At 63.0% G+C, this 56813-nt stretch carries 49 protein-coding genes and 1 riboswitch (2 of these 50 only partly in view); of the genes, 22 read left to right on the forward strand and 27 right to left on the reverse strand.

Features of this window, described 5'->3' with window-relative positions:
* Both deoC and ACFOEV_RS01350 read right to left on the reverse strand, forming a co-directional pair.
* On the reverse strand, window positions 1-652 hold the 5' portion of the coding sequence (gene deoC / locus ACFOEV_RS01345) for a deoxyribose-phosphate aldolase (protein ID WP_386770822.1). Its footprint begins 125 nt before the window's first position; the window shows 652 of its 777 coding nt (coding positions 1-652); its start codon is at window positions 650-652; its stop codon lies beyond the left edge, outside the window.
* Between the two features lie 96 nt (window positions 653-748).
* A complete protein-coding gene (locus tag ACFOEV_RS01350) occupies window positions 749-2023 on the reverse strand; it encodes a NupC/NupG family nucleoside CNT transporter (RefSeq protein ID WP_386770824.1) in 1275 nt (424 codons plus the stop codon).
* A 293-nt stretch (window positions 2024-2316) separates the two neighbouring features.
* On the opposite strand from ACFOEV_RS01350, the gene ACFOEV_RS01355 reads away from it, so the two are divergent.
* Both ACFOEV_RS01355 and ACFOEV_RS01360 read left to right on the forward strand, forming a co-directional pair.
* Window positions 2317-3090 carry a DeoR/GlpR family DNA-binding transcription regulator gene (locus ACFOEV_RS01355; RefSeq protein WP_386770826.1) on the forward strand — a complete coding sequence of 258 codons (774 nt, stop codon included), beginning with the start codon at window positions 2317-2319 and terminating at the stop codon, window positions 3088-3090.
* A gap of 75 nt (window positions 3091-3165) precedes the next feature.
* On the forward strand, window positions 3166-3996 hold the full coding sequence (locus ACFOEV_RS01360) for an alpha/beta hydrolase (protein ID WP_386770828.1): 831 nt from the start codon (window positions 3166-3168) through the stop codon (window positions 3994-3996).
* Window positions 3997-4013: 17 nt separating this feature from the next.
* Here ACFOEV_RS01360 and ACFOEV_RS01365 read toward each other — a convergent pair whose 3' ends face one another.
* Window positions 4014-4616, reverse strand: coding sequence for a class I SAM-dependent methyltransferase (locus ACFOEV_RS01365; protein WP_386770830.1), 603 nt, complete (start codon window positions 4614-4616; stop codon window positions 4014-4016).
* A gap of 161 nt (window positions 4617-4777) precedes the next feature.
* Window positions 4778-5899 (reverse strand): alanine--glyoxylate aminotransferase family protein, encoded by a 1122-nt coding sequence (locus ACFOEV_RS01370; protein ID WP_386770832.1) that lies wholly within the window; start codon window positions 5897-5899, stop codon window positions 4778-4780.
* A gap of 128 nt (window positions 5900-6027) precedes the next feature.
* Between ACFOEV_RS01370 and ACFOEV_RS01375 the strand changes: the two genes are divergently transcribed.
* On the forward strand, window positions 6028-6924 hold the full coding sequence (locus ACFOEV_RS01375; protein ID WP_386770834.1) for a DMT family transporter: 897 nt from the start codon (window positions 6028-6030) through the stop codon (window positions 6922-6924).
* A gap of 46 nt (window positions 6925-6970) precedes the next feature.
* On the opposite strand, the gene ACFOEV_RS01380 is transcribed toward ACFOEV_RS01375, so the two are convergent.
* Window positions 6971-7309, reverse strand: coding sequence for a DUF6482 family protein (locus ACFOEV_RS01380; protein WP_386770836.1), 339 nt, complete (start codon window positions 7307-7309; stop codon window positions 6971-6973).
* A 274-nt stretch (window positions 7310-7583) separates the two neighbouring features.
* On the opposite strand from ACFOEV_RS01380, the gene ACFOEV_RS01385 reads away from it, so the two are divergent.
* Window positions 7584-8126: a porin family protein gene (locus tag ACFOEV_RS01385; RefSeq protein WP_386770838.1), complete on the forward strand. Its 543-nt coding sequence runs from the start codon at window positions 7584-7586 to the stop codon at window positions 8124-8126.
* Between the two features lie 61 nt (window positions 8127-8187).
* Here the strand turns inward: ACFOEV_RS01385 and ACFOEV_RS01390 are convergent, their stop codons facing one another.
* From ACFOEV_RS01390 to ACFOEV_RS01415, 6 genes are all read right to left on the reverse strand, one after another.
* Window positions 8188-9594, reverse strand: coding sequence for a Na+/H+ antiporter NhaC family protein (locus ACFOEV_RS01390; RefSeq protein WP_386770840.1), 1407 nt, complete (start codon window positions 9592-9594; stop codon window positions 8188-8190).
* A gap of 34 nt (window positions 9595-9628) precedes the next feature.
* Window positions 9629-10918 (reverse strand): NAD(P)/FAD-dependent oxidoreductase, encoded by a 1290-nt coding sequence (locus ACFOEV_RS01395; RefSeq protein ID WP_386770842.1) that lies wholly within the window; start codon window positions 10916-10918, stop codon window positions 9629-9631.
* A gap of 7 nt (window positions 10919-10925) precedes the next feature.
* Window positions 10926-11723, reverse strand: a complete 798-nt coding sequence (locus ACFOEV_RS01400) for an IclR family transcriptional regulator (protein ID WP_386770844.1) — start codon at window positions 11721-11723, stop codon at window positions 10926-10928.
* A gap of 110 nt (window positions 11724-11833) precedes the next feature.
* On the reverse strand, window positions 11834-13024 hold the full coding sequence (locus ACFOEV_RS01405) for a PQQ-dependent sugar dehydrogenase (protein ID WP_386770846.1): 1191 nt from the start codon (window positions 13022-13024) through the stop codon (window positions 11834-11836).
* Between the two features lie 295 nt (window positions 13025-13319).
* On the reverse strand, window positions 13320-15209 hold the full coding sequence (gene thiC, locus ACFOEV_RS01410) for a phosphomethylpyrimidine synthase ThiC (RefSeq protein ID WP_386770848.1): 1890 nt from the start codon (window positions 15207-15209) through the stop codon (window positions 13320-13322).
* Window positions 15210-15295: 86 nt separating this feature from the next.
* Window positions 15296-15427: riboswitch (TPP riboswitch) on the reverse strand.
* Window positions 15428-15567: 140 nt separating this feature from the next.
* Window positions 15568-16314 (reverse strand): CDP-alcohol phosphatidyltransferase family protein, encoded by a 747-nt coding sequence (locus tag ACFOEV_RS01415; protein ID WP_386770850.1) that lies wholly within the window; start codon window positions 16312-16314, stop codon window positions 15568-15570.
* A gap of 190 nt (window positions 16315-16504) precedes the next feature.
* On the opposite strand from ACFOEV_RS01415, the gene ACFOEV_RS01420 reads away from it, so the two are divergent.
* The 4 genes from ACFOEV_RS01420 to ACFOEV_RS01435 are packed head-to-tail and all read left to right on the forward strand — an operon-like array spanning window position 16505 to window position 19888.
* Window positions 16505-17482 (forward strand): zinc-dependent alcohol dehydrogenase, encoded by a 978-nt coding sequence (locus tag ACFOEV_RS01420; protein WP_386770851.1) that lies wholly within the window; start codon window positions 16505-16507, stop codon window positions 17480-17482.
* Window positions 17483-17508: 26 nt separating this feature from the next.
* Window positions 17509-17907: a 6-pyruvoyl trahydropterin synthase family protein gene (locus ACFOEV_RS01425; protein WP_386770853.1), complete on the forward strand. Its 399-nt coding sequence runs from the start codon at window positions 17509-17511 to the stop codon at window positions 17905-17907.
* Window positions 17904-18998 carry a glycosyltransferase family 4 protein gene (locus ACFOEV_RS01430; protein WP_386770855.1) on the forward strand — a complete coding sequence of 365 codons (1095 nt, stop codon included), beginning with the start codon at window positions 17904-17906 and terminating at the stop codon, window positions 18996-18998. The genes ACFOEV_RS01425 and ACFOEV_RS01430 overlap by 4 nt, the downstream gene beginning before the upstream one ends.
* On the forward strand, window positions 18995-19888 hold the full coding sequence (locus ACFOEV_RS01435; protein ID WP_386770857.1) for a hypothetical protein: 894 nt from the start codon (window positions 18995-18997) through the stop codon (window positions 19886-19888). The genes ACFOEV_RS01430 and ACFOEV_RS01435 overlap by 4 nt, the downstream gene beginning before the upstream one ends.
* Window positions 19889-19993: 105 nt before the next feature.
* On the opposite strand, the gene ACFOEV_RS01440 is transcribed toward ACFOEV_RS01435, so the two are convergent.
* Window positions 19994-20857, reverse strand: a complete 864-nt coding sequence (locus tag ACFOEV_RS01440) for a RibD family protein (protein ID WP_386770859.1) — start codon at window positions 20855-20857, stop codon at window positions 19994-19996.
* 87 nt (window positions 20858-20944) lie between these two features.
* Here ACFOEV_RS01440 and ACFOEV_RS01445 point away from each other — a divergent pair, with 87 nt between their 5' ends.
* Window positions 20945-22066 (forward strand): GTP cyclohydrolase II, encoded by a 1122-nt coding sequence (locus tag ACFOEV_RS01445; protein ID WP_386770861.1) that lies wholly within the window; start codon window positions 20945-20947, stop codon window positions 22064-22066.
* Here the strand turns inward: ACFOEV_RS01445 and ACFOEV_RS01450 are convergent.
* From ACFOEV_RS01450 to ACFOEV_RS01465, 4 genes are read right to left on the reverse strand one after another with little or no spacing between them, the layout of a single operon-like run.
* A complete protein-coding gene (locus tag ACFOEV_RS01450; protein WP_386770863.1) occupies window positions 22045-22866 on the reverse strand; it encodes a creatininase family protein in 822 nt (273 codons plus the stop codon). The genes ACFOEV_RS01445 and ACFOEV_RS01450 overlap by 22 nt on opposite strands.
* Complete coding sequence (locus ACFOEV_RS01455; RefSeq protein ID WP_386770865.1) at window positions 22863-23648, reverse strand: FkbM family methyltransferase; 786 nt, start codon at window positions 23646-23648, stop codon at window positions 22863-22865. Before ACFOEV_RS01455 ends, ACFOEV_RS01450 begins: the two co-directional genes overlap by 4 nt.
* Before the next feature lie 3 nt (window positions 23649-23651).
* Window positions 23652-25589 carry a glucans biosynthesis glucosyltransferase MdoH gene (gene mdoH, locus ACFOEV_RS01460; protein ID WP_386770867.1) on the reverse strand — a complete coding sequence of 646 codons (1938 nt, stop codon included), beginning with the start codon at window positions 25587-25589 and terminating at the stop codon, window positions 23652-23654.
* Window positions 25561-27111, reverse strand: a complete 1551-nt coding sequence (locus tag ACFOEV_RS01465) for a glucan biosynthesis protein (RefSeq protein ID WP_386770869.1) — start codon at window positions 27109-27111, stop codon at window positions 25561-25563. Before ACFOEV_RS01465 ends, mdoH begins: the two co-directional genes overlap by 29 nt.
* 297 nt (window positions 27112-27408) lie before the next feature.
* Here ACFOEV_RS01465 and ACFOEV_RS01470 point away from each other — a divergent pair, with 297 nt between their 5' ends.
* Both ACFOEV_RS01470 and ACFOEV_RS01475 read left to right on the forward strand, forming a co-directional pair.
* Window positions 27409-29001, forward strand: coding sequence for a sulfatase-like hydrolase/transferase (locus ACFOEV_RS01470; protein WP_386770871.1), 1593 nt, complete (start codon window positions 27409-27411; stop codon window positions 28999-29001).
* Between the two features lie 54 nt (window positions 29002-29055).
* Window positions 29056-30465, forward strand: coding sequence for a mannose-1-phosphate guanylyltransferase/mannose-6-phosphate isomerase (locus ACFOEV_RS01475; RefSeq protein WP_386770873.1), 1410 nt, complete (start codon window positions 29056-29058; stop codon window positions 30463-30465).
* A 65-nt stretch (window positions 30466-30530) separates the two neighbouring features.
* Here the strand turns inward: ACFOEV_RS01475 and ACFOEV_RS01480 are convergent, their stop codons facing one another.
* Together ACFOEV_RS01480 and ACFOEV_RS01485 are read right to left on the reverse strand one after the other, a co-directional pair.
* Window positions 30531-31466: a lysophospholipid acyltransferase family protein gene (locus tag ACFOEV_RS01480; protein WP_386770875.1), complete on the reverse strand. Its 936-nt coding sequence runs from the start codon at window positions 31464-31466 to the stop codon at window positions 30531-30533.
* A 144-nt stretch (window positions 31467-31610) separates the two neighbouring features.
* Window positions 31611-31991 (reverse strand): VOC family protein, encoded by a 381-nt coding sequence (locus tag ACFOEV_RS01485; RefSeq protein ID WP_386770877.1) that lies wholly within the window; start codon window positions 31989-31991, stop codon window positions 31611-31613.
* A 73-nt stretch (window positions 31992-32064) separates the two neighbouring features.
* Here ACFOEV_RS01485 and ACFOEV_RS01490 point away from each other — a divergent pair, with 73 nt between their 5' ends.
* The 4 genes from ACFOEV_RS01490 to ACFOEV_RS01505 all read left to right on the forward strand — a co-directional run bounded on the left by ACFOEV_RS01490 (window position 32065) and on the right by ACFOEV_RS01505 (window position 36166).
* Window positions 32065-32718 (forward strand): class I SAM-dependent methyltransferase, encoded by a 654-nt coding sequence (locus ACFOEV_RS01490; RefSeq protein ID WP_386770879.1) that lies wholly within the window; start codon window positions 32065-32067, stop codon window positions 32716-32718.
* A 312-nt stretch (window positions 32719-33030) separates the two neighbouring features.
* Entirely contained in the window at window positions 33031-34434 is a 1404-nt protein-coding gene (locus ACFOEV_RS01495; protein WP_386770881.1) for an MFS transporter, read from the forward strand.
* Window positions 34435-34517: 83 nt separating this feature from the next.
* Entirely contained in the window at window positions 34518-35372 is an 855-nt protein-coding gene (locus ACFOEV_RS01500; RefSeq protein WP_386770883.1) for a 3-hydroxybutyryl-CoA dehydrogenase, read from the forward strand.
* A gap of 20 nt (window positions 35373-35392) precedes the next feature.
* Window positions 35393-36166: an enoyl-CoA hydratase-related protein gene (locus tag ACFOEV_RS01505; RefSeq protein WP_386770885.1), complete on the forward strand. Its 774-nt coding sequence runs from the start codon at window positions 35393-35395 to the stop codon at window positions 36164-36166.
* 143 nt (window positions 36167-36309) lie between these two features.
* Here ACFOEV_RS01505 and ACFOEV_RS01510 read toward each other — a convergent pair whose 3' ends face one another.
* The 8 genes from ACFOEV_RS01510 to ACFOEV_RS01545 form a co-directional block, all read right to left on the reverse strand.
* Window positions 36310-37965, reverse strand: a complete 1656-nt coding sequence (locus ACFOEV_RS01510; protein WP_386770887.1) for an ABC transporter ATP-binding protein — start codon at window positions 37963-37965, stop codon at window positions 36310-36312.
* A gap of 4 nt (window positions 37966-37969) precedes the next feature.
* Window positions 37970-38854, reverse strand: coding sequence for an ABC transporter permease (locus tag ACFOEV_RS01515; RefSeq protein WP_386770889.1), 885 nt, complete (start codon window positions 38852-38854; stop codon window positions 37970-37972).
* Entirely contained in the window at window positions 38851-39807 is a 957-nt protein-coding gene (locus tag ACFOEV_RS01520) for an ABC transporter permease (RefSeq protein WP_386770891.1), read from the reverse strand. Before ACFOEV_RS01520 ends, ACFOEV_RS01515 begins: the two co-directional genes overlap by 4 nt.
* A 95-nt stretch (window positions 39808-39902) precedes the next feature.
* Entirely contained in the window at window positions 39903-41546 is a 1644-nt protein-coding gene (locus ACFOEV_RS01525) for an ABC transporter substrate-binding protein (protein ID WP_386770893.1), read from the reverse strand.
* 72 nt (window positions 41547-41618) lie between these two features.
* Window positions 41619-42290 carry a haloacid dehalogenase type II gene (locus tag ACFOEV_RS01530; protein WP_386770895.1) on the reverse strand — a complete coding sequence of 224 codons (672 nt, stop codon included), beginning with the start codon at window positions 42288-42290 and terminating at the stop codon, window positions 41619-41621.
* Between the two features lie 330 nt (window positions 42291-42620).
* The gene (locus tag ACFOEV_RS01535) at window positions 42621-43718 is read right to left on the reverse strand and encodes an NADH:ubiquinone reductase (Na(+)-transporting) subunit F (RefSeq protein WP_386770897.1); all 1098 of its coding nucleotides are present in this window, start codon (window positions 43716-43718) and stop codon (window positions 42621-42623) included.
* Between the two features lie 72 nt (window positions 43719-43790).
* Window positions 43791-46355 (reverse strand): heavy metal translocating P-type ATPase, encoded by a 2565-nt coding sequence (locus ACFOEV_RS01540; protein ID WP_386770898.1) that lies wholly within the window; start codon window positions 46353-46355, stop codon window positions 43791-43793.
* A gap of 93 nt (window positions 46356-46448) precedes the next feature.
* Window positions 46449-47840 (reverse strand): aminotransferase class III-fold pyridoxal phosphate-dependent enzyme, encoded by a 1392-nt coding sequence (locus ACFOEV_RS01545; RefSeq protein ID WP_386770901.1) that lies wholly within the window; start codon window positions 47838-47840, stop codon window positions 46449-46451.
* Window positions 47841-48470: 630 nt separating this feature from the next.
* Here ACFOEV_RS01545 and ACFOEV_RS01550 point away from each other — a divergent pair.
* The 7 genes from ACFOEV_RS01550 to ACFOEV_RS01580 all read left to right on the forward strand — a co-directional run bounded on the left by ACFOEV_RS01550 (window position 48471) and on the right by ACFOEV_RS01580 (window position 56479).
* A complete protein-coding gene (locus ACFOEV_RS01550) occupies window positions 48471-50012 on the forward strand; it encodes an ABC transporter substrate-binding protein (protein ID WP_386770902.1) in 1542 nt (513 codons plus the stop codon).
* Between the two features lie 301 nt (window positions 50013-50313).
* Window positions 50314-51261: an ABC transporter permease gene (locus ACFOEV_RS01555; RefSeq protein WP_386770904.1), complete on the forward strand. Its 948-nt coding sequence runs from the start codon at window positions 50314-50316 to the stop codon at window positions 51259-51261.
* Between the two features lie 43 nt (window positions 51262-51304).
* On the forward strand, window positions 51305-52171 hold the full coding sequence (locus ACFOEV_RS01560; RefSeq protein ID WP_386770906.1) for an ABC transporter permease: 867 nt from the start codon (window positions 51305-51307) through the stop codon (window positions 52169-52171).
* A 34-nt stretch (window positions 52172-52205) separates the two neighbouring features.
* The gene (locus tag ACFOEV_RS01565; RefSeq protein ID WP_386770908.1) at window positions 52206-52919 is read left to right on the forward strand and encodes a GntR family transcriptional regulator; all 714 of its coding nucleotides are present in this window, start codon (window positions 52206-52208) and stop codon (window positions 52917-52919) included.
* 215 nt (window positions 52920-53134) lie between these two features.
* Window positions 53135-54100 carry an ABC transporter ATP-binding protein gene (locus ACFOEV_RS01570; RefSeq protein ID WP_386770910.1) on the forward strand — a complete coding sequence of 322 codons (966 nt, stop codon included), beginning with the start codon at window positions 53135-53137 and terminating at the stop codon, window positions 54098-54100.
* Window positions 54087-55136 (forward strand): oligopeptide/dipeptide ABC transporter ATP-binding protein, encoded by a 1050-nt coding sequence (locus ACFOEV_RS01575; RefSeq protein WP_386770912.1) that lies wholly within the window; start codon window positions 54087-54089, stop codon window positions 55134-55136. Before ACFOEV_RS01570 ends, ACFOEV_RS01575 begins: the two co-directional genes overlap by 14 nt.
* A gap of 11 nt (window positions 55137-55147) precedes the next feature.
* On the forward strand, window positions 55148-56479 hold the full coding sequence (locus tag ACFOEV_RS01580; protein ID WP_386770914.1) for an MFS transporter: 1332 nt from the start codon (window positions 55148-55150) through the stop codon (window positions 56477-56479).
* Between the two features lie 103 nt (window positions 56480-56582).
* On the opposite strand, the gene ACFOEV_RS01585 is transcribed toward ACFOEV_RS01580, so the two are convergent.
* Window positions 56583-56813, reverse strand: partial view of an NAD(P)/FAD-dependent oxidoreductase gene (locus ACFOEV_RS01585; protein ID WP_386770916.1) — the 3' portion only. Its footprint extends 1095 nt past the window's final position; 231 of the gene's 1326 nt are visible here — the last part of the coding sequence; its start codon lies beyond the right edge, outside the window — the gene reads right to left on this strand; its stop codon occupies window positions 56583-56585.

Below are 56813 nucleotides of genomic sequence, written 5' to 3' on the forward strand. Positions count from 1 at the left end.
GTGCGGCGAGATCCAGATAGGCCTTGGCATCGTCGGCCGTGCGTACGCCGCCGGCGGCCTTAAAACCGACATTACGGCCGCTGTCGCGGATCGCGCTCAGCATGATCTCGGCGGCCTCCAGGGTGGCGTTCACCACCACCTTGCCGGTCGACGTCTTGAGGAAATCGGCGCCGCCGGCGATCGCCAATTCGCTGGCGCGTCGAATCAGTTGGGGATCCTGCAACTCGCCGGTTTCCAGGATCACCTTCAGCGTGCGTTCGCCGCAGGCGGTCTTGCAGGCCTCGACCAAGGCCTGGCCCACGGCCACATCGCCGGCCATCAGTGCGCGGTAGGGGAATACCACGTCGACTTCATCGGCACCACGGGCCACGGCATCCCGGGTTTCGCTGGCGGCCCGCTCGATATCGTCGCTGCCGTGGGGGAAGTTGGTGACGGTGGCGATCTTCACCGTCTCGTCGAGCCCCAGGGCCGCGAGTTCGCGCCGTGCCCCGGTAATGAATGCGGGGTAGATGCAAATGGCGGCGGGGTGTCCCGCAGGGGTGTGGGCCTGACGACACAGGGCGGCGATGGTGGCGTCGCTGTCGTCATCGTTGAGGCTGGTCAGGTCCATCAGGGCCAGGGCCTGGCGTGCGGCATGCTGTAATTCGGTCATGGCGTTACTCGTCTGGAATGATACGGCGTGCGGTGATCGGGGCGGCGGCCTTCGCATGGACCGCCTGCTCCACTGGTCGTGATGGTGTGTGTGATCTCAGCCGCCCGCGGCGGTCAGCGCAATGAAGAACCCGGCGATCGAGGCCGACATCAGGTTGGAGAGGGTACCGGCCAGCACCGCCTTGATGCCGAAGCGCGCGATGTCGTGACGACGGCTGGGCGCGATGCTACCCAGCCCTCCCAACAGGATGGCGATGGACGACAGGTTGGCGAAGCCGCACAGGGCGAAGGACAGGATCGCCACGGTGTGCGGGGTCATCGCCTGGCCGGTGGTGGCAACCATCTGCTCGCCGTCGATGTAGGGTGCCAGGTTGATATAGGCGACGAACTCGTTGACCACCAGTTTCTGGCCGATGAAGGAGCCGGCCAGGGTCGCTTCCTCCCACGGAATGCCGAGCAGGAAGGCCAGGGGGGAAAACAGCCAGCCGAGCAACAACTCCAGGCTCAAGTCGCCCATGCCGAACCAGTCGCCGACGCCACCCAGAATACCATTGATCAAGGCGATCAGGCCGATGAAGGCCAGCAGCATGGCACCGACGTTGGCCGCCAGACGCAATCCCGACGTGGCCCCCGCCGCCGCGGCATCGAGCACATTGCTCGGGTGATCCTCCTCCTCGATACGCTCCTGGGCGTGGGCGATGTCGTCATCGGGCGTATCGGTTTCGGGCATGATCAGCTTGGCGAACAGCAAGCCGCCCGGCGCAGCCATGAAGGAGGCGGCGACCAGGTACTCCATGGGAATGCCGAGTGCCGCGTAGCCGGCCAGTACCGACCCGGCCACCGAGGCCAGGCCGCCACACATCACCGCGAACAACTGCGAGTGCGTCATGCGCGCGATGAAGGGGCGTACCACCAGCGGGGCCTCGGTCTGGCCGACGAAGATGTTGGCGGTCGCCGACATCGACTCGGTGCGCGAGGTGCCCAGGGCCTTCTGCAGCGCGCCGCCCAACAGGCGGATGATCCATTGCATGACGCCCAGGTAGTAAAGCACGGCGATCAGTGACGAGAAGAAGATGATCACCGGCAGCACCTTGATGGCGAACACGAAGCCTACCTGCTCGGCATTGGCCAGCCCGCCGAACAGGAAGTCGATGCCATCGTTGGCGTACATCACCACCTGGCTGACACCGTTGGAAATGGTCTGCAGTACCGCCTGTCCGAAGGGCACGTAGAGCACGAAGGCGCCGATACCGGCCTGGATGGCGAAGGCGCCGGCCACGGTTCGCAGGCGGATGGCGCGACGGTTGTAGGAGAAGATGATGGCGATGAGAATCAGTGTCGCCATTCCGACCAGGCTCATGATGATTGTCATTGTCTTTCCTTCACGCAGACGCTGATGGTGGGCTAGAGGCATGCACGGTGCATACCAGAGGCGAGGGCATGGGAATCCTCTAAGGTTGTCGTTGTAAAGTTACAAATATAACATAAAAATGTTATGTTACTAACATTTTGCAAGCCTAGTTGCCATCGACCATCGTTCCCATGCGATCTTGGTCGTTGCTCCGAGAGTGGCAATTTGCTCCTCAGTGGCGCAGCATGAACAAGTCAACCGATTGATGAGCAAGGTATTATCAAGGCAAGTGCGAGAGAGGAGAGTGAGGGTCCATGAAAGGCCGTAGTGCAATGCGGCTGGCGCGTTTGCAGGAAGCCCTGAAGCGTGGCGGTACCATCCACCTGTCCGAGGCGGCCAAGCTGTGCGGTGTCTCGGAAATGACCATCCGTCGCGATGTGGCTGCCAGTGACGGGGCCATGAGTTTTCTCGGTGGACGTCTGGTGATGGCCAACGATCCACAGTATGCCCCGGTCTACAACCTGGACGAGCAAGAGGGCAGTCATTACCTGGCCAAGCAGCGCTTGTGCCAGTGTGCGGCGTCGTTCGTCGAGGATGGCGATACCCTGTTCATCGACTGTGGCACCACCCTGATGCCGCTGGTCACGGCCCTGCCAGCCGACAAGCAACTGACGGTAGTGACCTACGCGCTGAACGTCGCCAATGCCGTCAGTCAGTTGCCGAATGTGCGCTTGTTGCTGCTCGGCGGGCTGTTCTACGCATCGTCGTTGTCCTTCGGCAGCGATGACATGCCCCAGACCATCAAGCGGCTGGGGATCAACAAGGCCTTCATCTCCGCGGCGGGTGTGCATGTCGAGCGTGGCGTCAGCTGTTTCCATTTCCACGAGGTGACGCCCAAACAGGCTGCCATCGACAACGCCGCGCAGCGCGTCCTGGTCGCCGATGCCAGCAAGTTCGGTCTCATCCGGCCAGCGTATTTCGCACAACTGGACGAGTTCGACGTGATCGTCACCGATGATGAGGCGGAGCGGTGCCTACGCGATCGCTCGGACACCGGAACCGACTCACCCAGGATCATGGTGGCCTGACACCGGCGCATGAGGTGGCAGGTGCACGAGCCGAGCCGCGGAAGATGTCGCGATCGATGCGAAACCGAGGGTGTGATGCTGAGGGTGCTACTGGTGATCGTGATCACGGCATTGGTCGGCAATTCCCACGCCGCCGACCGGGAAGCCACTGTCTGCGGGCCGCTCAAGGAGCGCTTCTTCTTCTGGCAATGGAGCCTGGCCGCCCCCAACCCCAACCCGGCGCGCGTGGCGGGGCTCGAGCATGTGGAAGCGACGACGTTCGTTACCGGCGACGGCAAGCGGCTGGCCGGTTATCGTTATGCCGCCCATGGGGAGGGGACCGATGACGGCGAGCCGCGCGGCTATCTGCTGATGGCCATGGGCAATGCCATGGTGGCCGACATGATGATCCAACGTCTGGGCGAGTTTGCCGCCGCCGGCTTCGACACCTATGTGTTCGATTACCGTGGCTATGGCGACTCACAAGGGCGTAGGCGAATCAATGCCATCATCGAGGACTACAAGGAGATCGTCACCGCCCTCAACGAGCGCTATCGGCACCGACTGCTCTATGGCACCTCCCTGGGCGGTGCCGTCATGATGAATGTGATCGGCAGTGGCGTCGATTTCGATCGCGCGGTGATCGATTCCAGTCCCAGTCGCTTCTCGCCCTATGGCTGCCCGAGACGCATCGACCCCGTCGAGCACCTCCCCGACGATGCCAGTCGGTTACTGGTGATTACCGGACAGCGGGACTCGGTGCTTGGTGCCAGGATGACTCGCGAGTTGCGCCTCGAAGCCGAAAAGCGCGGGGCAATGGTCATCGACGGCGAGGACTACGGCCATCCGTTCATGGATCGTTCCGACGTGCATCGTGAACGGATGGAGAGAATCGAGCGCTTCCTGTTGGCCGATGCATCTTCGTGACGCTGGTGGCGCTTTCCTTATGGCACGCAGTAATAGAGTTGTGCCGGCAGCACATTGAATGGTTCGAAGCTGCGTCGGACTTCCGAGAACACACGCTGGAGATGGGGCAAGACCTTTGGCGAGAACTGATAGATCAGCAAGGCTCCGCTTGGCGCGAGGACCTGGTGCGTGGCACGCAGCACCGTCTCGCACTGGGACTCCGGCATGGTACTGAAGGGAATGCCGGCAATCACGTAATCGGCGATCTCGAGCTCCCGGTCCAGGAGGGTATCCTGGACCTCGACTGCCGAGCCATGGACGACATGCAGCCGTGGATCGGGTAACGCGTCGCGAAGAAAAGCCACGAAGTCCTGGTTGGTTTCCACGGCTACCAGCACCGCTTCGGGATGCATGCGATGCAATATCTCGCTCGTGATGGTACCCACACCGGGGCCATACTCGACGATGACCCGGGCGCGTTCCCAGTCGACCTGGTCCAGCAACCGCCTGACGAGGAAGGGAGAACTGGGAATGATCGAGCCCAGCATGCGGGGATGTTTGAAGAAGTTCCTCGCGAACAGCGACAACTGTCGGCGTTGGGTTGGCACGGGCTTTTGTGACGTGCGCTCCTGGAAATCCATTGAACGACCCCTTCTTCTGAGCATGAGACAGCTTCCTCCACTCTAGGCCAGTGGAGGCCAGCCGGAAAGTACAACCGCCTGACACGGCTGGTTTTCCTTTCGGCTGGCGGGGGCGGCGCCGGCCATTCGCGTGTGAGACGCCACGTCTACGACCCAGGGTATCAGCGGATCCGGGACAATGCCTGTTCCAGTGTCTCGATCGTGCGCGCGATGTGATACAGCTTGTCGAAACCGAACAGGCCGATGCGAAAGGTCCGGAAGTCGTCGCCCTCGTCGCACATCAGCGGCACGCCGCCGGCGACCTGCAGGCCGGCAGCCATGAACTTGGTGGCGATACCGGCATCGTCGGTAAAGTTGACGATGACGCCGGGCGCCTGGAAGCCCTCGGCGGCGACACTGGCGAAGCCGTGCTGCGTGAGCAGGGCACGAGCGCGGTCGCCGAGTGCCTGCTGTTCGTCACGCAACTTGTCGAAGCCGTAGGCCTCGGCTTCGTGCATGATGTCGCGCAGTCGCCGCAGGCCATCGGTGGGCATGGTGGCGTGGTAGGCATGGCCACCGGCCTCGTAGGCCTGCATGATCTGGTGCCACTTGCGCAGGTCGGCGGCGAAGCTGGTGCTGGTAGTGGTCTCCAGACGCTCCAGGGCCCGCTCGGAGAGCATCACCATGGCGCAGCATGGTGAGCCGCTCCAGCCCTTCTGGGGCGCGCTGATCAGCACGTCCACGCCGCTTGCCTGCATGTCCAGCCACAGCGTGCCGGAGGCGATGCAGTCGAGCACGAAGAGCCCGCCGACCTGGTGCACGGCATCCGCGACCTGCTTGAGATAGTCGTCAGGCAATAGCATGCCTGAGGCGGTCTCCACATGGGGAGCGAATACCAGCTCGGGCCTTTCGGCTTCGATGGTGGCCACGACCTCGTCGATGGGCGCCGGCGCGAAGGGAGCCTGCTGGCCGTCCCCGACACGGCGAGCCTTGAGCACCGTGCTGGCAGCCGGGATGTCACCCATCTCGAAGATCTGCGTCCAACGGTAGCTGAACCAGCCGTTGCGAATCACCAGGGTCTTGCGCCCAGTGGCGAACTGACGGGCTACCGCCTCCATGCCGAAGGTGCCGCTGCCCGGCACGATCACTGCGGCTGGGGCGTTGTAGACGTGCTTGAGAGTGCGGGAAATGTCACGCATCACCTGCTGGAAGGAGCGAGACATGTGGTTGAGCGAGCGGTCGGTATAGACCACCGAGTACTCGAACAGTCCGTCGGGATCCACGTCGGGTAATAGGCCGGGCATAGTATTTTTCCCCTTTCATGTATACAAGAGATCTAGGATATTCCGATTGCCCTGGAGCCGGCCAGGGACGATTCGCGTATTAGCGCTCTGCACCCACCAATGCTTTCCATGTCCGCGTCGGAGGCGTGATGCGAACCCTGAGACCCTATATCTTTCTGCTGCTTACCGTCATCATCTTCGCGGGCAACATCCTGGTCGGCAAGGCATTGAGCGATCTGCCTCCCTTTACCATTTCCTTTTCGCGCGTATTCATCGCGCTGTTGCTGATGCTGCCGCTGGGGTGGCATCAGGCGCGTCATGCGTGGCCGGTATTCAAGCGTCACTGGCGCCCGCTGGTGGGGCTGGCACTGACCGGTGTGGCCTTCTTCAATGCGCTGATCTACGCCGCCCTGCAGTATACGTCATCGACCAACGTCGCCATCCTGGAGAGCACTATCCCGGTAGTCACCATCCTGTTCGGCTTCGTGCTGTTCCGGGAACGTTTTCGCGGTGTGCAATGGCTGGGGGTGGCGTTGTCGCTGGCCGGTGCCATCGGCGTCATCACCCTGGGCGGCACTGCAGAGGGGCCGGTTACGGTCAACCTGGGCGATGCCATCATGGCACTGGCGGTGCTGGTCTGGGTCGGCTACTCACTGCTGGTCAAGGAGCATCTGACCAAGTTCCCGCGCTATGGCGGGCTGCTGGTGATGCTGGTGATCGCCAATCTGGCCCTGGCGCCGATCGCGTTCTGGGAAAATGCGATTCACGGTCTGGTGTTGCCGCTCGAACGTGAGCAGTGGCTGGGGCTGGCCTATCTGGGCATCTTCCCTTCGGTGGTGGCGCTACTGCTCTACAACAGCGCCATCGGCGATATCGGGCCGACCCAAGCGGCGGTCTTCCTCAACCTGCTGCCGGTATTCACCATGCTGGGGGCCTGGTGGTTGCTCGGGGAGCGCATTGCGTTGGCCCAAGTCGTCGGCAGCCTCGTGGTGATCGTCGGTGTCCTGCTGACGACCCGGGCACGGAAAAGGCGCCAATGCGGGTAGCGGCATGCCTCACGAGAGGCTGCACGGGACAAGCTTCTTGTGTGGCCTAGAAGCCAATGCGAGTACCGTTCTCCAGGGCGTCCTGGTTACTCACGGTATCCATGTCGCTGCCGACCATCTCGTCGCTGTCATCGATGAAGGTCAGGGTGCCCTCGGTGAAGCCCAGAGGACGCAACAGGTCCTTCACCTCTTCGATGGCATGAAAGTGACGCGGCGCTTGGTGACTGTCGACGAGCTGATAGGCGGTGTGCCCATCATGCAGACGCACCAGATAGACGCCGGCTCTGGTCGGGCAGAGTTCCACCTGTGGCTTGAAGTCACGATGGGCTAGTGAGCGCAGCTGGTGAAGGGTCAGATTCTCTAGGGTATCGGTCGATGAGGCCATGCAAACGTCCTCCTCAGGATGTGTCCTGGAATATCGCGATCGCTGGTCGGCCTCCCGTTCAACGGGATGTCTTCTTACCATAGCGTTGCCCGGGAAGGCTGCAAGGAACGCTTTCGCCCCTGCTTTTCCGGCGTTCAACGCGGAATCGACATATCATTGAATTGAACCTTCAGGCTAACGAACAACCCGCCTGCACCGAAAGGGACGTCGATGGGCCCGTCAACCACACTACAAGAATAATTAGGAAACCATGTTTCCTAAAGGGAGGTGGACCATGAAAGTCATCGTCGCATCCGCCATGACGCTCCTGGCCGCTGGCGCTCTGCCCACAATCGTGCAGGCGCAGTCGTTCCAGCCTGCCGATTATCCTCAGAGCTACGTGGGCGGTGATGCCATGTTCTGGGAGCTCAACCCCGACAGCGGGCCCTCCGCCGATAGCCTGGGGCTACGCCTGCTAGGTGGCGTCCAGTTCAACGACTACATCGCTGCGGAGGGCCATCTTGGTAGCGGCGGTTCCGATACCAACCAAGGCCAGGATACCGAACTGGACTATATCGTGGGTGCCTATGCCAAGGGGATCCTGCCGGTAGGCGATGAGTTCCGCGTCTATGGCCTGGCCGGTGTCACCGCGGTGGAAGGCACCTTCACCGTGGGCCCCTTCTCCGGCAGCGAGCGGGAAAGCGGCTTTTCCTACGGCGCCGGTGCCGAGTTCGACATCATCCCCAATCTGGCGGTCGGCGCCGACTTCATGCGCTATCTGGACAAGTCGGAGTACACCTTCGATGCCGCCAGTGTGGGGGTGCGCTATCGGTTCTGACGGCATTCCGGCCATTCTGTCGGGCCGTACCAGCACAGCCCGGTCGCCAGCGAGGCGCTTTTTACAGCCAGGATCCCGCCATCAGATAGGCGACAAGCGCAAGGAACGCGACGGCCAGGGCGAAGGGAATCTGCGTCTTGATATGGTCGATATGGTCGGATGCCGCACCGGTGGAGGCCAGGACCGAGGTGTCCGACAGTGGTGAGCAGTGGTCGCCGAATACGCCTCCTCCCGCCACGGCCGCCACGGTGGCGTAGATCAGCGGCGTGACCTGATCGCCGGTGAAGGTGAAGGCGATCGGCACGGACAACGGCATCATGATCGCAAAAGTGCCCCACGAGGTGCCGGTGGAGAAAGCGATCACCGCGGCGATCAGGAAGGTCATCGCGGGTAGCAAAGAAGGGGTCAGCCAATCCTGCGTCACTTCCACGATATAGGTGGCGGTTCCCATGTCCTTGGACAGTTGGTTCAACGAGTAGGCCAGGGCGAGAATGACGATCGCGGGCATCACCCCTTTCATCCCGGAGATGGCCGTTTTCATGATGTCATGGAAGGGAATGCCCTGTAGTCGCATGATCACGCCCAGGGCCACCGATGCCGCGAGAAAGGCTTCCATGGTCTTGGCGGATCCCATGACGATGAAGGTGCCCACGGCGATGCTGATCACGACCAGTACCGGCAGGAAGAAGTTGAGGAACAGCGAGGTGCGTACACCGTCGTACGGTTGGATATCGGTGAGTTCTTCGCCGACCAGCGGCTCGGCGCCGTCCCGCAGTACCTTGCCTTCCTCTTGGGCACGTTGTTCCGCTTGGCGCATCGGGCCGAAGAGGGGAACGATACCGACGATCACCAAGCCGACCGTCAGCACGGAAAGCCAAGCATAGATGTTATAGGGAATCGCCCCCAGGAAGACCGACATGGCCTGGCCGGCATCCTCGATGGGCCCCATGCCGATCAGCAGCCCCGAGATGAACACCGCCCAGCCGGTAATCGGTACCAGAACGCTGACCGGCGCCGACGTGGAGTCGGCGATATAGGCCAGCTTCTCCCGGGAGACCTGGTAGCGGTCGGTAAGGCCGCGCACGGTGGTGCCGACGAACAGCGGGCTGAAATAGTCGCTGAAGAACACGAACATGCCCATGAACCAGCCGACGAGCTGAACGCGTACCCGCGACAGCGCCCGGCGTTCGATCCAGGAGGTGAAGTTCTGGATGGCGCCAGTGCGCTGGAAGAACGCGATGACGGTGCCGATGAACAGCTCGAGCAGGAGTATCCACGAGAAACTGGTGGTGCCCAACGTTTCCTTGAGCAGCGTCGGAAAGCCCATGAGTCCCTTGTCCATCGACATGACGCCGACGAAACAGGCGACGGCAAGGGAGAACACGGTGTTGCGCGTGACGAAAGCCAGCAGGATGGCCAGTGCCGCCGGCATGACCGACAGCAGCCCAAGATGATCGTGAAGGTCCATTGGTTACCTCGATTGTTGTTGTGGAGGAAAGAACTCAGGTTTCGCGGCTGGCCTTACGCCGTTCCAACGCCGCCGTGAGATGGAAACCGATGCGGCGGACCGGTTCGGGTGGCATCCAGCTGGGACGGCCGAAGAGCGCCTGGATATCCTCGACCGGTTGGCCGAGGGCATGTCGCGCGAGGGCATCGCCGAGGAAGGTGCCCTTGACGATGCCGCCACCGTTGCAGCCCGCCGAGACATACAGGCCCGGCTGAATCTCGCCCCACAGGGGTGCGCCGTTGTGGGTCAGCCCGGTGGTGCCGCCCCACATGTGTTCGAAATTCACCGGGGCGAGTTCGGGGAAGCGCGCCTCCAGGCTCGCTTGCAGCGAGGCCTCGATTCGGGCATTGCTGGCCTCGCGCTCGTAGCTGTAGCGCGAGCGGATCATCAGGCGTCCCTCGGAGGTGGTGCGCAACGTGCAGCCGAGTCGATGCGCCGGCAGCAGTCCCCACGTTTCGGGCATGATCCGCGCACGATCCGTGTCCGCCAGCACGGGCGTCACGGCGGCATAGGTATAAATGGCCGTCAGGCGTGACGCATCGGCGCCGAACGCGCGTGAAAAGGCGTTGTTGGCGAGAATGACCCGAGGCGTGCGTATTTCGCCCTCGGGTGTGGAGACATGCCAGCCCTCGCTATCGCGGCGAATGGCGATGGCCGGACAACGCTCGTGCAGTTCGACGGCCTCGGGGAGCGTTTCCGCCAAGCCCCGGACCAAGGCAGCGGGCTGCACGAGGTAGCAGTCGGGCGAGTAGAGGCCTGCTGTGTAGTAGCGCGTACCGATTCGCTCGGCCAGCGCATCACTTTCCAGTGTGTCGTAACGCAGCCCGGCGGCGTCGAGGAAGGCGCGATATGAAGCCAGGAAGCGGCGTCCGGCGGGGCTGCTAGCCGCGCGATAGGTGCCGCTATGCTGGAGCCGGCAGTCGATGCCGTACGCTTCGACGCGCTGGCGCAACCGCGCCATGGTCTGGCGGGTCAATGCATTCAGGCGTGACATCCGTTCGAGCTCACCGGGGCTGGCATCATTGGCCAGCGCGATTTCCAGCATGAAGCCGGAGTTGCGTCCGGGGCTGCCTTCGCCGAGACGGTCCGCATCGAGAATCTTGATTCGGTCCTGGGGACGGGCCTCTTGCCACGCCAAAGCGGCGGCAAGGCCGGTATAGCCGGCACCGACGATCACCAGGTCGGCCGTGGCATCGCCACGCAGGGCGGGGAAGGGCTCGCGACTCGGCAGCCACAGATTCCAGCCGCAGGGGCGTTGATGAGAGGGAAGGGGAGGCCAGGCCATGCGGACTTTATTCCACGTACAACAGGCCGTGGGCCTGCTGCACCATCTCAAGGACCTCGGCCTGCATGCTTTCCAACACCTCTTGCTTATGAGAGTCGGTCATGCGCGACTTGAGCATCGAACAGCTCATCGCTCCGAGAGGGTGTCCGCTATGGTCGAGAATGGGAATGGCCAGGCCGGTATATTCGGGCAGTTGCGAGCCTTCGACGCCTCGCGCATAACCGGTCGTCAAGAGATGGTGGATTTCGGCTTCGACATCGGCGGGGGAAATATTGTAGTCGCGTTGTAGTTGCGGAGCATTGTGCGTGAGGATCGCCTTGCGTTCCGATTCCCCGAGATAGGCGAGTAGCGCGATGGAGGCCTGGCCGACACCGAGAGGCAGGCGGCCACCGGTCGCACGCACGAAGCTGCCGACCGGATAGTCGCCGTTCTGGACTTCGAGACACACGGCATTGACGCCATCGCGGGCGAAAAGATAGAAGCTGTCGCCGAGGCGTTGCGCCAACGCCAACAGTCGGGGGCGGGCCAGGTCGCGCAGTCCTGCGCCGTTGCCGGCCTGGGCGCCGAGCACGAGTAGCTCATAGCCCAGCAGATAGCGCCCCCGAAGCGGCGAGGGGCGCAGGAACCCTTGCTCCTTGAGCCCCTTCAACAGCCGATAGATCGTCGGGCGGCTGAGATCGATCGCATCCAGATAGTCATCGATGCTTGCCCCTCGATAGCCACAAGCGGCGGTGACCTGTAGCACCTGCATGGCATGCACCAGGGTCGAGGGGCCTTGCGCTGTGGAATGGCGATCGGACGTCATGTCGTGTCACGGGTCGATGAACCAGACCACAGCATAGCGAGATAAAATCGGAAGTTCGTCTCGTATAGTGAGATCTTGCCCATCGGGTTGGTGGCAACCCGATGGATCTCTTATTCGTCGCCTTGAGGCACTTCATCGAGGGTAGTGTCGGCACCCACCGGCTCGCCGTCGAAGGTCACCCGATAGAGCCCGGTGTTGCCGCTATCGGAGGTGAAATAGAGCGCACCATCCGGCGCAAAGGCGATGCCGGCGGGACGTGCCCAACGCCGTCCCTGTTCGTTCTGGAAGCCGCTCAGCAGTTCGCTGACCTCTCCCTGACCCTGGCCATCGAAAGTAATTCCCACGATTTTCGGTTCACGGCGTGTCGCCGGGTCGCCGGAGGCACTGCCATCGGGGAGGGTCGCCCAACTGCCGTGTACGGCGATCACGGCATCCAGTGCCAGGCCATTGCCCTCGGGCAGGAAGTCCATTCCCAAGGGGGCGCTGCGTGCCGGCAGGGTGGCGGCTGGCGCCGGAATGGTGTCCGCTGACTGAGGTGGCTCGCTATTGACGCAGTCGTCGCGGCGATATTCTCCCTCTACCCATTGGAACCAGGGCATGCCGTGGAAACTGCCTTCCTCGGTACGCACCACCACTTCTCGCGGCAGCTCGTAACCCCAATGATCCGGGCCGTTGTTGGTGGCAAAGAGAACGCCTTCGTGATTCCAGGCCAGCCCGACCGGGTTGCGTAGACCGGTGGCATAGGGTCGCCATTGTGGCGAGTCGCCGCTTTCGTCGAGCACCATGATGCCACCGCGGCGATCGGCAAAATCGTAGCCCTCGCCGATGAACTGATCCGAGCAATTGCCTTGAATGCCCAGGGATAGGTAAATCCGGCCATCGGAACCCACCGTCAGGGTGCGAGTATTGTGCCCGCCCCCGCCTGGCAGCTTGGCGACCTCCTCGAAGTCATCGGCCGCGAGGGACGCGCCGGCCTGGTAATCGGCCCGCATCAAGGCCGTGGTGGTGGCGACGTAGAGATGATTGCCACGCTGTATCACGCTGTTTGGAAGGTCTCCGATTTCGGCGAGAGAGGTGGCCTGGTCGTAGGGGGGAACCGAACGGTAGATGCTGCCGCTTCTGCTGCCGATGAACATCTCGCCATCGAGGCCGATGCTGATCATTCGCGGTGAGTCCAGTGAGGCGACTTTTTCCACTTGGACGCCCTTGGGCGCCCTGAGCTGTTGGTCGGTACCGGCGACATCGATCGTCTGCAGGTCGCCACCCTGTTCCTGGGCAAGTGCAGCACTGGAGACTGTCAACGCAAGAGCCAATATGCCGAATTGAGGAAGGGGCCAAAGGCGATGTGAACGGCAAGTAGAATGAGAGTTGGCTGCCATGGTTTCGACTCCTTGAATCGGGTCGTCCTGGATAGGACGACAACCTTCCGGGTGACATCATCGACTTGCTTACAACCGCAGCGTTCCGTCCCCAGTGTAGACGACCCATCGAGGCACCCTTGCGTTCCTTCCCTGGCATCCTGGATATGACAACGCCCCACGAGGGGGCGTTGTCGACGGGGTGGCTCAGCCAGTTTCGAGAGACTGGCCGGGCGCATTACACCTCCTTGTAGAGCTCGCCCCCTTGCTCGCGGAACTTCTCGGCTTGTTCCTCCATGCCCTTCATCACCGCTTCCTGGTCACCTTCGAGGCCCTTGTCCTTGGCGTAGTCGCGCACTTCCTGGCTGATTTTCATCGAGCAGAACTTGGGCCCGCACATGGAACAGAAATGCGCTACCTTGGCCGAGTCCTTGGGCAGGGTCTCGTCGTGGTACTCACGCGCGGTGTCGGGATCGAGTCCCAGGTTGAACTGGTCTTCCCAGCGGAACTCGAAGCGCGCCTTGGACAGCGCGTTGTCGCGGCGCTGGGCCGCCGGATGCCCCTTGGCCAGGTCGGCGGCGTGCGCGGCGATCTTGTAGGTGATGATGCCGGTCTTGACGTCGTCCTTGTTGGGTAGGCCGAGGTGCTCCTTGGGCGTCACGTAGCACAGCATGGCGCAGCCGTACCAGCCGATCATCGCCGCGCCGATGCCGGAGGTGATGTGATCGTAGCCGGGGGCGATGTCGGTGACCAGCGGGCCGAGAGTATAGAAGGGCGCCTCGTCGCAGTACTCGAGCTGCTTGTCCATGTTTTCCTTCACGAGATGCATGGGCACGTGGCCGGGACCCTCGATCATCACCTGGACATCGTGCTTCCAGGCAATCCTGGTCAGCTCGCCCAGGGTCTTGAGCTCGGCCATCTGCGCCTCGTCGTTGGCGTCGGCCACCGAGCCGGGGCGCAGGCCGTCACCCAGCGAGAACGCCACGTCGTACTGCTTGCAGATCTCGCAGATCTCCTCGAAATGGGTATAGAGGAAGCTCTCCTGATGGTGGAACAGGCACCACTTGGCCATGATCGAGCCGCCGCGCGAGACGATGCCGGTGACGCGCTTGGCGGTCAGTGGCACATAGCGCAGCAGCACGCCGGCATGGATGGTGAAGTAGTCCACGCCCTGCTCGGCCTGCTCGATGAGGGTGTCGCGGAACACCTCCCAGGTCAGATCCTCGGCGACGCCGTTGACCTTCTCCAGTGCCTGGTAGATGGGCACGGTTCCGATCGGCACCGGCGCGTTACGGATGATCCACTCGCGGGTCTCGTGGATGTTCTGCCCGGTGGACAGGTCCATGATGGTGTCGGCACCCCAGCGGATGCCCCAGGTCATCTTGTCGACCTCTTCCTCGATCGAGGAGGTCACCGCCGAATTGCCCAGGTTGCCGTTGATCTTCACCAGGAAGTTGCGACCGATGATCATCGGCTCGGATTCCGGGTGGTTGATGTTATTGGGAATGATGGCCCGCCCCTCGGCGACCTCACGACGCACGAATTCCGGAGTGATCTCCTCGGGCAGCTTGGCGCCGAAGCCCTGGCCGGGGTGCTGGTGGCCCAGTATCCGTTCGACTTCCTCGGTGCCCAGTGCCTGGCGGCGTTGGTTCTCGCGGATGGCGATGAACTCCATCTCGGGCGTGACGATGCCCTGGCGGGCATAGTGCAGCTGGGTGACGTTCTTGCCGGCCTTGGCGCGGCGAGGGGTGCGCGTGAGGTCGAAGCGCAGCGGTGCCAGCAGCGGATCGTTGGCGCGCCGTCGGCCGTACTCCGAGGTTGGGCCGTCGAGGAACTCGGTATCGCCGCGTTCGTCGATCCAGGCGCGGCGCAGTTCGGGCAGGCCCTGGCGCAGGTCGATACCGATATCCGGGTCGGTGTAGGGACCGGACGTATCATAAACCAGTAACGGCGGGTTCTGTTCGTCAGCGCCGGAGGTCTTGGTCGGCGACAGCGAGATCTCGCGGAACGGCACGCGGATATCGGGACGCGAGCCTTCGACATGGACCTTGCGCGAGCCGGGCAGTGGCTGGACGGCAGCAGCGTCGACGCGCGCGCTATCGGCGAGAAAGTGGGCAGTTTTTGCCATGCGAGGGTTCTCCCTTCCTTATTAAGCCAGTGTGTGGTCGTTAGGGAGGACCGGCGGGGAAGGGACAGGGGCAGGTTGGATCGGGCGCCTGCTTGTCGCTTGATCCCTACGCTGGTCCTAACCAGGTCAGGTTCAACGGGCCCCGCCGTGACGACATTCGCGCGATGCGTGTCGTAAGGCGATCTCAGCCGGTTCCACCGGCACCCCGTCAAGCGAGTGTCGTCAGTCTAGCAGGTTGGGCGCGGCTTGCCAGCCTTTTGCCCCTGGGTAGATTCTGAGCATGGAAATGGTTCCCATATTTCAGATTGGCAGGAGGCGATTGACGACGCTTACCGGCGCAGCGCCCCGCACGCGAAGGTCAATTCGACCTCGTCCGCTTGGATTCGGTGGCCAGCCAACGGACATCAATCGCGAAGGATGCCAGCAACAGCAGCAGGACCAAGCCTGCCAACAGCGAAGTCAGGCTGTGGTCGACGTCCGGCAGCAGGCAGGTGAGCAGTGTGACGATCTGCCAGACACAGACCACCTTGCGGCGACGGCTATCGGGCAACTCGACGCGCAGCCAGGCCCAGCGCCAGCCGGCGGCGATGAAGGCGTAGCGCATGGCGCCGATGACCAATACCCAGGGGCCGACCTTGTCGAGTACCAGCAGCGCGGCGCACAGCACCACGATGAAGACAGCATCGATTTCCATGTCGAAGCGCGCGCCGAAGGCGCTGGCCGAGTGAGTCCGGCGCGCGACCCAACCGTCGACGCCATCGAGCAGCAGGATGGTCAAGGCCAGCACCACCATGGCGGTGGCATGCTGCTCCAGGAACTCGGGAAACCACAGGGTTCCGGTCATGACGGCCACCAGGGCGACCCGCAACAGCGTGATGCGATTGGCCCACCCCAGCCAGCGGTCGGGGAAGGTGCGAAGAATGACGAACGCCATCGCCACGTAGATCAGCCCGGCGCCGTACTGCATGCCGGGCGGGGCCGCCAAACCCCTGCGCAGCGCCTCGATCGTCGCGATCGTGATCGCCAGGCCCGAGGCCAGTTCCAGCAGGAGGGGAACATGATCTCGCCAGGGAAGCGCGGCGGGCCGCGTCGGTGGCTCGTGCATCGAGGACTCCCGGGAACGACCCCGACTATGCTGAGAGAGTGACTGCAATGTAATTAGCATAGGCCAGTGCAACGTCGGTGCCAAAAAGTGATGCGTGATATATTTTTGGTATTGATATTGTACAAGAACTGAACTTCTCACCATCGTCGCGAGTCGAGATGTTGAGATGTCGTTGCACAAGGAAAGTGATATGCCCCCGATACTCGCCAAGGCATTCTGGATCCGGTCCCCCGGCCATGGCGCCCTGTGCGACGAGTCATTGCCGGTGCCGCGCGATGATGAGGTACTGGTCAGGACTCGGTTCAGTGCCATCAGCCGCGGCACGGAATCGCTGGTATTCGCTGGCCGGGTGCCGACCAGCGAATACCAGCGCATGCGTGCGCCCTTCCAGGAGGGAGACTTTCCCGGTCCTCTCAAATATGGCTATGCCAATGTCGGGATCGTCGAAGCTGGCCCCGTCGAGCTGCTCAGCCGGCATGTCTTCTGCCTCTATCCGCACCAGGATCGCTATGTGGTTCCTGCCCATGCCGTGTTGCCCTTGCCCGGCGGTGTTCCGCCACAACGCGCGGTGTTGGCGGCCAATATGGAAACCGCCGTCAACGGCCTGTGGGATGCCGGGCCACGCATCGGCGATCGCATCGCGGTGGTCGGTGCCGGGGTCGTCGGCGCGTTGACGGCCTATCTATGCGCTCGTATCCCCGGTACGCGGGTACAGTTGGTGGATATCGCTCCCCGTCGCGCCGACTTGGCCAGTGTCCTGGGGGTGGCGTTCTGCCTGCCGGAGCAGGCAGTGGGCGATAACGATCTGGTGGTGCATGCCAGCGGCAGCCCGGCGGGGCTGCGCCAGGCGCTGGCGCTGGCGGGACGGGAGGCCAGCGTGCTGGAAATGAGCTGGTACGGTGAACAAGAGGTGGGCCTACCGCTGGGGGAGGGATTCCATGCCCGACGGTTGACTCTGCGCGCGAGCCAGGTCGGCACGGTTTCGCCTGCCCGTAGCGCTCGCTGGGATCGTCGTCAGCGCCTGTCATTGGCTCTCGAGTTGCTGACCGATGCGCGCCTCGATGCCCTGATCAGCGGCGAGAGCGACTTTCACGACCTGCCCGAAACCATGCCAAGTCTCGTTGCCGGTGACGGCGAGGTGCTGTGCCACCGGCTGCGCTATCCATAGCCCCCGCTTTCGGACTGGAGAACTGCATGTTCAGCTTGACCGTTCGTGACCATTTCATGATTGCCCACAGTTTCAACGGCGAGACTTTCGGACCCGCCCAGCGCTGTCACGGCGCGACCTATGTCGTCGACGTGACTTTCAAGCGCCCGGATCTCGACCGTGACGACCTGATCGTGGATATCGGCCTCGCCAGTCAGGTATTGGGTGAGATACTGGCCGAGTTCCACCTGAGCAACCTCGATGAACTCGAGGAGTTCCGGGGGCGCAATACCACCACCGAGTTCATGGCCCGGGTGATTTTCGAGCGCCTGGCCAAGGCCGTGCAACGCGGACGCCTGGGCGATACTGCCAAGGGACTCACGGCGATGTGCGTGACCCTGCACGAATCGCATGTCGCCTGGGCCAGTTACGAGGGGGCCCTATGATGGCGTTGACCCTGATCGTCGCCGGAGACCCCGCGCAGCTCACCGGCGGCTATGTCTATGATGCACGGATCGTGGAGGCCCTGCGCAAGCGGGGCTGGCAGGTCGAGGTGATCGGCCTGGACGGCGCCTTTCCCGAACCCGATGCCGTGGCGGCCGACGCCCTGCAGGCGGCGTTGGCCCGTCAGCCCGACGGCGCCCGGGTGGTGATCGACGGTCTGGCCATGAGCGGCCTTCCCGAGGTGGTGGCGAAGCACGCGGCACGGCTCGATATCACTGGCCTGATTCACCATCCCCTGGCCGATGAAACCGGCCTTGCCGATGCCGAACGCACGCGTTTTGCGATCAGTGAGACCCGCGCCCTGGCGGCAGTCGATCGCATCATCGTCACCAGTGCCTTTACCGCGCGACGGCTGGCGGACTTCTCGGTATCGGCCACCAAGGTCGCGGTGGTCGAGCCGGGCATCGAGCCGGCCGGACTGGCCGCCAGTGTCGCGTCCGAACACGATGAGTCACGCCCCCAGCGTCTGCTGTGCGTGGCCACCATCACGCCACGCAAGGGCCACGACCTGCTGGTCGAGGCGCTGGCGCCCCTGGCCGATCGGGCCTGGCAATGCGACTGCATCGGAGGGCTCGAGCACGATCGCGCGCATGCCGAGCGCGTGATCGCCGCCATCCGTCGGCATGACCTGCAACAGCGCGTGCGCCTGCTGGGGGAACGGCCGCCTCACGCACTGGGCGAAGCCTATCATCAAGCGGATCTGTTCGTGTTGCCATCGCACTATGAGGGCTACGGCATGGTGGTGGCCGAGGCGCTGGCGCATGGCCTGCCGGTGATTACCACGACCGGCGGCGCGTTGGCGCATACCTTGCCGGCCGAAGCGGGACTGGCGGTGCCGGCGGGAGAAGTCGCGGCGCTGCGCGAGGCGCTGCAGCAGTGGCTCGACGATCACGAACTGCGCATCCGGCTGCGTCGTGGCGCCCGCCGCGCCCGCGAACGCCAGCACGACTGGCAGGCCGCCGGCGATGCCTTCGCCGCCGCCCTGCGACGTCGCCCCTTGAATGCTGAAGACATGCCGGGAGTCCAGCCATGAAGGCGGGGGCCGTCGGTAGCGTCTTTTCGTTCGATTGGCTGGCGCTGCGCGAGCGAGCAGACGCCCAGGCACGCGACCCGCGATTGACGCAACTGGCCGGAGACTGGCTGCTGCAGGACTCGCCGGGGCACCCGTTGACGCTGATCGACCTGGGCTGCGGAAGCGGCAGCAATTCGCGCTACCTGGCGCCGCGCCTGCCGGGGCCGCAGCGGTGGCGCCTGGTCGACCAGGATCGCGGGCTGCTCGACCAGGCCGCGCGGCGTTGCCGCGGGGTGAGCGATCGTCGGGGTTTCGCGATCGGCGTCGAAACGTGGACGCATGATCTGGCAAGCCTCGATGCCACCTGGTGGGAAGGCGCCCACCTGATCTGCGCCTCGGCACTGCTCGATCTGACCTCTCGTGGCTGGATGGAGGCGTTCGTGGCGGCTTGCGCCCGGCAGCGAGCCGCCGCCTTGCTGACACTGACCGTCGATGGCCACTGGGCCTTCATCGACGCCCGGGGCCGGGTACTCGACGATCCCGAGGACCGTTGGGTCCAGCGTCTGTTCCGGGCCCACCAGCAGCGTGACAAGGGCCTGGGCGTCGCCCTGGGCGGTGAGGCGCCCCAGGCATTGCACGAGGCCTTCCTGCGTCGTGGCTATGTCGTGGAACTGGCGTCCAGCCCCTGGGTACTGCCACCCGGCGCTCTCGTCACTCAGGAACTCGCCGGCGCCGTGCTGGACGGCTGGCGGGACGCCGCTACCGAGCAGGCATCGATGTCGCCAGCGCGTCTGGCTGCCTGGCATGGGCGGCGCCACACCGCGCTGGCGGCGGGCCGCCTGGGTGTCCGGGTCGGACATGTCGATATCTTCGCCCGACCTCCTCATTCACCGGCACCGGGAAGGACCTGAACGATGATGCGCCGGAGGTGGCAAGTGTCGTGTGACGGCGCCGGTCTGGTGCTGCCGACGACGCTGCACCTGTGGTATCGCCATGGCGCACCGCCTGCCTCGCCGTCAGGTGAGCGAGGTGGTCAGGTCGAGATCGAAGAGGGTGTCGTCGCCACAGGGAAAACGCCGCGTGGCGGGGCGCAGCGCCTGATCGAGAGTGGCGATGGGGGGCAGGTCGAGGCCCGCGCGCCCGGAGCCGATCAGCAGCGGCGCCACCAACAGGTGGAGGCGCTGCACGACACCGGCTTCCAGGAACCGCGACACGGTGATCCCGCCGCCTTCGATCAGTACCCGTTTCAGACCCCGGCTCGCCAGCCGCTCAAGGATGGCACGGGGCTCGATACCGGACGCCGTCACCGGCATCGTCATCCGCGTCACATGTTCGCCGACTGGCGCGCAAGGCACCACGCCATCGCCGATCAAGTGCAGGGTCGGGGCCTCGCCGCACTGCAGGACATGGCGATCGACCGGCACGCGCCCGCGGGGATCGAGCACCACGCGTTGCGGATGGCGGCCGCGGACATGGCGCACGGTGAGCCGCGGATTATCGGCGGCCACGGTGCCGGCGCCGACCAGCACGGCATCGACCAAGGCCCGCAGGCGGTGCAGGTGGACACGGCTTGCCAGGCCATTCACGTAATGCGAGTGCCCGCTCAGCGTCGCGATGCGCCCGTCCAGGCTCTGCCCCAATTGCGCGATCACCACGGGGCCGGTATCGGCCACCAGCGGCAGCAGGCAGTCGAGCAGGTCGCGGGCTTCGGCAGGCAGCGGCGCCTCGGCATGCCAGATGCCGCCGCGTTCGAGAGTCAGAGGGATGCCCTGGGCGGCGAGATGCAACACGGTCGTTGCAGACCAGTCGAGCTCGCGTGCCTGACACACACAGGACCAGACTGCCTCGAGCAGCGAGGCATCGTACGACGTGTGGGACATGCGGCCTCCGGTTCGAAGCGGCCCTCACATGATGCGCAGTTCGCCCACGAAGCACAACTTCCCGCCCCGGCCTGAGAGGAGACGCCCATGCACCAGATCGAACGTGCCATCTTCGATATTCGCCGCGGCCTCCCGGTGTTGCTGCGCGACGGCGATCACGAGGTACTGGTCCAGCCCGTCGAGGGCGTGGAAGACGGGGTACTCGACCACCTGGTCGCGACAGCCGGCGAAGCGCCGGCACTGGTGGTCAGTCGTCATCGCCTGGCCTTGCTGGGCGAGTCGGTCGCGGCGGAGGCGGCACGCCTGCCGTTGACGCAGGAAGCCCCCTTGAACCTGCAGCGTTTGAATGCCCTGGCCTTCGGTGCCGAGCTCCGCCGGCTCCGGCTCTTCCAGACGCCGGAACGTGCCGGCCTGGCTGACCGCGCCGCACTGGCCCTGATGCGCCGAGCATTGCTGATTCCCGCGGCGCTGACGGCCCGGGTGCCGGACCAGGCGAAGGCCCGGGTACGAGGGCTGGTGGAGGAGGGGAGCCTGCTGGCAGTGGCGGCTGCCGACGCGGTGCGCTGTTTCGAGATGTCGTCCGGACTGTTGAAACGGGTCAGCGAGGCGAGGGTGCCGCTTGCTGATGCCCAGGAAAGCCGTTTCATCCTGTTCCGCGAGCCGGACGGCTTGCGGGAGCATGTGGCTATCGTGATCGGTGAGGTTGCACGTTGGCAGGACGCCGTACCACTGCGCCTGCATTCGGCCTGCCTGACCGGCGACCTGTTCGGCAGTTTGCGTTGCGACTGCGGTGAACAACTGCGCAACGCCGTGGCGGATATCGATGCCATGGGCGGCGGGGTGTTGCTGTATCTGGCCCAGGAAGGCCGCGGGATCGGCCTGGCCAACAAGCTGCGCGCCTACACCTTGCAGGATACCGGGTTCGATACCCTGGACGCCGACCAGATCCTCGGCTTCGGCGAGGACGAGCGCCACTACCGGGTGGCGGTGGACATGCTGGCGGCACTGGGGATCCGACGCGTCCAACTGCTGACCAACAATCCACGCAAGATCGATGCCCTGGTCGAGGGGGGCGTCGAGGTCGTCGATCGTCAGGCACTCTACGGGCGACTCACCGATCATAATCATCGTTATTTGAGTGCCAAGGCCGAGCGGGCCGGCCATCTACTCGACGAGGTCCTCAATGGTCACTCTTCCGGCCAAGCTTGAAAGTCCTCGATCTCCATGTCGCGAGTCTCGCGCAGGATACGTGCCAGGCGCTTGGCGTAATGCGCGACCAAGCGTTCCCCTAACTCGGGCGTACCCAATCGAGCATTTCCTGTCGTGCCGCTGGGGTGCAAGTCCTCAGCCAGCCAGGCGAATGCTGCTTCACCTGCAGGAGCCAGCAGCCAGCCTTCGTTCTCCATCGCCTCACCTCGTGAAGTAGGGTGATCGAGGTGCTCGACACGCACTTTGTGGGGAGCCAAGTAACGCATCATGGCGGTCTCTACGGCACCTCCATGCAATCCATGGCGAAGTTCCTCGGCAGGTAGACCGCCACTTGGCAACATCCCGGGAGGAGGCATCTTCATGTACTGTGCCTTGACCACCAATAGGCCGTGACGTTGGCGTAGCGCCAGTGCGGCGAGGTCCATCACCGCTTGGTTACCGCCGTGGCTGTTGATCAGAACCAGCCTTTCGAGTCCGGCACGAGCCACGCCATCGCCATGGGCCTCGAGGGTGGCGATGGCGACGTCTGGAGGCAGGCTCAAGGTGCCTGGAAAACTTAGGTGTTCATCGCTGGTGCCTACCACCATGCTCGGTAGCTGGACCAATGGAAATCCATCCGGCAAATGCTCCAGAGCGGCCTCGAGCAGCCCCTCGCCGATATCGAGGTCAGTGGATAACGGTAGATGGGCACCATGCTGCTCGATGGCCGCTAATACCATGACGGCGATACTGTCTTCTGGCAGTTCGGCGACGTCCTGACTGGTCAAGTCCTGCCAGAGAGGGTAACTCGAGGTGCTCATGAGGCGTTCTCCCGCGATATGAGTCGTGCATAGAGATCGCCGGAGGCCAGGCCATCAACACCGTTGCGTAGCCAGGCGTGGATGGCCACGGCCGATTGCCAGCGTGGCCAGAGGAAGGTGCGCCGCTCGCCGGCGATGGCGTTGAACTCATACTCGCCCAGTACCATGAGGCGGTCCACGCAGTCGCGTGCGACATCCAGCGCCCCGGTGACGAACTCCACCGACACCGCGGAAAGCGGCTGGCTGAGCCCAGCCAGTACCTGTGCCTCGAAGCCTTCCACGTCGATCTTGCAGAAGGTGGGACGACCATGGGCCGCGATCAGCGTATCCAGGGTGGTGACCGGGACCTGCAGGCGAGTTTCCCAGCATACCTCTCGGAAGCCGGCATTGTACTGGCCGATGTGCTGCCACCAGTCGCTGGCCAGCGTCGAGACCGTGGGGGTGGCGTGGCTGACCGCCAGTTCGGCCTGGCCACATTCGGCCCCGGCGGCTTGAGGCAACAGGGTGATCCCGACATGGTGGCCGACCAGCCGCGTGAGCCAACGGAACAGCTGGGGGTGCGGTTCAAGTGCCACCACGCGGGCACCCAAGGCGGCGAAGGCGGCACTGCGATCGCCGAGATGGGCGCCGATATCGAACGCCAGGTCGCCGGGCGCGAGGAACTCGCCATACAGTTCACGCAGAGCTCGCTGGCGCCCCGGGCGCCAGTAGATCGTCAGCGAGCGGGTCAGGCCCAGCCAACCCCGTAGCCGGGTCGGCAGGGCACTGTCGCGAGCGGCCATGGCCTACTCCTTGACGCTGGCATTCGCCAGTGGCCGCATCGCGTGACGAGTGAAATTCGTGAATGACTGCACCGGCATCTCGCCAGGCGCCTCGGGAGGCGGCGGCATGAGCCGTGCCACCTCAGCGATGGGCAGGGGCGCCTCCAACTCCTGCAGGACCCTGGGCGGTGACACCTCGCTCGGCACCAGTAACAATCCAGCCTGCCGCAGGCGACGACCCAGACGCAGACTGCTGGTGATGCGCACCAGCCACGCCGATAGCAGCAAGCCGGCCCATACCGGGACCAGCCACCAGAAGAACATGGGGGCCAGTTCGTAGGTACTGCCTGCCCATATCGCCCCGATCAGGATCGCGGCCCAGGTGTGGCGCAGAGCCTTGCGCCAGGGGACCGTGCGGCCCTCGCGTACCTGCGGGCTCCAGGTGACGTTGTAGCCACTCAGCACCCCCAGTACGAAGAGGCTATGGAAGGCCATCATGATCGGGGCGATCAGTACCGCGAAGACGATTTCCAGCAGTGCGCTTGCCAACAGGCGTGCCTTGCCCCCGAAGGCCGCAGGGCGTTGTCCCCAGGCCAGCAGTATGCCCAGCACCTTGGGCAACAGGAGCAGCGCAATGGTGATGGCCAGCAATGGCAGGACCAGGCCGGGCGTGGGGAGCGGCCAATTGGGGAACAGCTGGTAGCTATCACTGAAGAAGCGATGAGTGTTCAGGGCACGGCCGACAGCTTCCACTGTGCTGACGGCGAGCATCAAGCCCCACAAGACCGACGACACATAGGCCAGGGCGCCGAACAGAAAGTGCAGGCGACTCATGGTGTGCAGCCCGCGTCCGCCGAGCAGGCGCAGGTGTTGCAGGTTGCCCTGCGTCCAGCGTCGATCGCGCTTGGCGAAATCCAGCAGATTGCCGGGCATTTCCTCGAAACTGTCGACAATGGCCGTGTCGAGCCGTACCTGCCAGCCGGCGCGACGCATCAATGCCGCCTCGACGAAATCGTGACTCAGGATCTCGCCGCCCAGCGGCGGGCGTCCGGAGAGCTCGGGTAGACCGCAACACGCCATGAAGGCACGAGTGCGCAGGATGGCGTTGTGCCCCCAGTAGTTGGCGGCATCGCCCTGCCAGAAGCTTTGCCCGGTTGCCAGCATGGGACTGTAGAGGGCCGCAGCGAACTGCTGGAAGCGGCCGAAGATGGTGTTCTGGCGGATCGGAATCGGTACCGTCTGGATCAGGCCGGTACGCGGGCTGTCCTGCATGGCACGTACCAGAGACACCAGTGTCCGGCCTCCCATGATACTGTCGGCATCCAGCACCACCAGGAACTCGTAACGCTGCCCCCAGCGCCGGCAGAATTCCGCCAGGTTGCCGGCCTTGCGGCCATGATTGAATTCCCGACGCCGGTAATGCACGGCCATTCGCCCCTCGAACCGCTGCTGCAGGGCGGCGACGGCGGTTTCCTCCTGACGGGCGATTTCGGCATCCGTGGTATCGCTGAGTATGAATGCCTCGAAATTGCCGGCTGTCACCGATTCGTCGAGCAGCGAGCGGCAGGTTTGTTCCAGGCCGCTGACCACTCGCTGTGGATCCTCATTGAAGATGGGCATCACCAGGGCCGTACGATGGTCGTCGGGAGGGGCCGAACGGGATTCGGCATCGCGCCTGGACAATGTCAGTGGATCGCGCTGGGCGAGCTGCAGGATAAAGCCGATCAACGCGGTCCAGAAGGCGATCACGATCCAGGTGAAGGTGATCGTGAATAGCACCAGAATCACGCCCTGCAGCGGCGTGATGCCGCCTACATGCAAGATCTGGAACATCGCCCAGGCACCCAGCACCGTACTGCTCAGGACCAGCAGGGTGAAGATCAAGCGCCTGCAGCGCTGCCCGGGGATGTCGGCTGAGGCTGATGTTGTTGGCCTAGCGGAGTTCGTTCGGGTTCCATACATAGTTCCATGTCTCCGTCAGCGGTTCGCCTCGTAGGCTTAGAAACAGTCGAAAGTCCGAGGGCTTCTCACCATCGGGGCGCAAGTGAAATGAAGCCCGCCAGGTTTTGTTGTCGGGCAGTTGCCTGACCCGCAGTTGTCGGGTTTCGCCGGTCGATGCGGTCAATTGCGCCTCGACCGGATGGCTGGCATCCAGGCTGGAGAGTTCACCGCCTCGGAAATCGACGATGAACTGTCGATAGCTGCGCGGGGGTGGTTCGTTCTCCCCAGGAACTCCCCCCCAGCCCTGTCGGGTGCGCACCACACTGGCCAAGGTCTGCTGGGGCAAACGAGCGTCGAAGGTAGAGGTTCGGTAGCGATAGGTGCGCTCCTCGCCGGCCTGCAGCGGCTGCCCGGGCACCCAATAGGCAACGATATTGTCGTTGGTCTCGGAGTTGCTGGGGATTTCCACCAGTTCCACGCCGCCGGGCCCCCAGTCATCCAGCGGCGTCACCCACTGGCTGGGTTGACGCTCGAAGTTGAGGTGCATGTCCAGGTAGTTCTCGAAGTCGCGTTTACGCTGGACCAGGCCAAACCCTTCGGGGTTCTCGTCCTGCAATCGGGAGATGCGCAGCTCTTGTGGGTTGCTCAAGGGACGCCAGATCCATTCATCGGCACTGGTATGCATCAGCAGTCCTTCGGAACTATGCACTCGTGGGCGGTAGTCATCCGCACGATAGGGATTGGCATCGCCGTGGACGAACATGCTGGTCAATGGAGCGATACCCAGCTTGTCGATATCCTGGCGTGCGAACAGGCGGGCCTCGACATTCACCGTGGCCCGCTCACCCGGCGTGATCGCGAAACGGTAGGCACCGGCGACCGAGGGGCTGTCGAGCAGGGCGACCACATGCATGGTGGTGGCCCCGGGTTCGGGCTTGAACAGCCAGAACTCGCGAAAGGCGGGGAATTCCTCGCCATCGGGTGAAGCGGTATTGATGGCCAGGCCGCGTGCCGAGAGCCCATAACCCTGGTCGCGGCCGATCATGCGGAAGTAGGTGGCCCCCCGGAACACCAGGAATTCATCCTGATAGTCCTCGCGATTGAGCGGGTAGTGCAGCCGGAATCCGGCAAAACCGATATCGCTCAGATCCTGGTCCGCCAAGGGGGCGGCGCCGTCCTTGTATGTGAAGAGATCCTTGCGGAAGGGCAGGGGGTGGACCTCGCCATCCTCGACCAGGTGAATCCGTACCGGCTTGTCGAACAGGAAGCCGGGATGGAAGAGCTGGACCGAGAATAGCCCATTATTGCGCCATAGGGCCTGATCGCCACGAAAATGGATCGATCGGTAGGTAGCGTTGTCGAGCCCCTTCAGGGCATCGGGGAGTGGGATCGAGCGATCCTGATAAGGTGAAGCGGCCAGCTCTCGTGCTTGGTCGGTGACCTCGGCAAACACCGACGGCAACGTGGCATTGGACTGGGCCCACGAGAGCGGCGCAAAAAAAGCCATGGACAAGGCGATGGCCAGCTGTCGCGCCGAGCGCATGATATCGTCCTCCCTGAATGAATGATTCCCAGAAGCCTGTCGGACGTAGTGCCGATCTCCTGCAGAAACGCCACACACGACCATGTTCTGCGATCCCTCTCGTTCTATCGCTGGCTACTCGCCTTGAAAGATCGATAAAAAATCGTTCGAAAGGCCTTTCCCTTGGTGGCGACCGATCAAGCCCGACCGGCTCCTTGGTGTAGTGACAACGAAACCTTGGTGAAGTTGCCAGGACATATCGCTACAAGGGTTGTACTTTGTGTGATGGACGTTCATGTCGCCTGGGGACTCCCGTCAATGCCTTCCCGTTCGATGTTCAAGTGGCTGGTATGCGGCGCCGTGCTCAATGTGGTGCTGTTGGCACCGCTGTGGCTGCGTTTCGGTGAGTTGGCCACAGGCTGGATCGCGCTCGAAGCCTGGTGGGGGGTGGCCGTATTGGTCCTGCTGCCTGCTTGGCGATGGAGGCCGGTACTGTGCTGGGGCCTGGTCGTCCTAGTCATGCTCGTGGTGCTGGTCGGGCTAGGCGATACCGCCATGCATCTCGCGTTGGGTCGTGCCTTGAACCTGTATTTCGATGTGCCGCTGTTGCTGTCGATCTATCATCTGCTGGTAGGCAGTCTCGGCACCTTGTTGGCGGTCGCCGTCTGTGTGGTGATGCTGGCAATGCTGGTGGGGCTGGCCACCTTGCTGGCCCGCTGGCTACGGCGTTTGCCGCGGGTGAGGCTTGGTACGCCGATCGGAATGGCGGCCGGTGTGATGCTACTGGCGAGTACGCTGCTGATGGTCGGCGAAATGAACGACCGGCGGTTGGTGGCCATCGTTCGCATGCCGGTATTGGATACTCTGGTGTTCCAGGCCCGGCAGGTTCTCGAAACGCATCGCGAGCGCCGGGCCTTCATCGCCACACTGGAGGCATCTCCTAAGTCGGTGCGCGTCCTCGAGGGGCTGCGGGACAAGGACGTGATTCTGGCGTTCATCGAGTCCTATGGCATCTCGGCCATTACCGACGAGCGCTATGGCAAGGTCCTCGTGCCGCGGCTCGAGGAATTGGCGCAACGCCTGGAAACCGCCGGATTGTCGGTGGTGTCGGGAACCCTGGCGTCGCCGACTCGCGGCGGTCAGTCGTGGCTGGCGCATGCCACCACCCTGAGTGGGCGCTGGATCGACAACCAGCTCTGGTATCGGCTGATGCTCGATAGCGACCAGGCGACCCTTATCGACGATTTCCGTGCCACGGGGCATACCACAGTGGCGGTGACGCCGGCGATTACCAGGCCGTGGCCTGAGGGCCGCGCCTATGGCTTCGACCAGATCCATGCTGCCGCCGATATCGACTATGCCGGCCCGCCGTTGAACTGGGTGACCATGCCCGACCAGTTCACCCTGCACCATTTCCAGCAGCGGATTCGCGAACCGCACGAGGAGCCGCTGTTCGCTCAACTCGTCCTGATCAGCAGTCATGCGCCCTGGGTCCCGATCCTCCCGTTGCTGGAAGACTGGGACACGGTGGGAGATGGCAGCATCTTCGCCCGCTGGGTGGATGCCGGTGAACCGCCGGAGGTGCTGTGGCAGGACCTGGAACGCGTGCGCGAGCATTTCGCCCTGTCGGTGGACTACGCTGTGAATGCCACGCTGCGTTGGGCCGAAGACTTCGTCGACGACCAGACCCTGATGATCGTCGTGGGCGATCACCAGCCGGCGCTCTTGATCACCGGGGACGATGCCAGCGCGGGTGTGCCGGTGCATGTCATCAGTGGCGATGCCCGCTTGCTCAAGCCGTTCCTGGCGCGGGGGTTCGTAGCGGGGACCCTGCCGCCAACGACGACCGAGCGTCCGCGGATGGACCTCGTCCGCCACTGGCTGCACGAGGATTTTGGCGCACCACGCTGAGTGTGAACGGGGCCGACACCATCACGCCGATCGTAGAGTGAGGGAAATGGGCCAATGCTGACCCCTGTGATCCTGGCTGGTGGCATCGGCATGCGGTTGTGGCCGCTGTCCCGCCGGCACTACCCCAAGCAGTTTCTGCCCCTGGCCGGAGAGACCAGCCTGCTGCAGCAGACCCTGGCGCGCCTGGAAGGCCTGGCCACGGCGTCCCCCGTCGTCGTCGCTCACCAGGACCACCGCTTCCTGGTCGCCGAGCAACTGCGACAGCAGGACTTCGAGGACGCTACGCTGCTGCTCGAGCCCGAAGGGCGCGATACCGCCCCGGCAATCGCCGTGGCCGCCCTGGCTGCCAGCGCCCAAGGCGACGACCCCGTGTTGCTGGTGCTGCCCTCCGATCATCTGATCGACGACCGGATGGCCTTCCAGGCCAGTGTCGGCCGCGCCATGGCGCTTGCCGAACGCGGCTGGCTGGTGACCTTTGGCGTCACGCCGACGCATGCCGAAACCGGCTATGGCTATCTCCAGCGCGGTGCGCCGGTGGGCGATGAGGGGGGCTATCGAGTGCGCCGCTTCGTCGAAAAGCCCGATCGCGAGACCGCCCAGACCTACCTCGACAGCGGTGAGTTCCTGTGGAACAGCGGCATGTTCGTGTTTCGAGCCTCGCGCTACCTGGCGGCACTCGAGCAGCGACAGCCAGCGATGCTGGGCGCCTGTCGACGGGCCTTTGCCGGGGCCTATGCCGACCTCGACTTCCTGCGCCTCGATGCCGAGGCCTTCGCCGCCTGTCCGGCGAACTCCATCGACTATGCGGTAATGGAAACCACCGATGACGCCGCGATGGTGACACTGGAGGCCGGCTGGAGCGATGTCGGCTCGTGGTCAGCGTTATGGGAACACCAGGCGCACGATGCCCACGGCAATGTCCTGCGGGGAGATGTGATCGTTGAAGATAGCCACAACAACCTGGTGCATGCCGATTCACGCCTGGTGACGATGCTTGGCGTCGACGATCTGGTCATCGTCGAGACCTCGGATGCGTTACTGATAACGCGTCGTGATCGGGTACAGGCGGTCAAGCAGATCGTTGCGCAGCTGCAGGCGGCGGGGCGCCGCGAGCCGATCGAACATCCTCGCGTCTACCGGCCCTGGGGACACTACCAGGCCATCGACGCCGGGCCGCGCTATCAGGTCAAGCGCATTCACGTCGCGCCTGGGGCGCGGCTGTCGCGGCAGATGCACCACCACCGTGCCGAGCATTGGGTGGTGGTCAGCGGCATTGCCCGGGTCAGTATCGGCGACAAGACCTTCCTGGTCGGCGAGAACCAGTCCACCTATATTCCCGTGGGTCAGGTACATGTGCTGGAAAACCCGGGAATCATGCCTCTCGAGTTGATCGAGGTGCAGTCCGGCACCTACCTGGGGGAGGACGATATCGTGCGTTTCGACGATCGTTACGGCAGGGCATGATCCGTGTGTGACCGGCAACGGTCACCATAGCCAAGTGGCCGGCCGCGCCGGAGGTTGCGTCACGCTTAGTACAGCCGAAAGCTCTTGTGGTCGGGATGACCGGCCAGTTCCTCGGGGACCTTGCGGTAGCGCTTGTATTCCCACTGGTACTGGGGCGGGTCGAGAGCGATGGCGGCTTCCACGCAGGCATTGACGCCGGTGGCCGAGGCCGTCTCATCAGTCTCGTAGACCCGGGCATCGGCGGCCAGGAAGTGGATGTCGAAGCCGCCGCCGGCCTCACGTCGCTTGGCCACGCCGGTCACCACCCGCGCCTGAGTGCGTGCCACCAGCTTGGGCAGCAGGGTCGCCGTATAGGCCTGGCGGGCATAGAAGGGGGCGAACACGCCGCTGCCCCAGTCGGGCTCCTGGTCGGGCAGGATACCCACGGCCTCGCTGCGCTTCAGTGCCTTGAGCAATGCCGCCACGCCGCGCGGGTTGGTCGGCACCAGACTGGCTCCCATGCGCTCGCGACCGTGGCGAATCACCGGATCCAGCGCCGCGATCTTGGGGGGTTCGTACATGGCGGTGAACGGAAAGTGGCTGGACAGCCAGAAGTTCAGCACTTCCCAGTTGCCGAAATGCGGGGCCAGGACGATCACGCCACGTCCCTCGGCACGGGCCTCGTCGAGCAGTTCACGGCCGTGGATCTCGACGATCGCTGCCTCGACCCGGGCGGGGTCGGCCATCCAGGCGAAGCCCAGCTCGAGCATGGTGGCGGTGGAGTGGACCAGGCTGTCGCGAGCCAGCCGGCGGCGTTCGTCAGCGGCACGTTCGGGAAAGACCTCGGCGAGGTTGATCTCGGTGACCTCGCACTCGCGGCGGCTGAAGCGGTATATCAGCGGACCGCCCAGGCGTGCCAGTCGCCACAGGGTCGGCAGTCGTCGGCTGGCGAGCGTGCGCCACAAGCCGGCGATGGTGCGAGCCTGCCAGGTCGTCGGGGAGTCGGTATCGCGTCGGTTCATGAATGATCAGATCGACCAAGTCATGGTGGCCACATCATTGGAGGTTTCGGGAGTGACAGTATCGCTCATGGTGTGTCGTCCTTGAGACTGCGGATGAGTGGCTGTTGATGAGCCCAATGATACCCGGCATCGCCGTGGATGCCATCACCGTGCCGGGCGGCAGATCTCCAGCAGGTTGCCATCTGGGTCGCGCAGATACAGTGATTCGATGGTCCCCGAGGCGCCCTGTCGAGCAACCGGGCCGAGTTCCACGGGGACTGCCAGGGCTTCCAGGTGCTGGGTGACCTCGGCGAGTGGCAGCAGGCTGTGGAAGCATAGGTCGAGGCTACCGGGCGTGGGCGAAGCCGCCTTGGGACTGACGGGAGTATCGGTCTGGTGCAGTCGCAGGGCCAGATCGCCGAGTAGCAGGTCGACGCGTTCGGCGTCGCGATAACGGGCCTCGAGGCCCAACACACGAGTATAGAAATCCACCGCGCGAGGGATATCGGTGACGGTAACGACCAGATGGTCGAGGCCTGACAGCATGGCGTTCTCCTTGAGATGCTCGAGCGGCCCGAAACCGGTAGGCTTGGCAACGCTGTTTTCTTGAGAGCATACGATGATGACACCGCTCCTGTCCTGCCCGCTGTGCGGTATCGGCAATCCCGCCGACTACCATCGCGATGCGCGGCGCGATTACTGGCAGTGCCGAACCTGCGAGCTGGTCTTCGTGCCGCCGGACCAGCGGTTGGCGCCAGACGACGAGTTGGCCGTCTACGACCAGCACCAGAACTCCCCGCATGACTCGGGCTACCGGCGTTTTCTGTCGCGTCTGTTCACGCCCCTGCGCGAACGCCTGATGCCGGGGGCTCGTGGCCTCGATTTCGGCGCCGGCCCGGGGCCGACGCTGTCGGTGATGTTCGAGGAAGCCGGGCATCCGATGGCGATCTACGATCCGTTCTATGCGCCCGATATCTCGGTCCTGAGGGACACATACGACTTCATCACCGCCACCGAAGTGGTCGAGCACCTGTTCGAACCGGGGCGTGAGCTCGAGCGGTTGGCTGCCTGCCTGCCCAGCGCAGGCTGGTTGGGGTTGATGACCAAACGGGTGACGTCACGCGAGGCATTTGCCGATTGGCACTATATTCTCGACCCGACGCACGTGTGCTTCTTCAGTGAGTCGACCTTCCATTGGCTGGGAGAACATCTCGGGATGCGTGTCGAGTTCCCGGCCAGCGATGTGGTGCTGCTGCAGAAGCTGTCGCAGTGAAGCTGTCGCAGTGAAGCTGTCGCCACGATAGCCATGATGGCGAGAGCAGTAATGAACGCTGTTCGATAACACCGAATTATCGAACGAAAAAACGTCTGGAAATTCCCTGAAAACGCTTGGCGAATGGCGTGAGCGTATTCACAATAATCCGCCGATTGCGACAACGCCCACCATGGGCGGGGAGTCGCCGCGCGATTTTCCGAGTGGCTCGATATCGATGGCGTTCGCTGCCTGCTCGTGCCGATCGTCACTTTTGCATCCTGGTATCGCGCTACTTTACTTTCGCATACTTTTTTCGTGAGGCATCCGCTCATGTCACGCCAATTGTTGGCCATGGCGCTGGCGCCCTTGCTGGGGTTGTTCATCCTCGGTATCGGCAATGGTTTTCTCGCCACCCTGATCACCCTGCGCCTCGATGCGGCGGGTGAGTCTGCCGTGGTCATCGGCTGGGTCTCGTCGGCCTACTTCATCGGTCTGGCGCTGGGGGCGATGCTCAACGACCGCCTGCTGCTGCGCATCGGGCATATCCGTGCCTATGGCTGCTTTGCCTCGCTGGTCGCGGTCACCGTGCTGCTGCAGGGGTTGTGGCTGAATCCCTGGTCGTGGTTCGTGCTGCGCCTGATTGGCGGCTGGGCCACGGTGGGTGTGTACCTGGTCATCGAGAGCTGGCTGCTGACCTCATCGGAGACCAAGGTGCGCGGTCGCCTGTTGGCGCTGTACATGATCTCGCTGTATGCCGCGGGGGTGGTCGGCCAGTTGCTGCTGGGGGTGACCGATGCCGCCGGCGAGACTGTACCGTTCATGGTGGTGGGGCTGCTGGCCTCTCTGTCGGTGTTGCCGATGGCAATGATTCCGCGGGTGTCGCCGCTGATCGAACATGCCGAACCGTTGCCGCCGCTCCGCTTGATCACCATGACTCCGACCGGCGTGATGGGCTGTTTCGGCTCGGGACTGGCGGTGGCGGCCATCTATTCGCTGTTGCCGCTGTACCTGCAGCGTACCGGCTTGTCGGTGACCAGTGTCGGCCAGATGATGGCGATGGTGGTGCTGGGCGGCATGCTGCTGCAGTACCCGATCGGGCGCTGGTCGGACAAGCACGATCGGCAGTGGGTGTTGATCATGATCGGCACCTTCATCGCGGGGCTTTCCCTGGCACTGCTGTTCCTGCCTGCCCAGCCAGGGATGCTGGCCGTGGTGCTGTTCTTCCTCGGCGGCGGCGTGTTCGCCATCTACCCGGTGGCGGTCAGCCATGCCGCCGACCGTGCGCCCGCCGGAGCGCTGGTGCGCATGAGCCAGGGACTGCTGCTGATCAACGCCATCGGCTCGACGGTCAGCCCGCCGCTGATCACCCCGGTAATGACGGCGGTGGGCGACAATGGCCTGTTCTGGTCGCTGGGCGCGCTGGGGCTGTTCCTGGTAGCGTTCTTCTTCTGGCGGCGCAGTGTGCGGCCGGCGCCGATTCCCGTGGCACCCTTTACGCCCAGGACACCGTTGTCCTCAGCAGGTGCTGAGCTCTGCGTGACCGAGGAATTGGTGCAGGGCGCTATCGAACACGAGCACGCCGAAGACCTGTCCAACGTGGTGCCCGATGTCGAGGTGGCCGAGCCGCTGGTCGGCCCGCCCCGTGAAGAGGACACCCACATCGAGTATTACGACGACGCGGATACCCAGATCGGAGAATCGCGCGGCGAGGAGTTCCAGACGGACCGAAGCTGAGCGCTTGCACTGGACGCCAACGCTTGGTGAGTGCACCTTATTGTCCAATGCTTTTCGAGACTCGTTGATACGGGAGAGATGCAATGGACAACAAGGCGATCGGTGTGGTCGGGGCCGGCACCATGGGGCAGGGCATCGCCCAGGTGCTGGCGTCCAGTGGCCGCCAGGTAAGGCTCTATGACGTGGCCGAGGACCAGCTTGAGCGTGCTGAAGCCAACATCGGCAAGGGGTTGGCGCGCCTGGTCGACAAGGACAAGCTGAGCGAGGACGAGCGCAATGCGACCCTGGCGCGGCTTGGCAAGACCACCTCGCTGGAGGCGCTGGCCGACTGTGAGGTGATCATCGAAGCGGCTCCCGAACAGCCGGAACTCAAGGAAAAATTGTTCCGCGACCTCTCCAGCCTGAGCCAGGACGCCATCCTCGCCTCGAATACCTCCTCGCTGTCATTGACCCGCCTGGCCGCGGTCAGCGAGCGCCCCGAGCGGGTGGTCGGCATGCACTTCTTCAACCCGGTGCCGGTGCTCAAGCTGGTCGAGGTGATCCGCGCCGAGCAGACCTCGGACGCCACCGTGGCCAGGATCGAGGCCCTGGCCGAGGAGCTGGGCAAGACCGCCGTAGCCGTTGCCGATTCGCCGGGGTTCGTTGCCAACCGCCTGCTGGTGCCGATGATCAACGAAGCGGCCTTCCTGCTCCAGGAGGGCGCTGCCAGCGCAGCGGACATCGACCAGGCGATGAAACTCGGTGCCGCCCATCCCATGGGACCGCTGGCGCTGGCCGATCTGATTGGCCTGGACGTGTGTCTGTCGATCATGGAGGTATTGCAGGATGGTTTCGGTGATCCCAAGTACCGGCCCTGTCCGCTGCTCAAGCGCATGGTGGATGCCGGTTATCTGGGTCGGAAAACGGGGCGCGGCTTCCATATTTACGAAAATCGGTGATTGACTGCTAAGGAGCCATCATGAGCGACAAGCTGATCGAAACCCGGGGCAGTGCGGGTGTCATGCGCCTGACCCTGAATCGCCCCAAGGCGCTCAACGCGCTGAATTCCGGCCTGCTTGCCGAGCTGGACGCCGTTCTGGCCGAGCTGGAAGGTCGTCGTGACCTGCGTGCGGTGCTGATCACCGGTGCGGGGGAGAAGTCCTTCGTCGCCGGTGCCGATATCACCGAGATGCGCGACAAGACACCGGAACAGGCCCGGCAGTTCGCCAGTCAGGCGTTGGCCACTTTCAAGCGCCTCGAGCGACTGCCGGTGCCGGTGGTAGCCCTGGTCAACGGCTTCTGTCTGGGAGGCGGTTGCGAACTGGCGCTGGCCTGCGACTGGGCCATCGCCAGTGACAACGCCGTCTTCGGACAACCGGAAGTGGGCCTGGGCGTGATTCCCGGCTTCGGCGGTACCCAGCGACTGCCGCGTCGTGTCGGTCCCGCCATGGCGCTGGATCTGATCACTACCGGTCGCAAGATCGACGCCAACGAAGCCTTGCGCATCGGCCTGGTCAACCGAGTGGTTCCTCAGGGTGAGCTCGAGTCCGTGGCCGAAGAACTGACTCGGCAACTCGCCGGCAATGGCCCTGACGCCGTGCGTTCGGCGAAGCAGGCCGTGCATGACGGTATGGACCAGGATCTCGACAGTGCCTTGGCGCTGGAAACCAGCCTGTTCGCCCTGGGGTTTGCCGGCGACGAGCAGAGCGAGGGAATGAGTGCTTTTCTCGAGAAGCGCAAACCCAACTTCTGATCGGCCATGCCCGACAGGCGAGTTGCGGCACAGGCGATACCCTGATCGTCATCGATCAGGGTATCGCTGCTATCGGGATAAAGGGGGGGATCATTCCCGCGTCTTAACGCAGCGCATTGTCACGAACGTGCACGGAACGGCCGCTATGCTACGCAATCTTGCTCGAGCGAAGCGAAACTTGGCCGTGATTCCAGCCAGCCGCGACGCAACTCGGGCACTGAACCGATCAGCTTTTGGGTGTAAGGATGCTGAGGTGAGGCGATCACCGAAGCGCAGTCGCCGCTCTCCACACAGCGTCCCTTGTAGAGCACCATCACGTCGTCACACAGCGCGCGTACCGTCGAAATGTCGTGGCTGATGAACAGCAACGAGACACCGAGCTTGCTCCTGAGCTCGACCAGCAACTCCAGGATCGCCGCACCGACCACCGTGTCGAGTGCCGAGGTGACTTCGTCGCAGAGCAGCAGGTCGGGTTTCGCCGCCAACGCTCGCGCGAGGTTGACGCGCTGTTTCTGGCCACCGGAAAGTTCCCCGGGGCGGCGGCATAGCAGCGAGTGTGGCAATTTCACCAGATCCATCAATTCGCGTACGCGGCGGCGACGCTCTTCTGCATCGAGTTTGAAGTAAGTGCGCAGGGGACGGGTCAGGATCCGTTCGACGTTATGTGCCGGATTGAGCGCATTGTCGGCACTTTGGAAGACCATCTGGATGCGGCGAAACTGATCGGGAGTCCGCCCTCGCAGCGTGGTTGAGAGCGCCTGACCGTTGAACACGACTTCCCCCCGGGAGTGGGCGGTCAGGCCGGCAACGGCCATGGCCAGGGTCGACTTGCCGGAACCCGATTCGCCGATCACGCCCAGCGCCTGGCCGCGTTCGAGGCACAATGAGATGTCGTCGAGTACGACCTTGGCGGGAATGCCCTGGGCGTCGCGCTGGCCGTAACCCACCTGCCAGTCGTCGATTCTCAGCAGCTCACCCTGGCGTTCCAGAGTGGGTGGCGTCAGCCTCTCCTCGGGACGCGCCGCCTCGAGCAGGCTCCGTGTATAGGGATGGCGGGGAGACTCGAGGATCTGTTCGATCGCGCCTTGCTCCTGGATCTCACCGCCATTGAGCACCAGCACCCGGTCGGCCATCTGAGCCACCACGGCGAGGTCGTGGGAGACGTAGATGGCTGTGGTACCACGCTCTCGTACCACCCGCTTGAAGGCGCGCAGCACCTCGATCTGGGTAGTCACGTCAAGCGCGGTGGTGGGCTCGTCGAGGATGACCAGCGCCGGGTCGGTGATCAGAGCCATGGCCGCCATCAGACGCTGTAACTGCCCGCCGGAGACCTGGTGAGGATAGCGCGCGCCTATTCCCTCGGGGTCGGGCAGGGCGAGCTCGCGGAACAGTTCGACCGCCTTCGCTTCCGCGTCTCGGCGTGACATCACCCCATGCCGCAAGGCGCCCTCGATCACTTGATCCATCAGGCGCTTGGAGGGATTGAACGAAGCGGCGGCGCTTTGTGCGATATAGGCGACCCGATGACCGCGCAAATCGCGCAGGGCCGCGGGTGGCAGATCAAGAATGCTGCTTTCACCCAGCCGTATACTGCCACCGGCAATACGGCAGCCGCGGCGGGCATAGCCCAGCAGCGAGAGCGCAATGGTGGTCTTGCCCGATCCGGATTCCCCGATCAGCGCCAGTACCTCTCCCTGGGCAAGTGAAAAACCCACCTGCTTGACGATTTCGATCTCATCGCCATCCGGTGTTACCGCAGTAACGCACAAGTCGCGTACTTCAAGGCTTTCTCCAAGCATGTCGTTACTCTCCCTGTTGTCCGCGGTTCGCGGAGAGGCTGTCGATCAACAGATTGGCGCCAATGGTCAGAGTGCCGATCGCGAGTGCCGGACCGATCACGGCCAGCGCCCCTTGGCTCAGGCCGCCGATATTTTCCCGCACCAGTGAGCCCAGGTCGGCCATCGGTGGCTGTACGCCGAGGCCGAGGAAGCTCATGCCGCTGAGCAACAACACGATGAACACGAAGCGCATACCCATGTCGGTGAGCACCGGATGGAACATGTTGGGCAATACCTCGATGGCGGCAATGTAGAGCTTGCCCTCGCCGCGGGTACGGGCAACCTGCACGTATTCCAACGTCGCGATGTTGGCGGCGAGGCTTCGGGAGATGCGGAAGGCACCCGGTGCATAGCTGACAATCGCCGTCAGGATCAGCAACGGGATCGAAGCGCCAAAGGCAGAAACCATCACCAGCGCCAGCATCTTGCTGGGGATCGAGATCAGCGCATCATTGAGTCGACTCACCGATTCATCGAGCCAACGTGGCGCGAGTGCCGCCAGCATGCCAAGGCTCGCGCCGATCAGGCTGGAGAGCACCGCCGCGATCAGTGCCAACCCCACGGTATAGCGGGCACCATGGAGAACCCGGCTGAGCATGTCGCGGCCGAGATAATCGGTGCCCAGCGGGAAGGCGGCACTGGCGCCGGCGTACATCTTGTCGGCGACCAGTGCACCGACCGGATGGGGCGCCAGCATGGGGCCGAAAATTGCCACCAACAGCCAGAAGATGACCAGCGTTGCGCCGACCCAACGTGTCAGGTTGAACGGCTTGGCATGCCGCCGCGGGGCCGATACCCATGATGGCTGTTCCTTCGGCGAGCGCCGCGAATCCAGGATGGAGTTGCTCATTGGTGTCTCAGCCTCGGGTTGGAAAGAATGGCGCAGAGATCGGCGATGAGTACCAGCACCAGGTAGGCGGCACAGAACAGCATGGCGCAGGCCTGCACGAGAGCCAGGTCCCGGTTGGCAACGGCATCGACCATCAGGCCGGCGATTCCCGGATAGTTGAAGATCGTTTCGACGATGATCACGCCCCCGAGCAGGTAGGAGAGGCTCAGGGCCACCGCGTTGGCGATCGGCCCCAAGGCGTTGGGCAGGGCGTGGTTCAGTACCCGCCGCAATGGGCCGATGCCCTTGAGCCGGGCCATCTCGATGTAGGGGCTATCGAGTTGGTTGATGATGGCTGCACGGGTCATGCGTGCCATCTGTGCCACCAGCACGGCACACAGCGTCAGCACCGGCATGGCGTAGATACGCAGGAAGTCGCCGATGCCTTCCACCGTCGAGACATAGGAGAGTGCCGGCAGCCAGCCGAGGTGCACGGCAAAGATCAGCACCGCCAGGGTGGCAACCAGGAACTCGGGCACCGCCACCATGGAGAGGGTGCCGACATTGAGCACCCGGTCGAGCAAGCGGTCACGGCACATTGCCGACGCGATACCGAGCAGTAGGGCGATTGGCACCGCGATTACAGTGGTGATGCCGGCCAACAGCAGCGAATTGGGCAGGCGCCCCGCCATCAATTCGCTGACCGGCATGGCATTGCTCACCGACTGGCCGAGATCGCCGCTCAGCAGACCACCCAGCCAACTCAGGTAACGCAGTGGTGCGGGTTGATCGAGGCCGAGCTGGATGCGTAGTGCGGCGACCTGTTCGGGGGTGGCGAACTGGCCCAGGATCTGCTGCGCGGCATCGCCGGGCAGCAGCGAGGTGATAGCGAAAATCACCAGTGAGACGATCAGCAGCGTCGATACCCCCGACGACAGCCGACCGAGCACTATCTTGAAGATGGAGTTGTTCATGACCTGATTCCGACTCTGTGTACGAGAACGGCAGCCCACCAAAAAAAAGGGGCTGCCAACACGCTAATGGGAGTGAAACGACAGAGCGGACGGAATCAGGCGTCGTCCCACCAGACGTGCTCGGGGAACGAGTAGCCCATGAAGCCGCCGAGCGGGATGGTCTGGTCGTAGCCTTTGAGTCGCTTGTCACGGCCATCGATAGCGTTGATGAACGCGGGAATGCCGATACCACTATGTTCGTGGATCAGGGTCTGCATGTCGGCATACATCTGCTTGCGCACGGCCTGATCGGGCTCCGCACGGGAGAGTGTCAGCAACTGGTCGAACTGCTCGTTCTTCCAGCCCGATTCGTTCCACGGTGCCGCGGAGTGGAAGAACTGCGAGAGCAGGATATTGGCGGTCGGACGCGGGTTGATATTGCCGAACCCGAGTGGATGCTTCATCCAATGGTTGGACCAGTAGCCATCGGAAGGCACCCGGTTGACCGTCAGATTCAGCCCTGCCTGTTGCGCCGACTGCTGGAGCAAGACGGCCATATCCTCGGAGCCATTGGCCGCCGGAGACGCCACGATCGGCAGTCGTGCGCCCTCTACGCCGGCCTGCTTGAGCAGATGGCGGGCACGATCCGGATCGTAGGAGCGTTGTGGAAGATCGGCGAAATAATAGGGGTTGCTGGGTGCAATCGGGTGATCGTTGCCGATCTCGGCGTAATTGCGGAATACCGCACGCTTGATCTGTTCGCGGTCGAAGAGGTACTTCATGGCTTCCACGAACGCCGGCCGGCTGGTCGGCTCCTGATCGACACGCATCACCAGGTCGGTATAGCTGCCTGACGGAATGGACTTGGCCGCATGCTCGGCGGAGAGCTCGATGCGCTCTGCCGAGCGGCCGTAGACGCCGTTGATGAGTTGCACATCGCCGGAGAGCAGCGCATTGACCCGCGACGGCTCGTCGCTGATGCCGACCATCTCGATCTCGTCGAGATAGGGGCGTCCGTTCCTCCAGTAGTTGTCGTTGCGTACGGCTATCGAGCGCACGCCCGGGTTGAACTCCTGGCACCGGAAGGGGCCGGTGCCGATGCCCTTGGAGAAGTCGGTGGTCCCTTCCGGCACGATCATCATGTGCGACACGGCAAGAATCGCCGGCAGCTCGATGTTGGGCGAGTCGAGGGTGATCTGTACCTGCTGACTGCCGAGTGCCTTGACGTCGGCAATATCCGTGACGAGCGACATCGCCTTGGAACCGGTGTCTGGATCCTTGTGGCGGGCAATGGAGAATACCACGTCGGCGGCACTGAGCGGTTTGCCATCGTGGAAGGTGACGCCGCGACGCAGGGTGAATAGCCAGGTCGTGCCGCCATCGCTGGTCTCGAAAGACTCGGCCAGCGACGGCTGTGGTATGAGGCGTTCGTTGAACTCGGTCAGGCCATTGTAGAACATCGCATGGCGAACGTAGTCGATTCCGGTCGCCCCCTTGGCCGGGTCGAGCGTATCGGCGGTCGAGGTGGCATGCGCTGCAACGCGGATACGCCCGCCGCGCTTGGGTGTCCCTCCGGCGCTTTCGCCGGCATAGCCAAGGCCGCTGCCAAGCAGTCCGCCGGCGCTGGCAGCGAACATCCCGGCGATGCCGAATGTCTTCAAGGCATCGCGTCGTGACATTCCACGTCGCATGGCCTCATGGATCCGGGCACTTTGCTCGGATTCACTCAGAATGTTGGGGGGATTCTTCTTATTGGTCATGACGTTTTCCTCTCGCTAGCAGATGTTGACTTCCTTGTGTGCTGCTGGACACATCGAGCAGCACCGCCGGACTCAGAGGCCGACCAGTGCCGGTAGCTCGCGAATGTCGCGAATCTCGGTGGCACCGTAACCCTGGCAGTAAGGTTCATGATTGCGGGCCACGAACGCCTTGTTCTTGATACCCATCAGTTGCGCCGGGATCAGGTCGTAGCGGAAGCTCGAGGAGACGTGAAGCAGCTCTTCCGGAGCGCAGCCGAGGGTGTCGATCATGGCCTCGAAGGCCGCCAGGCGCGGCTTGTAGGCCTTGAAGGTTTCGGCGGTGAAGACCTTGTGAAATGGCACTTCGAGCTTGGCCACGTTGGAGTCGATCTGCTCGTTCATGGCGTTGGAATAGATGACCAAAGGGATCTTGCCGGCAATTTTCGACAAGCCTTCGATGACGTCGGGGTGCGGTCCCCAGCTCGGCACGGCGTCGTAATAGCTCTGGCCTTCGGCGTCGTCGTACTCGATGCCCCAGCGCTTGCAGGTACGCTCGAGGGCCGACTTGAGGACCTCGACATAGGGCTTCCAGTCCCCAAGCACTTCGTCATAGCGATAGGCGCTGAAGTCACTTACGAAGCGATCCATGCGCTCGGGTTCGGGAATCCTGTCGGCGAAGATCTCGCGCGTCATCTTGCCTAATTGGAAATTGGTCAGGGTGCCGTAGCAGTCAAAGGTGATGTATTTGGGTCTAAATACGCTCATTTTATTATCCTTATATAAGTGATGGGGGTTGCTGGGTGGTTATGACACTTCGCAATGGGGTGATTAGATCATCCATGGCTAGGCAGATGATGCCTAATCGGTGGTGGTGGAAGCATAAAACTCCGTATTGATGGGCCTTGCCGGCACAACTCGCGGCACGAAGTATCAGCCGGGAAATTTAGCCATCCAGTCCATAAAAAAGCCCCTCCATGTGTGGAGGGGCACAATCCTTGAATCAACTAAGGAAACACTACACAAATGTCTGTGCGGGCAAATCGCTGCGTTGCGCGGTGCTCGGAATCGTCATTCCTTTCCCGATCCTATGCAGTATTACGAGGATGCCGACTGGCAGCACGAGCAGGCTTTCTCGGTTTCACCCTGGGTAACCTGTTCTTCTGGGGCGGACACCGCGGGCTCGCGATCGGCCGAGGTGTAGAAGGCGTCCGCGTGGATGTTGTCCACCGGCACGCCTTGCGCCAGTAACAGTTCGGTGGCCGCTTCCACCATGGGTGGCGGGCCAGCCAGGTAGGCTCGGCAGCCGGTCACCTTGTCCCAGTTGGCGGCCATGACCTCGGTGACCAGGCCGGTTTTGCGCTCGGTGGGGCCATTGGGCTCGGAAAGCACGATATGGGTCTGCAGGTTGTCGTGGCGCTCGATGAGGCTCTGGAGATGGGGCTCCAGGTAAACATCGCGCTCGTCGCGGGCGCCGAAGTACAGGTGGATGGGCTGGCGCATGCCGGCAGCAAGCGCTGCTTCGAGGATGGATTTCACCGGTGCCAGGCCGGAGCCGCCAGCCACCGCCACGATAGGTCCGGCATGACGTTCGCGCAGATACGAGGTGCCGAACGGGCCTTCCACTTCCACCGTGTCTCCCACCGCCAGCTCATGGGCTACATGCGCACTGGTGGTACCGCCCGGTACATGACGCACGTGGAACTCGAGGACGGATTCGTCCGGATGGTTGGCCATGGAGTACTCGCGGCTCGGACAACCCGGAAAGGTTACCTGGGCATATTGGCCGGCCGTGAAGGAGAAAGGCTCCCCGTTTTCCACGCGCAGTCGGACCTGTTTGATGTCGTGGGTGAGGTCATCGAGTTCCACGACGGTGCAGTTCACTTTACGCACTGGGTGAGCAGTGGCGAGCGCTTCGTCATCGCGCAGCCAGGAAATGGTGCAGTCGCTGAGCGGCATGGCGCGGCAGGCAAGCACCAGCCCGGCGTCACGCTCCTCGTCGGTCAGGGAGAAGCGTGTGTGGGGGAGCAACTCGACTTCACCCTCCACCAGCCGCGACTTGCACGCGCCGCAACGACCGGCGCGGCAGCTATGGGGGTAGCTGATACCTGCCATCATGGCGGCATCGAGGATGGTGTCGCCGTCCTTCACGGTAACGGTCTTGCCTGCTGCGGTGATCTGAACGTCATGGCTCATCTTGTTGTTCTCCGAACGTCGTTTTTTGCGCCTCCCGTCTTGCAGGCAGGAGGCGCGTTGTCATTCAGGCATTCATGCGGCTTGCGAGACCGGGCGGCTCGTCGCCGCGGCGTCGTTGGCTTCGATCGCGATCGGCGGTCGGAAGCCCTTGAGGCGCAGGGCATTGGTGAGCACGCAGATGCTCGAGGCGGCCATGGCCACGGCAGCGAAGATCGGCGAGAGCAGGATTCCGAAGGCGGGGAACAGCACGCCGGCGGCCACCGGGATCAACACCGTGTTGTAGGCAAAGGCCCAGAACAGGTTCTGCTTGATGTTGCGGATGGTGGCCCGCGACAGGGCGATGGCATTGGGCACGTTGCGCAGGTCGCCGGACATCAGCACCACCTCGGCGGACTCGATGGCGATGTCGGTGCCGGTACCGATGGCGATCCCCACGTCCGCCTGTGCCAGTGCCGGGGCATCGTTGATGCCGTCGCCCACGAAGGCCACCAGGCGCCCCTCGCCCTGCAGGCTCTTCACCGCATCCACCTTGCCGTCGGGCAGCACTTCGGCCACGACCTTGTCGATACCGAGGCGACGGGCGATGGCTTCGGCGGTGCGCCGGTTGTCGCCGGTGATCATCGCCACCTGCAGGCCCTCGGCGTGCAGCGCGCGGATCGCGGCCGGCGTGGACTCCTTGATCGGATCGGCAACGGCGATGATCGCCGCCAACTGGCCGTCAATGGCGGCATACAACGGGCTCTTGCCCTCGTCGGCGAGCCGGTGCGCGGTCTTCGAGAACACATCCACGTTCAGACCCAGCTTGCGCATGTAGCGGTCGGCGCCGACTTCCACACGATGCCCATCCACCTGTGCCGCGACGCCGAAGCCGGGGATGGCCTCGAAGCTCTGGACTGCGGTTGGCTCCATACCGCGCGCCTTGGCCGCGTTGACGATGGCCTCGGCGATGGGGTGCTCCGACTGGCGCTCGACAGACGCCACCAGGTGCAGGGTTTCCGCTTCGTCGAAGCCCTTGGCCACGACCAGGTCGGTGAGTTCGGGCCGACCCTTGGTCAGGGTGCCGGTCTTGTCCAGCGCGATCACCCTGGTATCCCGCAGTGACTGCAGGGCTTCGCCCTTGCGGAACAGCACACCCATCTTTGCGGCCTTGCCGGTGCCCACCATGATCGAGGTGGGCGTGGCCAGGCCCATGGCGCACGGGCAGGCAATGATCAGAACCGCCACGCCGTTGACCAAGGCGAAGGTCAGGGCTGGCGCAGGGCCGAAGATCAGCCAGACGCCCACGGTGACCAGGGCTGCGGCGATCACCGCCGGCACGAAGTAGTTGGTGACCTTGTCCACCATGGCCTGGATGGGCAGCTTCGAACCTTGTGCCTGTTCGACCATGCGTACGATCTGGGCCAGCAGGGTATCGGCACCGATCTTGGTGGCCTCGAAGGTGAAGCTACCCACCTTGTTGATGGTGCCGCCCACCACTTCCGCACCGGCTTCCTTACGTACCGGCACGGGTTCGCCAGTGATCATGGATTCGTCGACGAAAGAACTGCCTTCTACGACCGTGCCGTCCACGGGAATCTTGTCACCGGGACGGACCAGCACGATGTCCCCTTGGCGCACTTCATCGATGCCAATTTCCATTTCCTGACCATCGCGGACCACGCGGGCAGTCTTGGCCTGAAGCTGCATCAATGCCTTGATGGCCTCGCTGGTGCGGCCTTTGGCAATCGCTTCGAAATAGCGGCCGACGAGGATCAGCGTGATGATCACGGCCGAGGCTTCGAAGTAGACGTTCACCGTGCCAGCCGGTAGTACTTGGGGCGCAAAGGTAGCCACCACCGAATAGCCCCAGGCGGCAGTGGTACCCAACATGACCAATGAGTTCATGTCCGGTCCGCCACGCATCAGCGCGGGCCAGCCTTTCTGGTAGAAACGCAGCCCGGGGCCGAATTGCACTATCGAGGCCAGGGCAAAGAACAGGTAGAACAGGTTCTGTTGCCCCACGCTCATATGCAGCCAGTGATGGAGGCCGGGAATGAAGTGCGAGCCCATGTCCAGCACGAAGAGGGGCAGGGTGAAGATACCGGCAATGGTGACGGCTCGCTTCAGCTCGCCGATTTCCTGTTCGCGGGCTTCGCGTTCGCGGTCACTGCGATCGGGGGCGTCGCCAATGGTTTCGGCTTCGTAGCCGGCGTTCTTCACCGCCTCGATCAGGCCGTCCGTGGTCACGGCCTCGGCGATCACTTTCACGGTTGCCGTCGCCGTGGCGAGGTTGACGCTGGCGTCGAGCACACCGGGGACGCTGGTGAGCTTGCCTTCTACACGGCCGACGCAGGAGGCACAGCTCATGCCTTTGACGGCGAGTTCGATGGTGTCGGTGGTCGCTGGATAGCCGGCGGCACCCACCACCTGCGCGACCCCGGCGACATCTGCCTTATCGTTGGCGAAGACCACCTGGGCGCGCTGGGTGGCCAGGTTGACGGAGGCGTCGATGACCCCAGGCACGCCGCGGATGGCCTTCTCGACCCGGCCCACGCAGGAGGCGCAGCTCATGCCCTCGATTCCCAGCGAATATGAGTTATCGCTGGTAGGGGCATGCCCCTTGGTCGATTCCAACTTGCTTATCTCGTCGGTTGGCATGGTCTAAGTTCCTCTGGTATGCCGCAGTTGTCAGTATGTTTAGGAACCTAGACCTTCCCAACATGGTAAGGTCAAGGGGCAGGGTGCCAATTTTTATTGAGGACGATGACGGAGAGCGGCGTGGATGTCCGGCTCGTCCAAGGCGGCATCGAGGGTCGAGGACAGGCGCTCGATCAACAGATCGATATCCTCGTTGGAGCAGCACAGCGGTGGCGCAAAGCCCAGGATGTCATCGGCGAAGGCGCGGAAGATCAGTCCCCGCTCCCGGGCCAGGGCGAGGAGCCGATCCGCCAGGCGCAGCGAGGGGTCCGGCTTCGTCTTGTGCTCCTTGTCGGTGACCAGTTCCAGGGCGCCCAGCAGACCCCGTCCGCGGGCTTCCCCCACCAGCGGGTGATCCACCAGCTCAGCCAGGCGCTGCTGGAAATAGGCGCCCACCCGCTGGCCATTGGCCAGCAGTCCGCCTTCTTCGTAGAGCCGCAGCACTTCCAGACCCACTGCACAGCTCACGGGATGGCCGGAATAGGTGAAACCGTGGCCGACGGGTTTGCCCGCGGGGGCGTTGTCGGCGATGCCGCGATAGACGCGCTCGCCCAGCACCACGGCCCCCAGCGGGGCGTAGCCGGAGGTCAGGCCCTTGGCCATGGTCATCAGGTCCGGTACCACGCCTTCGTCTTCCAGGGCGAAGAGCGGGCCGGTGCGGCCGAAGCCGGTGATCACCTCATCCACCACCAGCAGGACGCCGTACTCGCGGCAGACCTGGTGCATGGCCTTCAGCCAGCCGCGTGGCGGGACGATGATGCCGCCCGAGCCCTGGATGGGCTCACAGAAGAAGGCTGCCACGTTCTCCGCACCCAGACGCTCGATAGCCGCCCGCAGCGCTCTCACCGACTCTGCGATGATGGCTTCCTCGCTTGGGCCGGCAGGGTTGCGGTAGGGGTAGGGAGATGGGATGTGGTGCTGGAATGGCGAAGGGCCGTCGAAGTTGTCATGAAAGACGGGCAGGGCGGTCAGCCCCGATCCAATACTGGTGGAGCCGTGGTAGCCGCGTTCCAGGGCGATGAAATGCTTGCGCTGCGGCGCGCCGGTGACATTGTGGTAGTAACGGATAAAGCGCACGGCACTGTCGACGGCATCCGATCCACCAAGGGTGAAGTAGACATGATCGAGATCGCCCGGGGTGCGCTGGGCGATAGCCTCGGCGAAGCGGATGGAGGGCTCGCTGGCATAGTGGAAGTAGCCGGTGGCATACGGAAGTTGCCGCATTTGCCGGGCCGCCGCCTCGACGACACTGTCATGACCATAACCGATGTTGACGCACCATAGGCCAGAGAAGCCGTCGAGGTGTTCGCGTCCCTCGCTGTCGCGTAGATAGGCACCATTGCCGGATTCGAGGATCGTCGCTCCCCGCCGCTCGTGCTCGCTCCAGGAGACCACCGGATGTACCAGGTGTGCCCGATCCAGTCCGTCTAAATAGTCGTTCCCCATTCCGTGCCCTTCCCTCACTTGTGTCTGTGCTTATGTATGGATTGAGATGCCTGCATATTGTAGACAAAATAATGTTTGCAAAATACCTTAGTCAATATATCTTCTACGCTAAGGCGAAAAAATAAGAACGAGACAGGCAGGGTACCCCGTGAGAAGTCCTTCGCTTTATGTTTCTTCGCCCTGGAGGGGCTATGCCGGGCACTCGTCGTAGAGGTGCAGACCATCAAGACGCCGCGGACCACGTCGCTGTATATGAACCACCAGTGCGCGCCGCTGGACAACATCAAGGTGTGTCAGGCCTGGTTTCTTGACCTTCCCAGCATGGGAAGGTCTAGGTTTCTAAACATTGCCATGTTTCTTGACCTTCCCGCTATGGGAAGGTCTAGGTTTCTAAACATTGCCATCGCGGCACATTAGAGAAGCTTGGACCATGCCGACCAACCAAATCGGTATGCTCGGCGCCAACGTCAATCTGGCCACGGCAATGGTCGCCGTGAAAATGGTGACCGGGGCCATAATCCCGCAACGCCTGATGAGATAAAAAGAATAAGAACAAGAGAGGCAGGATGCCCCGCGAGAGGTTCTTCGCTACATGTGGCTTCGTACAATAACAAGCTAGAGGGATAGACAATGTTGAATGTTCGAAATTACCTGAAGGTGGCTCCCCCCTTTCTCAAAGGGGCGCTGGTCGCTGCGATGATCGGTCCGATGGCCTCTTCCGCCTTGGCAGCCTCCGACGGGAAGGTCGTCTTTGGCGAGCTTTTTACCCCGGCTTCGGGCTGGGCGCTGGAGACCATCGATTCCTACGTGCTGTCGCGTGCCGGTTGTCTGGAGGGGCTCACACGCATGGATTACGATGCCTCTATCAAGCCTTCGCTGGCCGAGTCCTGGGAGCAGGTGTCGCCGACGGTGTGGGAGTTCCAGTTACGCGAAGGAGTGTTGTTTCATGACGGCACCGCGTTGACACCGGAGGTGGTCAGCGATGCGCTCAACCGGGTGCTGAACGTGGCTTCTCCGCCGCGGGGGTTTCCTCCCAGTGTGATCGACTCCGTGGAGCCTTCGGGTGAGCGCGCCGTGCGTATCGTCACCAAGGGGCCGGATGTCTTTGTGCCCAACCGCCTGGCCAGCCCCAATACCGGCATCTTGTCACCAGAGGCATTCGGTAACGGCCGTATCAACCCAGTGGGGCACTGTACCGGGCCGTTCGAAATCGTTCGCGAGATTCCTCGTCAGGGCTTGGAGCTCAAGAGTAACGACGACTATTGGGACGGCGAGGTGCAACTGGCCGAAGCGGAGGTGCGCTACATTCCCGACGGGAAGGTGCGTTCCGTGATGGTGGAAACCGGGGAGATTCATATCGCTCGCCAGATACCGGCGTCGGCACTGGCGCAACTGGAGCGTTCGGAGTCGGTGGAGGTGAAAACCATCGAGGCGCCGCGGACCACCACGCTCTACCTCAACAATCGCGCCGCACCGCTGGACAATATGAAGGTTCGCCAGGCGATCCAGAGCGCCATCGATGTGGCGGGTATCGCCGAGGCGGTCTATGAGGGCTCGGTGAAACCGGCGGTGGGGCAGTTCTCACCGAACACGCCCTGGGCGCCGGAGAATGCAGCCGTGGTACCGCAAGACCTGGAGCGGGCCCGTCAACTATTGGCAGAGTCGGGCGTGCCGGCGAGCGAGCTGCAGTTCGAGCTTCTGGCCTATGTGGAGCGACCGGTACTGGCCGACCTCGCCGCCGTCATACAGTTCCAGCTTCAGCAGTTGGGTATGAAAGTGAATATTCGGGTGTCGGAATATGGCGCGATCGAGCCGCAGTTGCTCTCAGGCGATTTCGACATGGTCCTACTCTCGCGAGGTTACCTCACTGATGTTGCCGATCCGATTGGCACGTTGGCCGCGGATTACGGTTGTGACGGCAGCTACAACCTGGCCGGGTTCTGCGATCCGCAGGTGGACGCGCAGTTGGAGAAAGCGAGCGCCATGGTGAATGCCGAGGAGCGCAATGCCATCTATCGGGAAATTGCCGCACGCCTGCAGGAGGAGGCGGTGAATGTATTCCTGATCCACGAGACCATCAGCGAGGCGGTATCCAAGGACGTGGAGAACTACCAAGTGCATGCTTATGAGCGCACCGCCTTGCACAAGGACCTGAAGATCAACTCCCAGTAATGACTCCTGCAAGGAAACGCTGACTTATATCGTGAGCATGACAATCGGTCAGCGTTTCCTGAGCGGACATGACAATAATATAAAGGAGACTCCGATGAACAATTTGAGATTTCACCCGAAGTGCGTCCAATTCCAACCTTTGGTGCCTGACTTCCACAACCATCAAGTCGCAGATCTCGGTGAGTTGCCGCGACTGCCCGGAGTGTTGTGAAGGTGGTGCTGGGGCGATACATGGCATCACGTGGCTTCGATCCGGCCATGCCGGAACGGGGTTCATTCGGTCACTGGGAGGGCTGACAGCATGTTGATTTTCATATTGCGCCGACTCGCGGTGCTTATGCTGGCTCTATTGGTCGTATCGTTTCTGGTCTTCCTGATTCCCTACATAGGAGACACGGATCCGGTACGGGCACTGGCTCGGGCGCGCTTCGGTCGCCTGGATCTGGATGCGGCCGCCATCGAGGCGCTGCGCATCGAATTGGGAATGCACAAGCCGCTACTGGTGCAGTACCTGGACTGGCTGGGCAAGGCCGTCACCGGCGATTTTGGCAACTCGTACATGAGTCGTGAGCCGGTCATCGAGCAGGTCTGGTCGGCTCTCAAGGTGTCCATCGTGCTGACGCTGGCGGCGCTGGGCTTCGCCTTTGCCGTGGCCGTTCCTGTCGGCAGCATCGCTGCCCTGCGGCAAGGCGGCTCTCTCGACACTACGATCAAATCGCTTAGCCAGGCGTTTGTGGCAGTGCCGGAGTACTGGCTCGCCCCCATGAGTATCCTGGTCTTCGCTCTCTATCTGGGATGGTTGCCGTCGGCAGGCTGGCGGGGGGCGGAGTCGGTGATCCTGCCGGCACTGGCCCTGTCGCTGCGTCCCATGGGCTATTTCACCCAGGTCATGCGAGCGTCGATGACCGACGTGCTCAATTCACCTCATATCGTGGCGGCGCACAGCCGCGGCCTGAGCGTCCGACGTACGTTGATCGCCCATGGCCTGCGCAATGCCCTGTTGCCCGTGATCACGCTGTTCTCCATGTGGATGGCCGGGCTGCTGGGCGGTGCGGTCGTCATCGAGGTTATCTTCGCAGTGCCCGGCATGGGGCGGTTGGTCTATTCGGCGATCGTCAATGGCGATCTCCCGGTCCTTCAGGCAGGACTGGTCGCTATCGTCACCTTCGCGGTGCTGATCAATACGCTCACGGATCTGGCCTATACCGTTCTCAACCCGGTAGTGAGGTTCAACAATGCCGCAGCTTGATACCCCAATGTCCCCGGACAGTGTGCAGGGCCTGAGGTCCAGAATGGGCAACGTGCATATGGCGTGGTCCTTCCTCGTCCACCTCTCCCGGCACAACCGTACGCTATTGCTGGCCAGCATCGTGTTTGCCACGGTGATCGCCCTGTTGCTTCTCACGCCCTGGCTGGCTCTGCACGACCCTTCCAGCATGACACTCTCGGGTCGCTTCTCGGGCCCCAGTGCGGAACACTGGCTGGGGCTCGACCACCTGGGCCGGGACGTCTTCAGCCGTCTGCTCTACGGCGGTCAGTTCTCGGTCTCCATTACAGCCATCACCCTGGTGATCTCGGCCGTCGTTGGAACCTTGCTGGGCGTGATCAGTGCCAGGGCTGGTGGTGCCGTGGACGAATTCCTGATGCGCATCGTGGATCTGATGATCTCATTTCCGGATGTGCTGGTGGCACTGTTCCTGGTCGCCATCCTGGGGCCGGGCTATGGCACGCTGATCCTGGCGCTCGCTCTGACTGGCTGGACGCCCTTTGCGCGCATGACGCGCGGGTTGGCCCTGGAGATCAACTCCAAGGATTATATCCGGGCAGCGGAGATACTCGGCTGTTCTCGAATCTTCATTATTGTGTACCACGTGATTCCCAATGTCCTGAGGCCGCTCGCAACGATTGCTTTCCTGCGCTTCGGCCACAAACTGATCACGGTGGGCAGCCTCTCCTTCCTGGGGCTCGGGGTGCAGCCGCCCGACACGGATTGGGCCGCGATGCTCGCGGAGGCGCTGCCCTACCTGGATCGTGCCCCCGCCCTGGTGTTGATTCCCGGTCTGGCGATCTTCATTACCGCGCTGAGTGTCACCCTGATCGGGCAAGGCCTGGAGGCGCATATGGATGCAAAAATGAAGTGGCGTCATGATGACAAGTGATTGATATTTTTCTGATGATGAGGAGGGGCGCGCCATGATGAAGCTGCATGCGGGACCAAAACCCGTGGTTCGCTCGACCATGTCGAGCATGGTCACCGAACAGATTCGCAATGCCATACTATCCGGCGTCTATCCACCGGGCATGCAGTTGAACGAAAAGCTGGTCGCCGAAAGCTGTGGCGTCAGTCGCGGGCCGGTCAGGGAGGCTATCCAGCGCCTCCTGCAAGAGGGACTGCTAACCAGCGAGCCGCACCGGGGGGTTTTCGTACTGGAACTCACGGAAGACGATCTCGAGGACATCTATTTTACCCGTGATGCGGTGGAGCGCGCGGCATTGCGGCGTATTGTCCACTCCGGTCGAAGAGAGGAGCTTTCCGGCCGGCTCATGGCGATCGTGGAGTCCCTGAGACAAGCCGTCGAGCAGGAGGATTGGAGCGAAGTCGCCACTCTGGATATCCGCTTCCACTCCGAGCTGGTGAATGCCGCCGACAGCCAGCGGCTGTCCCGTCTGTATGCCACGCTCATGGCGGAAATGGGGCTCTGCCTCAAGCAGTTAATCGGGGTATATCGCGGACGTGGGCGGCTGATCGAAGAGCATGAGCTCTTGGCGAACCTGATAGCGAGCGGTGACGCGGAGCAACTCGAAAAAGCCATGGCCGAGCATCTTCAGGAGCCGGTCGAAACCATATGCAATGCTTGGGAAAAGGCGAGACAAACGTCCGCGCAAACGGCCGTCACAGACAGGTAGGGGCAGGAGCTGAGACGGCATAGTAATAAGATGTCAAATAGGCGTGGCTAGCCACAATCACCCGCATAATCACAATTCAGAGGGGTTCCAGGATGCTTGCCAATCAAACAACTCTGCAGCATCAGTTACGATCGGAGGTGTGTGCCCCGGTTCTCGAAGTCGAACATCTCACAGTCGGTGTTCCTGGCGTCGGCGCCATCATCAATGATTTGAACTTGACGATTCAGCGCGGTGAGGTCCTGGCCCTGGTCGGCGAATCCGGCTCTGGCAAGAGCATGACCGCGCGTAGCCTGATGCGCCTGATGCCCTCCGGCATCTCGATTCTCGAGGGATCGGTACGGGTTGGTGGGGAAGAGGTGCTCTCCCTGTCCGAGGACAGTTTCAATGAAATCCGCGGATCCCGGATTGCGATGCTGTTTCAGCAGCCACACGTGATGCTGGATCCGACCTGCACGGTCGGTGCCCAGGCCGGTGAGGCGTTGCATGTCCACCAGCATCTTTCCGCCGAAGAGGAGCACGAACGGGTCGTCCAGTTATTCCGCGACGTGGGGATCCCGGAGCCCGAAGAGCGGATGAAGTGCTATCCGCACCAGATGTCCGGGGGGATGGCGCAGCGCGTGATGATCGCCGCGGCACTGAGCGCCGAGCCCGACCTGCTCATCGCCGATGAACCCACGACCGCGCTGGACGTCACCGTTCAGGCGCAGATCCTCCAGCTACTGGATCGCAAGCGCCGGGAGAACAATCTTTCCATCCTGTTGATCACCCATGACCTCTCCGTCGTCTCGGCGATCGCCGACCGGGTGGCCGTGATGTACTCGGGAGAGATCGTGGAGCAGGGGACAACTGACGAGATCCTGCACAGCCCGAAGCACCCCTACACCCAGTCGCTGATTCACTGCTCACTCATGCAAGCCGATGAGTCGGGGCAACTGTATGCCATTCCCGGTAACCCGCCGGAACTGCTGTCGAAGATTCCGGGGTGCCGGTTCCGTTCGCGCTGTCAGGTCGCCGAAAAGTGGGGACACCCCGAAATCTGTTCGCGGCTCTCCCCGCCCATGGTCGAGCATGATGGCCCCGGCTGCTGTGCACGCTGCTGGGTCGGGGCATCAGATGATATGCAGGCCCAGGCCATCAGGATCTGTCAGTCCGACGTGGAGGGTAACCATGATGGCTGTTGAGACACGAACCGACCCCACGGCGCCGATTCTCCGCATAGCGGACGCGGTGAAATACTATCCGCTGCGTGGCGGTCTTCTACGCCGGCGCCGGCAGGTGCGATCCGTGGATGGCATCAGCCTCTCGGTGGCTCCGGGCGAATCCCTGGGGCTGGTGGGCGAGTCGGGCTGCGGCAAGAGCACGCTGGCTCGGCTGATTCTCGGCATGTCGTCACTGACATCGGGGAATATCGATATCGACGGTATCGACGTCTCGTCGGCCGGGGGGAGCGAGCGCAAGCGTCTGCGGCGTACCGTTCAACTTGTGTTCCAGGATCCTTTCAGTGCGCTGGATCCTCGCATGACGATAGGGCGCAGCCTGTATGCGCCGCTGTCCCAGAACCGGATCGGGACCCGGCCCGAGAGGCTGCAGCGGATCATCCGGGCCCTGGACGATGTCGGCCTGGATCCGAGCTTCATCAACCGCTTCCCCAGCCAGTGCTCCGGCGGTCAGCTGCAGCGGGTGGTGATCGCGCGTGCCCTGCTGCTCGAGCCGCAGGTGCTGGTGTGCGACGAGCCGACGTCGGCGCTGGACTCCTCCATGCGATCCCAGATTTTGAACCTCCTGGCATCGCTCAAGAAGCGCTACAACCTCACCCTGTTGATCATCTCCCATGACCTGCGCGTGGTGCATTATCTCTGCGAGCGAGTGGCCGTGATGTATCTGGGGCGCATCGTGGAAGTCGCCGAGAGCGAGGAGCTCTTCGAGAATCCGCTGCATCCCTATACCCGCTCGCTGATCAATTCCTCCATGCTCGAGGAGAAGGGGCTCGATGGGTGCACCATGGCACGTGGTGAGCCGCCGAGCCCGCTCGCCCCGCCGCCGGGCTGCAGTTTCCATCCTCGCTGTCCGATTGCCAGGCCAGAGTGCAGCCGTGCCCTCCCGGAGCTGATCGCCACCAGTGAGGGGCACCAGGTCCGCTGCCCCTACCACGCCGCCGATTCGCAGGAGAGTGGCCCTGCCAGTCGTGCAGACATGGCGGCAGTGGGTTCCGGTTAGCGACACCGATCATGTTCGAGCCGCTGCGTGACTGGCGATACCGACGTTTGTTCTCTGCCCAGTGCATCGCGCTGCTGGGCACCGGCCTGACCACCATCGCGCTGGCACTGCTGGCTTTCGAGTTGGCGGGGGAGAGGGCAGGGGTGGTCATGGGCACGGCGTTGGCCATCAAGATGGGGGCCTATGTCGTCGTCGCACCGCTGGCTCAGGCCTTCGCCGAACGCCTGCCACGGCGCCAGGTGCTGATCCTGCTGGAGCTGCTGCGTGGGGTCATGGTGCTTGTGCTGCCCTTCGTCACCGAGGTGTGGCAGATCTACGTGTTGATCTTCGCCCTGCAGTCGGCATCGGCGGCCTTCACGCCGACGTTGCAGGCCACCATCCCCGCCGTGCTGCGTGAGGAGCGGCTCTATGTCAAGGGGCTTGCCCTGACACGGCTGGCGCACGACCTGGAAAACCTGATGAGTCCGCTACTGGCGGCCTATCTGTTGACCCTGGTGTCCTTCAACCTGTTGTTCGTCGGCACGGCTGTGGGGCTGTTCGCTTCGGCCGCGATCATCGCGATGACGGCACTTCCCTACTTTGAACGTGCTCAGGATCGTGCCTTTGCCACCCGTGCGCTGCGCGGGGTCAAGATTTTCCTCAATACTCCCAGCCTGAAAGGGCTCACCGCCATCCACTTCGCCATCGCCGCGGGTGGCGCCATGGTGGCGGTGAATACCGTGATTTACGTGCAGAGCGTCTTGGGGCTGGGCCAGCGTGATGTAGCGCTAGTCATGGCGTGTTTCGGTGCCGGCTCCATGAGCGTGGCGTTGCTGGTGCCGCACCTGCTCAATCATGTGAAAGACCGGACCATCATGCTGGTGGGGTGCCTCATCACGGTGGTTGCGCTGGGCATCGGGGCATTGGCCCCTCAGACCTTGTGGAGTTTGTTGCTGCTGTGGCCACTGCTGGGTGCTGCTCTGGGAGCGGGTGTGACCACGGCAGGGCGGGTATTGCTCCACTCGTCCAGGGAAAGTGACCGCCCGGCCGTCTTCGCGGCACACTTCTCCATTGCTCATGCGGCTTGGCTAGTGACTTATCCCACTGCCGGCGTGGTGGGCGCTTGGTTCGGTCTGGAATCTGCCTTCCTGGTGCTAGGTATACTGGCGTTGCTGGGAACTTTGCTGGCCATGCGTGCATGGCCAGCGAGACTGGCCGTCACGGTAGAGCATGTGCACGCGGATCTGCCTTTGGATGACCCGCACCTGGTGGATGCCCAAGGGCAGCGTCATTCCCATCCTATCGTGATCGATGACCTGCATGGCACTTGGCCAATGGCAGGTGGCAGAGTGGAACGTCTATAAAAAGGATATTGGGCTATAGCTAAGACCGATCTGCGAAGAAGCTGGAATAATGCGGGAGCAAAGCTCCCGCTAATCAACAAGTCCGCTGAAGCACAAGATTCTGTCAGAACTCGGATACCTTACCCCAGGCTCCTTGGTTCAGGCGGGCAAGCTTGTACTGGCTATGTTCCACAAAGGGCGTCTTGCCGGTGGACAGTTCGGCGATCAGTCGGCCCGCACCGGGCCCGATGCCGAAACCATGACCGGAAAAGCCGGCGGCCAGTATGAAACCGGGCAGATTCGCCGCTTCGTCGATTACCGGCACACCGTCGGGGGTGCTGTCGATATAACCCGC

The sequence above is a fragment of the Litchfieldella rifensis genome (assembly GCF_042646605.1).
Lineage (GTDB): Bacteria > Pseudomonadota > Gammaproteobacteria > Pseudomonadales > Halomonadaceae > Litchfieldella > Litchfieldella rifensis.

Bases quoted from the DNA above. Each gene is read 5' to 3' on its own strand.
- ACFOEV_RS01400 (WP_386770844.1), bottom strand. From the start codon at position 11,723: ATGACGTCCGATCGCCATTCCACAGCGCAAGGCCCCTCGACCCTGGTG.
- ACFOEV_RS01575 (WP_386770912.1), top strand. From the start codon at position 54,087: ATGATGGCTGTTGAGACACGAACCGACCCCACGGCGCCGATTCTCCGC.
- ACFOEV_RS01395 (WP_386770842.1), bottom strand. From the start codon at position 10,918: ATGGCCTGGCCTCCCCTTCCCTCTCATCAACGCCCCTGCGGCTGGAAT.
- ACFOEV_RS01385 (WP_386770838.1), top strand. From the start codon at position 7,584: ATGAAAGTCATCGTCGCATCCGCCATGACGCTCCTGGCCGCTGGCGCT.
- ACFOEV_RS01350 (WP_386770824.1), bottom strand. From the start codon at position 2,023: ATGACAATCATCATGAGCCTGGTCGGAATGGCGACACTGATTCTCATC.
- ACFOEV_RS01360 (WP_386770828.1), top strand. From the start codon at position 3,166: ATGCTGAGGGTGCTACTGGTGATCGTGATCACGGCATTGGTCGGCAAT.
- ACFOEV_RS01555 (WP_386770904.1), top strand. From the start codon at position 50,314: ATGTTGATTTTCATATTGCGCCGACTCGCGGTGCTTATGCTGGCTCTA.
- ACFOEV_RS01375 (WP_386770834.1), top strand. From the start codon at position 6,028: ATGCGAACCCTGAGACCCTATATCTTTCTGCTGCTTACCGTCATCATC.
- ACFOEV_RS01475 (WP_386770873.1), top strand. From the start codon at position 29,056: ATGCTGACCCCTGTGATCCTGGCTGGTGGCATCGGCATGCGGTTGTGG.
- ACFOEV_RS01495 (WP_386770881.1), top strand. From the start codon at position 33,031: ATGTCACGCCAATTGTTGGCCATGGCGCTGGCGCCCTTGCTGGGGTTG.
- thiC (WP_386770848.1), bottom strand. From the start codon at position 15,209: ATGGCAAAAACTGCCCACTTTCTCGCCGATAGCGCGCGCGTCGACGCT.
- ACFOEV_RS01525 (WP_386770893.1), bottom strand. From the start codon at position 41,546: ATGACCAATAAGAAGAATCCCCCCAACATTCTGAGTGAATCCGAGCAA.
- ACFOEV_RS01370 (WP_386770832.1), bottom strand. From the start codon at position 5,899: ATGCCCGGCCTATTACCCGACGTGGATCCCGACGGACTGTTCGAGTAC.
- ACFOEV_RS01365 (WP_386770830.1), bottom strand. From the start codon at position 4,616: ATGGATTTCCAGGAGCGCACGTCACAAAAGCCCGTGCCAACCCAACGC.
- ACFOEV_RS01425 (WP_386770853.1), top strand. From the start codon at position 17,509: ATGTTCAGCTTGACCGTTCGTGACCATTTCATGATTGCCCACAGTTTC.
- ACFOEV_RS01450 (WP_386770863.1), bottom strand. From the start codon at position 22,866: ATGAGCACCTCGAGTTACCCTCTCTGGCAGGACTTGACCAGTCAGGAC.
- ACFOEV_RS01430 (WP_386770855.1), top strand. From the start codon at position 17,904: ATGATGGCGTTGACCCTGATCGTCGCCGGAGACCCCGCGCAGCTCACC.
- ACFOEV_RS01530 (WP_386770895.1), bottom strand. From the start codon at position 42,290: ATGAGCGTATTTAGACCCAAATACATCACCTTTGACTGCTACGGCACC.
- ACFOEV_RS01440 (WP_386770859.1), bottom strand. From the start codon at position 20,857: ATGTCCCACACGTCGTACGATGCCTCGCTGCTCGAGGCAGTCTGGTCC.
- ACFOEV_RS01560 (WP_386770906.1), top strand. From the start codon at position 51,305: ATGGGCAACGTGCATATGGCGTGGTCCTTCCTCGTCCACCTCTCCCGG.
- ACFOEV_RS01445 (WP_386770861.1), top strand. From the start codon at position 20,945: ATGCACCAGATCGAACGTGCCATCTTCGATATTCGCCGCGGCCTCCCG.
- ACFOEV_RS01545 (WP_386770901.1), bottom strand. From the start codon at position 47,840: ATGGGGAACGACTATTTAGACGGACTGGATCGGGCACACCTGGTACAT.
- ACFOEV_RS01420 (WP_386770851.1), top strand. From the start codon at position 16,505: ATGCCCCCGATACTCGCCAAGGCATTCTGGATCCGGTCCCCCGGCCAT.
- ACFOEV_RS01515 (WP_386770889.1), bottom strand. From the start codon at position 38,854: ATGAGCAACTCCATCCTGGATTCGCGGCGCTCGCCGAAGGAACAGCCA.
- ACFOEV_RS01520 (WP_386770891.1), bottom strand. From the start codon at position 39,807: ATGAACAACTCCATCTTCAAGATAGTGCTCGGTCGGCTGTCGTCGGGG.
- ACFOEV_RS01540 (WP_386770898.1), bottom strand. From the start codon at position 46,355: ATGCCAACCGACGAGATAAGCAAGTTGGAATCGACCAAGGGGCATGCC.
- ACFOEV_RS01480 (WP_386770875.1), bottom strand. From the start codon at position 31,466: ATGAACCGACGCGATACCGACTCCCCGACGACCTGGCAGGCTCGCACC.
- ACFOEV_RS01510 (WP_386770887.1), bottom strand. From the start codon at position 37,965: ATGCTTGGAGAAAGCCTTGAAGTACGCGACTTGTGCGTTACTGCGGTA.
- ACFOEV_RS01535 (WP_386770897.1), bottom strand. From the start codon at position 43,718: ATGAGCCATGACGTTCAGATCACCGCAGCAGGCAAGACCGTTACCGTG.
- ACFOEV_RS01435 (WP_386770857.1), top strand. From the start codon at position 18,995: ATGAAGGCGGGGGCCGTCGGTAGCGTCTTTTCGTTCGATTGGCTGGCG.
- ACFOEV_RS01505 (WP_386770885.1), top strand. From the start codon at position 35,393: ATGAGCGACAAGCTGATCGAAACCCGGGGCAGTGCGGGTGTCATGCGC.
- mdoH (WP_386770867.1), bottom strand. From the start codon at position 25,589: ATGTATGGAACCCGAACGAACTCCGCTAGGCCAACAACATCAGCCTCA.
- ACFOEV_RS01355 (WP_386770826.1), top strand. From the start codon at position 2,317: ATGAAAGGCCGTAGTGCAATGCGGCTGGCGCGTTTGCAGGAAGCCCTG.
- ACFOEV_RS01500 (WP_386770883.1), top strand. From the start codon at position 34,518: ATGGACAACAAGGCGATCGGTGTGGTCGGGGCCGGCACCATGGGGCAG.
- ACFOEV_RS01490 (WP_386770879.1), top strand. From the start codon at position 32,065: ATGATGACACCGCTCCTGTCCTGCCCGCTGTGCGGTATCGGCAATCCC.
- ACFOEV_RS01485 (WP_386770877.1), bottom strand. From the start codon at position 31,991: ATGCTGTCAGGCCTCGACCATCTGGTCGTTACCGTCACCGATATCCCT.
- ACFOEV_RS01550 (WP_386770902.1), top strand. From the start codon at position 48,471: ATGTTGAATGTTCGAAATTACCTGAAGGTGGCTCCCCCCTTTCTCAAA.
- ACFOEV_RS01415 (WP_386770850.1), bottom strand. From the start codon at position 16,314: ATGCACGAGCCACCGACGCGGCCCGCCGCGCTTCCCTGGCGAGATCAT.
- ACFOEV_RS01380 (WP_386770836.1), bottom strand. From the start codon at position 7,309: ATGGCCTCATCGACCGATACCCTAGAGAATCTGACCCTTCACCAGCTG.
- ACFOEV_RS01390 (WP_386770840.1), bottom strand. From the start codon at position 9,594: ATGGACCTTCACGATCATCTTGGGCTGCTGTCGGTCATGCCGGCGGCA.
- ACFOEV_RS01455 (WP_386770865.1), bottom strand. From the start codon at position 23,648: ATGGCCGCTCGCGACAGTGCCCTGCCGACCCGGCTACGGGGTTGGCTG.
- ACFOEV_RS01470 (WP_386770871.1), top strand. From the start codon at position 27,409: ATGCCTTCCCGTTCGATGTTCAAGTGGCTGGTATGCGGCGCCGTGCTC.
- ACFOEV_RS01580 (WP_386770914.1), top strand. From the start codon at position 55,148: ATGTTCGAGCCGCTGCGTGACTGGCGATACCGACGTTTGTTCTCTGCC.
- ACFOEV_RS01565 (WP_386770908.1), top strand. From the start codon at position 52,206: ATGATGAAGCTGCATGCGGGACCAAAACCCGTGGTTCGCTCGACCATG.
- ACFOEV_RS01465 (WP_386770869.1), bottom strand. From the start codon at position 27,111: ATGCGCTCGGCGCGACAGCTGGCCATCGCCTTGTCCATGGCTTTTTTT.